Genomic DNA, 57,671 nt, shown 5'->3' on the forward strand with positions numbered 1-57,671 from the left:
CACGTCCACTTCACCGGGTCACCCGGCAATGCCTCGGTCCACCTCAACGGCGACGAGCCACTGTCTCTCACCGCTTCTTTCACATCTCCCGGCTCCGATCGCCGCCTGGAACTGACGCTGGACGGCCTGCGTCAGGACTACCGGATCGCCGAACACGAAGAACAGCTGTGGGTTTCGGGCCCCTCCGGCGTCGCCATGCTGCGCGAAGCTCCCGAGGAACGGGTCCGTAAGGACGGCGAGCAGGTCACCGACGCCGAAATCCGCAGCCCCATGCCGGGTTCGGTGATCGCCGTCCTCGTCGAGCCCGGTGCCTCGGTCGACGCGGGGGCGCCGATCGTGGTTGTCGAGGCCATGAAGATGGAGCACACGCTCACCGCGCCGATCGCCGGCACCGTCGAAATTCTCGTCGCCGCGGGCGCGCAGGTCCGCCTGGATCAGCCCCTGGCCCGCGTCATCGTTCCGAACAGCTCCGCACCAGAAGGACTTCCCGTATGACCGACTTCCTATCCACCGGCACGCTGCCCGAGGACTACCGCGACCTGGCCCTGACCGTCCGCGATTTCGCGCAGTCGGTCGTCGCCCCGGTCGCCGCCGAGCACGACGCCAACCACACCTTCCCGTACGAGGTCGTCGCGGGCATGGCCGAGATGGGCTTGTTCGGGCTGCCGTTCCCGGAAGAGTTCGGCGGCATGGGCGGCGACTATTTCGCGCTCTGCCTTGCGCTGGAGGAACTCGGCAAGGTCGACCAGAGCGTGGCGATCACCCTGGAGGCCGGCGTCTCCCTGGGCGCGATGCCGATCTACCGCTTCGGCAACGACAAGCAGCGCCAGGAGTGGCTGCCGCAGTTGACCTCCGGTCGCGCGCTGGCCGCGTTCGGCCTGACCGAACCCGGCGCGGGCAGCGACGCGGGCGGCACCCGCACCACCGCCACCGTGGACAGCGGCGACTGGATCATCAACGGCAGCAAGCAGTTCATCACCAACTCCGGCACCGACATCACCCGCCTGGTCACCGTGACCGCGGTGACCGGCGTGCGCGAGGGCAAGAAGGAGATCTCCACCATCCTGGTGCCCACCGACACCCCCGGGTTCGTCGCCGAGCCCGCCTACAACAAGGTCGGCTGGAACGCCTCCGACACCCACCCGCTGAGCTTCACCGACGTGCGCGTCCCGGAGGAGAACCTGCTCGGCGAGCGCGGTCGCGGCTACGCCAACTTCCTGCGCATCCTGGACGAGGGCCGGATCGCGATCGCCGCGCTGGCGGTCGGCGCGGCGCAGGGGTGCGTCGACGAGAGCGTGCGCTACGCCAAGGAGCGCGAGGCGTTCGGCCGGACCATCGGCCGCAACCAGGCCATCGCCTTCAAGATCGCCCGGATGGAGGCGCGCGCGCACGCCGCCCGCACCGCCTACTACGACGCCGCCGCCTTGATGCTGGCCGGAAAGCCCTTCAAGAAGCAGGCCGCCATCGCCAAGCTGGTGGCCAGCGAGGCGGCGATGGACAACGCCCGCGACGCCACCCAGGTCTTCGGCGGCTACGGTTTCATGAACGAATACGCTGTGGCCAGGCACTATCGCGACAGCAAGATCCTGGAAATCGGCGAGGGCACAACGGAGGTTCAGCTGATGCTGATCGGTCGGGAGCTAGGACTGTGAAAACCGTGGAGCAGCGCGGCCTCTGGTTCGAGGAGTTCGAGACCGACACGGTCTACGCGCACCGGCCCGGGCGCACCATCACCGAGGCCGACAATGTCCTGTTCACCACGCTGACCATGAATACCCAGGCGCTGCACCTGGACGCGGCCTTCGCCGACGATCAGCCGCCGTTCAACCAGCGGCTGGTGAACTCGATGTTCACCCTGTCCACGCTGATCGGGTTGTCGGTCGCGCAGCTGACCCAGGGCACGCTGGTGGCCAACCTCGGGTTCTCCGAGGTCGGCTTTCCGAAGCCGCTGTTCCACGGCGACACCATGTACGCCGAGACCGTGGTCACCGAGAAGCGGGAATCCAAGTCCCGCCCGGGCGAAGGGATCGTCACACTCGTGCACACCGCGCGCAATCAGCACGGCGACATCGTGGCCACCGCCACCCGCAGCACGCTGGTCCGGAAGCGGCCCGCATGAGCACGGGGCCCGGATGGCTGTTCTGCCCGGCCGATCGTCCGGAGCGCTTCGAAAAAGCCGCCGCGGCAGCCGATGTCGTCATCCTCGATCTGGAGGACGGCGTGGCGGCCCGCGACAAGGCGGCGGCGCGCAAGGCGCTCACCGACACCCCGCTCGATCCGGAAACCACGGTGGTGCGGGTCAATCCGTACGGTACCGAGGAGCACACCCTCGATCTGCATGCGCTCGCGCAAACCGGGTATCGGCGGGTCATGCTGCCGAAATGCGAATCGGGCGAACAGGTCCGGGGTCTCGCGCAGTGCGAGGTGATCGCGCTGATCGAGTCGCCGCTGGGCGCGCTGACGGTCACCGAGATCATGCACGTCGACAATGCCGTCGGCGTGATGTGGGGCGCGGAGGATCTGCTGGCCGGGCTCGGCGGCACCGCCAGCCGGCACGCGGACGGCAGCTACCGCGACGTGGCCCGGCACGTGCGATCCACCACGCTGCTCGCGGCCAAGGCCTACGGCAAGTTCGCGCTGGACTCGGTGTATCTGGATATTCGTGACCTGGACGGGCTGCGCGCCGAGTCGGAAGACGCGGTGGCGGTGGGCTTCGACGCCAAGGTGGCGATCCATCCCAGCCAGGTGCCGGTCATCCGGGCGGCCTATGCGCCGTCGGAGGCCGAGGCGGACTGGGCCCGGCGGGTACTCGCCGAGGTGCCGAACCATCGCGGGGTCTTCGCGTTCGAGGGCCGGATGGTCGACGCACCTGTCCTGCGGCACGCCGAGCAGGTCCTGCGGCGCGCACGCTGAAACGCTGAGAAAGGTAGTGCCATGGAACCCCAGTGGGTGCCCACCGAAGCCGATATCGCCAACGCCCGGGTCACCGACTTCGCTCGCTTCGCCGAGGCGCGAACCGGGATAGCCACGCCGGACTACCAGGCGCTGTGGCAATGGTCGGTCGACGACCTGCCCGGCTTCTGGCACGCGCTGTGGGATTACTTCGAGCTCGGCGCGATCGACGGCGAAGTGCTCGCGAGCACGGACATGCCGGGGGCACAGTGGTTCCCGGGCACCAAACTGAACTACGCCGATCAGATCGTGCGGCAGTTCCGCACCGATCGCCCGGCGATCATCGCGCTGCACGAGGACGCCGATCCGAGTGAGGTGTCCTGGGCCGAATTGATCGACAGCGTAGCGGCTTTCGCGCGTGCCCTGCGCGAACTGGGTGTGCGGCCCGGCGATCGGGTGGCCGGGTACCTGCCCAATATCCCCGAGGCGGTGATCGCCTTCCTGGCCACGGCGAGTATCGGCGCGGTGTGGAGCGCCTGCGGGCAGGACTACTCCGCCAAGGCCGCGCTCGACCGGCTCGGCCAGCTCGAACCCACCGTGCTGATCACCGCCGACGGTTACCGCTTCGGCGGCAAGGCCCACGACAAGCGCGACGACATCGCCGCCCTGCAAGCCGGATTGGACACCGTGCGGGCCACGGTGGCGATCACCCAACTGGGCCTCGCGGTCCCCGAGACCATCGCCTGGGCCGAGGCCGTCGCCGACACCGGCAACAACGCGGCCGTCATCGAGACCGAAGTGCTGGACTTCGATCATCCGCTCTGGATCGTGTTCTCCTCCGGGACAACGGGTTTGCCGAAGGGCATCGTGCACAGTCACGGTGGCGTCGTCCTCGAACATCTGAAAGCGGTTGCGCTGCAATCTGATATCGGACCGGAGGACACCTTCTTCTGGTACACCAGCCCGAGCTGGATGATGTGGAACTTCCAGATCGCCGGCCTACTGGTGGGCGCGAGCATCGTCACCTACGACGGCAGCCCCACCCATGCGAGCCCGGACGCGCTGTGGCGCATGGCCGCCGAGGTTCGCGCGACCGTGCTCGGCACCAGCCCCGGCTACGCGCTGGCCTGCATCAAGGCCGGGTCCGTGCCACGCACCGCGCACGATCTGACCGCGCTGCGCACTGTCGGCATCACCGGATCCGCGCTGCCGCCGGCCACGGCGCTGTGGCTGGGCGAGAACATCGGTGACCACGTGCAGGTTTCGTCGATCAGCGGCGGCACCGACGTGGTGTCGGCGTTCATCGGCGGGGTGCGAACCGTACCGGTCTGGCCCGGTGAGCTGTCCGCGCCGTTCCTCGGCGCCGCCCTGGATGCCTTCGATCCGGACGGCAAGCCCGTGCGCGGCGAGGTCGGTGAGCTCGTCATCACCAAGCCGATGCCGTCCATGCCGATCCGCTTCTGGAACGATCCGGACGGAACCCGTTACCACGACGCCTATTTCGACATGTTCCCCGGCGTCTGGCGGCACGGCGACTGGATCGAGATCACCGGGCACGGCAGCGTCGTCGTGCACGGCCGCTCCGACTCCACCCTGAACCGGCACGGCATCCGCATGGGCAGCGCCGATATCTACCAGGCCGTCGAACGGCTCCCCGAGATCACCGAGGCCCTGGTCATCGGCGCCGAACAACCCGACGGCGGCTACTGGATGCCGCTGTTCCTCACCCTCACCCCCGGCACCGAACTCACCGAGGACCTGAAGACCCGCATCAACAGCACCATCCGCACCGAGGTCTCCCCCCGCCACGTCCCCGACGAAATCCTGCTCGCCCCCGGCATCCCGCACACCCGCACGGGCAAGAAACTCGAAGTCCCGATCAAGAAACTCTTCCAGGGCGCCGACCCCGGCCGCGTCGTCGAACGCAGCGCCGTCGACGACCCAGACCTCCTGGATTGGTACGCGCAGGTGCGCCCGGCCGCACAGTAGGTCAACCGGCCTGGCGGACGCCTTCTTCGCAGGCGTCCAGCCAGGCGGCTTTGCCGGAGGGGAATCGGCCGCCGCCCTCGATGCCTTCGATGTAGCCCTGTTCGCAGAAGTTGGCGGGGAGTTCGGCGCCGGCTTCGCGGACCGATTCGGCGAGCTGGCGGGCTTCGCGGATGGTGCGGGCGCGGTTCCAGCGGTCGCCGTCGGGGTCGAGCATGATGATGGCGGCGGGGTCGAGCGCGATGCTGGGGGCGACCGTGCTGACCGGGGCGGGCGGGTCGGACGCGGCCGGGGCGGCGGCCGCGATATCGCCGCCGCACGCGGCGAGGCTCAGTGTGGTGGCGACCACGGCGACGCCGAAGAAGAGCTTCTGCACATCAGGTCCTTAGCGAATGAGCGAGACGTAATGTTAGCAAGGCGAACCTTGTCGGGCCGTGCTCGGCGACCTGGGCAAATCCCGGCCCGGAGCAGGCCGATACCATGTGCGGCATGAGTGTCGACAATCGCCGTACGGCGCGTAAGGCGGTCAGCGGCGACCCGGCACCGCGGGAGGTTCGGCGCCGGCCGAAGAACCGGCGCGCGCAGATCGCCGCGGCGTCGGCGGCGGCGTTCGGTTCGCTCGGCTATCACGGCGTGAGCATGGAGGACATCGCCTCCGGCCTCGGCATCAGCTCGGCCGCGCTGTACCGGCACTACCCGAGCAAATACGCGCTGTTCCGCGAGGAGTTGCTGCGCGTCGGCAACGCGATGAGCGAATCGGTCCGCCTGCCCGAGGAGATCGCGCAGGCACCGGCCGAGCAGCGCCTGCGCCAGGTGATCGAGTCGCTCATCGGCGCTACCATCGAGAACCGCGCCAGCGTCACCCTGGTGCGCTGGGAGGGCCGCTACCTGGAGCCGCAGGATCAGGAGATCCTGGCCGGGCTGCAATCGAAGGTGCTCGACGCCCTGGGCGCGCAATTGGCCGCGCTGCGACCCGATCTCGCCGACGACGACCGGCGGCTGCTGCGCGTCGCCCTGCTGAGCACGATCACCAGCATCGCCGATCATCATGCCGCGCTGCCCGCGAAACAGCTTGCCCGCCTGCTGGGTTCGGCCTGCTGGACGGTGGCCAACGCCGACCTGCCGCCCGCTCAGGTGTCGGAACCGCTTGTCGCCGTGGAGATCCCCGATTCGTTCAAGCACGAGCTGCTGCTGCGCAAGGCGGTGGAGCTGTTCCACGAGCGCGGCTACCCGAACGTCAGCGTCGAGGAAATCGCGACCGCCGCAGGCCTTTCCGCCGCTTCGGCGGTGTACCGGTTCTATCGCGGTAAATCCGATCTGCTGTCCGCGGCCTTCCGGCGCGCCGCCGAGCGGGTGTCCGGCGCGATCGGCCCCGCCGTCGCCGCGGCGGAGAGCCCCGAAGCGGCATTGCGCGCGCTGATCACCCATTACGTCACCGGCTCGTTCGCCGAACGCGACCTGACGTTCGTGTATTACACGGAGTTCCAGCACGTTCCGCCCGAGGACCGCACGGTGCTGCGCAATATCCAGCGGCTCAGCGTCGAGGAGTGGGCGCGGCTGCTGCGCGAGGTGCGGCCCGACCTCTCGCCCGCCGAGGCGCGGTTCCTCATCCACGCGGCGTTCGCGCTCGTGGTGGATCTGGGCCGGGCGTTCGATTCCGAGCCGTTCGCCGGACCGGCTCGAGTGTGCGCGCTGATGGAGCTCGTGCTGTTCGGAGACCACGACATATAGCGGCAATGTTAACGGTGATTCTTTGGACATCGTTACTAAGATTCCAAGCTCTGAGCTGTGTTATTGCTTTCTTGTAACGCACGGTTCCTAATGCAAACGTGCGATAGCATCGCGGGATGAGTGCCGAGAATCGCCGCACCGCGCGCGCAGGTGACCCGCCGCGAGTGCGTCGGCGGCCCCGCGACCGGCGGGCCCAGATCGCCGCGGCCTCGGCGGAGGCGTTCGGCGCGCTCGGCTACCACGGCGTGAGCATGGAGGACATCGCCTCCCGCTTGGACATCACCTCCACCGCGCTCTATCGGCACTACCCGAGCAAGTACGCCCTGTTCCGCGAGGAGGCGCTGCGGTTGAGCGCGCACAGCGCGGAGGCGGTGCGCATCCCGCCGGAACTCACGGGATCGGCTGCGGCACAACAGCTTCAGCACGTCGTGGACGCCCTGATCGCGAAATCGATCACCAATCGCCGCAGCGCCGCGTTGCTGCGCTGGCAGAGCCGCTATCTGGAGCCCGAGGACTACCGGGTCCTGATCGAGCACCTGGTCCGCACCTATGCCGTGCTCGGCGAACTGCTCGCCGAAACCCGCGCGGGCCTGAGCGGCGCGGACCGCGCGGTGCTCGCGACCGCGGCGTTGAGCGTGATCGGCAGCATCTCCGATCACCACGTCTCGGTACCGGCCCGCTCGATGGCGGCCCTGCTGCGGTCGGCCTGCGCGACGGTCTTCGCGGCCGAGCTGCCGCCGATCGGCGACCCGGAACCGGCGGGCGCGGCCGAGGTTCCGCTGACCTTCAAGCACGAGCTGCTGCTCAAGCGCGCCATCGAACTGTTCCACGAGCGCGGCTACCCCAATGTGAGCGTCGAGGACATCGCCACCGCCGCCGGACTGCCCGCCTCCTCGGCGGTCTATCGGTTCTACCGCGGCAAGGGTGACATCCTCGCGGCGGCGTTCCGCCGTGCGGCGGACCGGGTCTCGGCGGCGATCGGCCCGGCCATCGCCGCGGCAAACGGCCCGGAGCAGGCCCTCACGACGCTGATCGAGTTGTACGTGACGGGCTCCTTCGCCGAACGCCAGCTGACCTTCGTCTACTACGCCGAGATCAGCAACGTGCCCACCGAGGATCGCACCGTGTTGCGCAATATCCAGCGGCTCAATGTCGAGGAATGGGCCAAGCTGGTGGTCGGTGTGCGCCCCGAACTCAGCACCGCCGAGGCCCGGGTCCTGGTGCACGCCGCGCTGGCCCTGGTCGTCGACCTCGGGCAGTGGCTCGGCCCCGGTAACCCGATCTGTGACCGGGCCAGGGTGATTCGGCTGATGCAGGTCATCCTGTTCGGCCGGGCGGCGACCGCCTGATCGTTGCTACTGCGCTGGTGCCAGCGGTGAGTCGACCTTGTTGACCAGCCACTTGCCGTCGGTCTTCTCCAGCCGCAGCACCATCGACAGCTGGCCGGGTGCGGGTTTGCCCTGGGTGCCGAGGCTGGTGATGGTCTGGCCGATGACCACGATGGCTTCGGCGGAGCGCTCGTCGCCGGACTTGATCGCGCATTGCACGTCGGTCGTCTTGGACACCACTTCGCCTTGGGCCAGCACCTCTTTCAGGTCCTTACTGGTGTCGCCGAACTGCTTCTTCCAATCACCGGTGGCGCCGTCGAGCACGGCCGCGAAGTAGGTGTCCAGGCTCTTGGCGTCGTAGTCGGACAGGATCGGCGCGTATTTGCAGGCGGCGGCCTGGGCCTCCGCGCGCGCCTGGATCAGCCTGTCGCCCTGGCGATCCTGGAGGAAGAAATAGATCGAAGAGACGACGGCCGCGCCGAGCGCGACCGCGGCGGTGGCACGCACCGCCAGGGTGCGCTGCCGTGGCGACAGCCTCGGCTGCCGCGTTACCGGTGCTGCCACTTCGGCTTTCGCCGCTTCGGGCGTGACGTCCTTGTCCAGCGACACGGTCTCGGTCATGGGTTGTCGTTCCTATCTGCCGGGGACGGGCTGGGAGAGTTCGTTGCCGGTGACGCCGGGCGGCGGTCCGGAACCGTTGTCCGGCACGGCGGGCCGGGGCGCGTTGGCCGAACCGCGCACTTGCAGAGCGGGATTGTCGGTGACGCAGTAGTTGTAGAGCCGCACCCGGGTGTCGGTGGTGGCCAGCGTCGGGACGACGGGGATGGTGTCGTAGTCGCAGGTGGGCCGCGGCCAGGGATCGACAAGGGTATGGAACTTGTTGTCCCACACCGGGATGCCCAGTGCGGTCGTGCCCTCGCGCAGCGCGGGGAACAGCGCGGCGATGGCCGGGGCGCGCAGCTTCGCCGCCTTGGTGATGGCGACGAAGTTGGTGACCAGATTGGTGATCGGATCCTGGGTGTCCTGAATGAAACCGCCCACGGTGGCCAGCCGGCCGGGCGCCAGATCCAGGAATTCCCGCACCTCCTGATCGGCCGCGGTGAGCTGTTCGAACAGCGCGCCCGCGCCGGTCGTCAGGGTGCTCAGGTCGGGCTGCGCATGCGAGGTGGTCTCGGCGATCACCGCGAGGTTCTCGATGAGCTGGCGGGTCTGCGGCAGCAGGTCGTTGAGGCCCGCCATCGCCCGGCTGATCCCGGAGATCATGTTGCGCAGTCGATCCGGGCCGCCGGCGAGCGCCTTGTCGAGCTCGTCGATGATCACATCGAGCCGATCCGGGTTCAGTCCGCCGATCAGGCCGCTCATGTTCGCGAGCACCGATTGCACGGTGACCGGTGTCTTGGTGGCCGACATGTCCACCACCGCGCCGTCGGTCAGATAGGGGCCGGTGTCGGCGTCGGGCCGGAAGTCCAAATATTGCTCACCGGCCGCCGACAACCGCCCGACCGCCACCACGCCGCCGACCGGAATCTTGGCGCCGGAATCGATTTCGGCGACCGCCGCGATGCCCGCACCCGAGACGCGCACCGCGCTGACTCGGCCGACCCGCACGCCCCGGAAGCTGACGTCGTTGTTGGGCAGCAGGCCACCGGAATTCGCCAGCTGCACGGTCACCGAATAGGAGTTCGCCAGTGGATCGAAGCGCAGCACCGCCGCGGCCAGATAGGTCGAACCGAGGATGAGCACCAGCACCAGCCCGAGATTGGCGACCGCGATGCGCCGGCCGACCAGCCACTCCCACAGCGGAATCCTCATCGCGGACCGCCCTGCTGGGGCGGGCTCTGCAACCGCCCGAGCACCTTCTCGAGCACCTGCGCGAGGCTGCCGATGAACGCGGGCACGTCACCGAGCTCGGGTGCGCGACTGCCCGTCGGATCGGTGAGCGCGCCGACGCTGAGGAACGACACCGTCGCCGCCACGGACAGCGCCGGCCCCTGGAAGGAGGCCATGACGGAGGGATACAGCTGATCGAATCGCTCGAGCGCCTGGCCGAGTTCGTCACCCATCCGCGTGAATCCGGACATCAGTTTCTGGATGCTGTCGAACAGGCTGACGAACTCCGGTCCGGTGGTCCGGGTGAAGTCGCCGAGCGCGGCCATGGTGACCGACACCTTGCTGATCAGCTGGGCGATATCCCGATTGTTCGCGGCGAACAGCCCGAGCAGCCCGGGAAAGGTGTCGGCGGCCTGGCCGAGCTCGGCCTTGCGCGCGGCCAGTTCGCCGGTGAGCACCGTGATGCCGCTGAGCATGCTGTCGATATCACCGGTGCGCTGATTGAGCGCGCCGATCACACTGCTCAGTTCGGTGAGCAGATGCGCGAGTTGCGGTGCGCGCCCGCCGACCATCGAGTTCATCTCGGCGGTGATCTTCGCGGCCTGATTGAGCCCGCCGCCGTTGAGCAGCATGGACACCGAGACCATCAGCTGCTCCACCGACGCGCCCGCGGCGGTGTGCTCGGTGCCGATGGTGTCACCGGCACGCAGGATCTCGGCGTTCGGCTGTGCGGCGGGCAGCGTCATCGCGATGAAGACGTCGCCCAGCGGTGTGGCCTGGCGCAATTCGGCGATGGTGCCGCGGGGCAGCCGGATGTCCTCGCGGATCAGCATTTCCACATCGGCGACGAAGTCGAGGGTGTCGATGCCGGTGACCACGCCGACGTCGGTGCCGCCGATCTTGACGTGCGCGCGGTCGGGCAGATTCAGCGCGTCGCGGAAGGTGGCGTGGATGGTGTAGCCGGGCGCGCCGATGCCCGGTTTGGGCAGCGGCACGTTGTCGACGGTCACCGCGCAACCGCCGATCGTGCTCGCTACTAGCAGCGTCACGCAGATTCGCCTGATCATCCGGTAATCCCCAGCAGTGCGGCGGTGAGCCCGAAGTCCGGCCCCATGTCCTGGATCTTCCCGGTGCGGCACCCGTCCAGGCGCATCTGGATGCGCTCGCAGAACAGCGCCAGCGCCTCCCCGTCGAGCACGGCCTTGTCCAGCAGGCCGTGCAGGCGCAGCGCCCGGTGTTCGGTGCTCATCGCGTTGGTCAGGTTCTGGAAGAACAGCGGTGTGACGTCCACGATCTCGGTGAGCCCGCGGGCGTTCGCGCGCATCTGCTCGGTAATGGTGACGAACCGGCCGAGCGCGCCGGCCAGCTGATCATGGTTCTGCCCCACCACCGACGACGTGTTCGCCACGAAATCGTTCAGCTGGGTGAGCACGGCGTGCAGACCCGGTGATTGCTCGCCCATCAGCTGTACCAATTCGGTCAGCCGGCCGCTGAAATCGCGCACCGTCTGATCATTGGCGGCCACGATCTGGGTGATCTCGTTCAGCTTGACGATGGTGTTGGCGATCTGGTCCTTGTTGGCCAGGGAGACCTCGAAGGCCGAGGACAGGGCGTCCAAGCTCTGGGCGAGCCGATCGCCGTTGCCCTCGAGCAGCGGGAACAGCACCCGGCTGGCCATCGGCCCGTTCTCGTTGTCGCCCTTCAGGGCGGCGCCGAGCTGATCGAAGTTCTCCAGGATGCGATCGAGCTCGACCGGAGTCCTGGTGCGCGCCAACGGGATATGCGCACCGTCGGCCAGCGTGGGGCCGCTGCCCGAGTAGGCGGGCGCGAGTTCGACGTGCCGATTGGTGATCAGCTGCGGCGAGACCAGCGCCGCGATCGCCTCGGCCGGGATGGGTACATCCTTGTCGATGGACATCGTCACCTGGACGTAGCTGCCCTTGGCGACCACTGTGTCGACCTGCCCGACGGGCACGCCGAGGATCGCCACCTCGTTGCCGGCGTACAGCCCGGCGACATTCTCGAAATCCGCACTGATGTGCGTTCTTTCGCCGAGATACCGCTCCGGCAGCCCGCTGATGCTCGCGGGCAGCAGCGAACACCCCGACGCGACCGCGGCCGTGACGCAGAGCGCGGCCAGCTTCACCATCTTCACCATCTCGACCATCAGTTGCACCCCGGAACCGCTTGCGCGAAACACAGCCAGTTGTCCGGGAACACCCAGGGGGCCCAGACATCTCCGTACGGACCGTTGCCGAGCGCGTTGTTGAACTGGCGCACCGCCACCGGCATGATCTCGTAGAGCCGGTCCAGGTTGGCCCGGTTCTTCTGCAAGCCCTCGGTCATGGTGTTCAGGTTGTGGATCAGCGGCCCGAGCTGGCCGTTGTTCTCGATCCCCATCTCCTGCAACAGACCCGACAGCTGGGCGACATTGTCGAGCAGCTGGCGCAGCAGGTTCTGCCGCAGCGCCACCGCGTTGCCGATCGCCTCGCCGCGAGTCAGCAGGAGCAGCACGCTGTTCCGGTTGTCGGAGACCAGCTGGGACACCGCGTCCAGGTTCTTCAGCAGCGAGTCGACCTCGTCGCGCCGATCGTTGATCACCTTGGCCAGCGCGCCGATGCTGTCCAGCGCGGCCACGGTGAGCTGCGGCGAATCGCCCATCTGCCGGTCCAGCAGATCCAGCGATTGCCGCAGCCGCACCGGATCGATGCGTTCGATTCGCTCGAAGGAATGCCGGTATTGCGGATCCTGGATCACCTTGCCGAGGTTGTAGGGCACGGCGGTATTCGCGAGCCGGATCGTGTTGTCCGGCAGCCCTTTCCCATCCCCCGGCGTGAGTTCGATGTGCAGTCGCCCGAGAATCGTCGACATCTTGATCGCCGCTCGCGCGTTCGCGCCCAGCCGCAGATCCCGGCGCACCCGCAGCTCGAGCACCACCTTGTCGTTGACCAGCCGCACCGCCTTGACGGCGCCGACCTCGATGCCGGACACGTCCACCGTCGCACCGGGCCGCAACCCGGCGGCCTGCGCGAACTCGGCCTGAATCGTCTTGTCGCTGACCCGGGCCTGCGACAGCGCGCTCGACCCGGCCAGCAGCACCACCACCGCGGCCGCGGCCAGCACACCGAGCCACAGCGGCCGGTTCTCCGAATAACGCGGTACCCGTGCCCTCATCGGCACACCTCCGATTGTGATTCGCCGCCGACCTGCGAGAACAACCCGGGCGGCAGCAGTACGCCCCAGAGCGACACATCGAGACGGCAGATATAGGCGTTGGCGTAGGCGCCGTAGCTGGTGAATCGGGCCAGTGCGTTCAGCAGGCCCGGCAGCTGCACGGCCGCCTTGTCCAGTGCGGCCCCGTTGAGCAGCAGCAAGGCGACACCGGTGGTGGCGTCGTTCTGCGCCGCCGCCAGATCCGGCTGGACCTGAGCGATCAGGGCGACAAGGGAATTGGTCGAGGTGGCCACCTGATCGACGGAGTGCTTCAGGGACTCGCCCTCCGCGTACAGCGCCTCCACCAGGGCGCGGGATTGTGTGAGCAGTGTTTCCAATTCCTGTGTGCGATTGGCCAAGCCGGCGATCACGCTGCTCAGGTTGCTGATCACGTCGCCCAGAATGCGATCACGCTGACCGAAGGTGCCCGCCAGCTCGGCGGCCTGGGTGATCAGTGTGCTCAGCGAGACGCCGTCGCCTTGCAAGGCTTGGATCAACGTCTCCGACAGCGAGTTGATCTGATCCGGCTGCAACACGCTGAACAGCGGTTCGAAGCCCGAGAGCAGCGCGGAGACATCGAAAGACGGTTCGGTGCGTTCCAGTGGGATGTGCCCGCCCGGCGCCAGCGGCTGCCCCGGCTCCGATCCCGGAGCCAGCGCGATATAGCGCTGGCCGATCAGGTTCTGATACCGCACAAGCGCTTTCGTCGACGAGGTGAGCCGCTGGCGGGATTGGATCCGAATGTCCACGCGCGCCGAGTAATCCGGCTCGAACTCGATCTTGTCGACCCGGCCCACCCGCACGCCCGCCATCCGCACGTCGTCGCCGACCCGTACGCCGAGCACGTCGGAGAACGTCGCCGAATAGGTGCTGGTGTCCCCCGGCACCGAGCGTTGCAGGGTGGACCAGATGGTGTAGGTCAGTGTGATCGCCAGCACCGCGAACAGGCTGAAACCGATCAGTGCCCGCCCGGATTTCACCGGTTACCCCCCGAGGTCTCGTACACGGTGACGCTGCCGCCGGCCAGCAGCGGCGTGAGCAGTAGCAATTGCGCGGCGGTCGGCTGACCACCGACGATCGCGGCGACGCCGGCATACCCGCGCCCCGCCGCGATCGGGCGCACACCGGGGACAGCGCCCTGGTTGTCCGCCGCGGGCGCGGTGAGCCCCGGAATCGCCGGCAAGCCGGGGATCGAGATGCCCGGCAGGCCGGGCACCGCGGGCACCACCGGCACCGGGGCGGGCCCGGCGGCATCCAGCCAGCGCGGCGTCAGCTGCGCCGGATACTCTTGCGCCGGAGCGACTTCCGGCACCGAGGGGCCACCGCATCGCGGTCCGGCCTGCGCGCCGTAGCGCGGGCATTCGGCGGCGGTGTACTGCTGGAACGGCGTGAAGCTGATGTCCATCGCCCACACCATCTGCCGGCTGGGCCCGAAGTGGAACACCGTGACCAGCTTGGCCAGGGCCGCGTTCAGGTTACGCGCGGTGGTGGGTATCGCATCGGGATCCTGGGCCAGGCTGCCGAAGAGCTGGTCCAACCCGGGCACCAGCTCCTTCGCGGAATTCGGATTGGCCGCGAACAGGCCGTTCACCGAATCGATGGTGTTGCTCGCATTGGCCAGCAGCGCAATGAGATTGGCGCGGCGCTCGGTCAGTGTGCGGGCGGCGGTGACCGATTCCGACAGCACCCCGACCAGTTCCGGCGCGGAGCGGCTCAATTCGGTGGTCGCACGGCCCAGATCGCCGAGCAGATTCCCGATACCGGGGGTGGCGCGCACCTGAGTCAGCCAGGTATCGAGCCGCTCGATCGTCGAGCCCGGCACGCGCGCACCGGGTTCCAGAGCGGTGGCCAGGGTGGCGAGCACCCGGCCGAGCTTCTCCGGCTGGATCTTGTCCAGCACATCGCGCAGCACGGTCAGGGTGGTCTGCAACTGCGTGGTGCCGGGCCCGGTGTCCTCCGGGATGATCGCACCGGCCCGCAACCCGGCCGGCGCGGCGCCGTTGTCCACGAGTTCGATGGCGGTGACCCCGAAGATATTGCTGGGGATCGGCCGTGCCGTGACGTTGATCGGAATCGTCGGCGCGACAGCGGGTTTCAGATCGATACCGGCGCGCTGGCGCTCGCCCTTGGCGACCACTTCCACGCCCGATACGGTGCCCACCACCATGCCGCGGAACTTCACGTCGGCATGCTCGGGCAGCCCGTCGCCGGTGCTGGTCAGTTCGGCCACCACCGGGACGCTCTTGTCGAAGTACCCGTTGTAGCGCAGCATCAGCAGCACCAGCGCCAGCGCGAAGGCCAGCACCATGGCGATTCCGGCGAGGGTGAGCCGGCGGGCGGTCGGCCCCCGGCCGCTGGGATCGAGCAGCATCTCCCGCCCCTATCCCGAGATCCGGAAACCGGGGTCGATGCCCCAGATGGCCAGGGTCATGAACAGATTCGCGAAGACCATGACGACGATCACCATCTTGATCGCCTGCCCGGCGGCCACCCCGACACCCTCCGGCCCGCCGGTGGCGACGAAACCGTAGTAGCACTGGATGAACGTCGCGAGCAGCACGAACACCACGACCTTGAGGATCGAGAAGAACACGTCGGGTCCGAGCAGGAACTGGAAGAAGTAGTGGTCGTAGGTGCCCGCCGAGGTGCCGCCGAGGAACAGCACCGAGAGCTTGGTCGCCAGGTAGGCGGTGGCCAGGCCCACGGTGTAGAGCGGGACGATGGTCAGTGTCGCGGCGATCATCCGGGTGCTGACCAGGTACGGCAGCGGCCGGATCGCGATGGACTCCAGCGCGTCGATCTCCTCGGAGATCCGCATCGAGCCGAGCTGAGCGGTGAACCGGCAACCGGCCTGGATCGCGAACGCCAGCGTGGCCAGGATCGGCGCGAGTTCGCGGGTGGTGGCGAATCCGGAGATCGCGCCGGTCAGCGGGCCCATGGTGAGCAGGTTCAGCGCGGTGAACGACTCCATGCCGACGGTGATCCCGCCGAACGCGCACAGGATGATCACCACCCCGACGGTGCCGCCGCCGACCACCAGCGAACCGTTGCCCCACCCGACATCGGCGGTCAGGCGCAGCACTTCCTTGCGATAGTGCTTGGTCACGAAGGGAATCGCCGCCAGCGCCTTGAAGAAGGTGATGGCCTGATGGCCCAGCCGCTGGTTGGCCCGGTACGGCACCGCGGCGACCGCCCCGGCGACTCGGAACGGCTTGACCGCGGGCGGGGTGTATCTGCTGCCCACCTCAGATCACCTTGGTCGGGAAGAGGGTGTTGTACAGCTGGGTGAGGATGATGTTGGTCGCGAAGAGCATGAGCGCGGAGGTGACCACCGCCGAGTTCACCGCGTTCGCGACGCCGCCCGGTCCGCCCTTGGCGTGCAGGCCGATGTCGCAGGCGATGATCGCGGTCAGCGCGCCGAAGACCGCCGCCTTCACCAGCGCCACGATCAGGTCGTTGGCCACCGCGAAGGAGGCGAACGAGCCGATGAACGAGCCCGGCGTGCCGGACTGGGCGTAGACGTTGAACATGTAGGCGGTAGCGAAGCCGACGAACACGATGAACCCGCACAGCAGCATGCTGACCAGTACCGCGGCTACCAGCCGCGGCGCGACCAAGCGGCGCACCGGGTCCACGCCCATCACCTTCATGGCGTCGATCTCCTCGCGAATGGTGCGCGAACCCAGGTCGGCGCAGATGGCCGAGCCGACCGCGCCCGCGATCATCAGCGAGGTGACCAGCGGCGCGCCCTGGCGGATGATGCCAAGGCCCGCGACGGCGCCGATGAACGTCGTCGCGCCGACCTGATTGACCAGCGCGCCGACCTGGATCGAGACCACCACCGCGATCGGGATGGCCACGAACACCGTGGGCGCGGCGGACACGCTCGACATGAACGCGCACTGCTTGATGAATTCCCGATACGGGAACCGGCGGGCGGCCAGCGATCGGAACAGTTCGATCACCGCATCCCGGCCCAGCATTACTTGGCGCCCAAGGGTTTCCAGTGAGCGCTGCGGATGCCGCTGCCAGAGCCCGCGCAGATCGCGCAGGGCCAGTTCCAGATCCGGCTGTCTCGGCGGTCGTTCGGTGATCGTCATGCTCCCCCACTCAATTCCTGCTCCAGCAGCACCAACCCGAAGCCGAGGGCCGCGATACCGGCCGCGGCCGCGCTCAGCACGGCCAGCCAAAGTCCCAGGCGCAGCACCGGATTGACCTTCGTTCGCCCACCGAGCACCTTGATCGCGATGACCAGGATGTCGATGAGCCAGACCAGCGCCATCATCAGGTCATGGACACATTCGAGAAGATCAGCACCGGCCAGCACACGATCGAACCGAGGAACGAGACGATCACGTCGACGCCGTGCATGCCCTTCAGGTGACCGGTGTGGGTCACGCTCCAGATCAGCCCGATCAGGCCGTAGGGAATGCCGAGGAGGACGAGGGTGCCGAGGAACTCGGAGACCTTCATCTCGTAGCTGAACAAGCGATCCAGCTTCTGAAGCATGGGCACGGGGTCCTGTCGTCGGGCCGGTATGGCCGAGTATGTTACGCACGACACAGACGAATTAGGAAGAACTTCACCATACTTAGTTCACTCAATCATGCGCTGTAGTGCGAAACCAGCCGGTAGAGTGCCCATCGAAGCCGAGAATTGTTAGTAACATATAGGGACCGTCATGACACTGCTGACCAAGGAGCTGACCCGGATCCGGATCAGCGCACCGCACCGACCGGTCACCAAGCGGCCGCTGAGACTGTCCGACGCCCTGGACTTCTGGGCCTTCGCCGGCGCGGCCGCGAACGTGGTCATGCAGATGGCGCGACCCGGCGTCGGCTACGGCGTGGCCGAGAGCAAAGTGGATTCCGGTGCGCTGCTGAAGCATCCGTGGAAGCGGGGCCGCACGACCACCCAGTACCTGGCCGTGGCGATCCTCGGAACCGAGGAGGAGCGGCTCGCCTACCGCGAAGCCGTGAATGTCGCACACCGCCAGGTGCATTCGGAGCCCGGCGCGGCGGTGAAGTACAACGCGTTCGACCGAGATCTCCAATTGTGGGTGGCCGCAAGTCTTTACATCGGTTTCGAGGACACCTACCAGCTGCTGCACGGCCGCATGAGCGACGACCAGGCCGAGGCCTTCTACCGCACGTCCTCGACCCTGGGCACCACGTTGCAGGTGACCGAGGAGATGTGGCCGGCCACCCGGGCCGAGTTCGATGTCTATTGGAACGAGGCCTGCCGGCACGCGGTGCTCGACGACTACGTCCGCTCCTACCTGGACAACCTGCTGAATCTGCGGATGATCCACTGGTACCTGCGGCTGCCGTTCCGGAACCTGTTGAAGTTCCTCACCATCGGCTTCCTCGCGCCGCACTTCCGCGAGCAACTCCAGGTCCGGTGGACCGACGCCGACCAGCGCCGCTTCGAGCACCTGTTCGTCTTCGTCGGGTTCGTGAACCGCTTCATCCCCCGCTTCCTGCGGCACAGCCCCAGCTACACGCTGGTCGCCGATGTACGCCGCCGGATGCGCAAGAGCAAGAACCTGATCTGAGTCCGGCCCCGGGGTGCGGGGCGCGCCGGCCGGAGGGGGGATGAGGGCCGGCGCGCCCCGCCTATTCAGGCGGTCTCGGGGTTCATGGCGGCGATCAGCGAGTTGGGCCGCATGTCCAGCCAGTGCGTTTCGACGTAGTCGAGGCAGGAGGTGCGGGTGGTGGCGCCGTGCGCGATGGTCCAGCCGGTGGGCACCGCGGCGAAGACGGGCCACAGCGAGTGCTCGCCCTCGTCGTTGATCAAGACGTAGAACTGGGCGTCCGGGTCGTCGAACGGATTGGTCATGGTGGAGCTGCCTTCCTTGCGGGATGGGGGAATCAGGCGCCGGTGGACCACAGCGTGGTCAGGACGTGGCCGATGCGCGCGAGCGCGGGGCCGGAGGTCATGCGCCAGTGCGTGGCCTGAACGGCGTGGTTGTGCACGGTGCCGTCGACGGCATCGGCCCAGCTCGCGGCGCCGGTGGCGCCGGTGGGATCGTCCAGGGCCGCGGTGAAATAGACGAGATCGCCCTTGTAGCGGCGGGGGCGGTAGCGGGTGATCAGGGACAGGGCGTGGGTACCCGCGTCGAGCAGGCGGGTGAGCCGGTCCGCGCCGAAGGACGCGAACGGTTCGGGCAGGTCGGCCAGCCGCGCCGGGAGGCGCCCGAGGTCGAGATCGGAGTCGGTGGCCTGATCGCCGAGCAGTCCACCGAGCAGGTCGGCGGCCGGGATGGCCGCCGAATCGCCCAGGGCGACGGTGCGCGGACTGTCCATCATGGCCAGCAGCGCGACGTGCTGGCCGTCGTCCTGCAGGTGGATGGCGGCCGCGTGCGCGAGCACGCCGCCGAGCGACCAGCCGAGCAGGTGATACGGGCCCTCCGGCTGCACCGCGCGGATCTCCCGGACATAGCGGCGGGCCCAGTCCTCGATCGAATCCGGTAGCGGCGCCTCGGAATTCAGTACCGGCGACTGGAGGCCGTAGATACCGCGCTCCGGATCGATGTGCGCGGCGAGGCCGGCGAAGGACCAGGCCACACCGCCCGCGGGATGCAGGCAGAACACCGGTCGCCCACTGCCGCCGGGCCGCAGCGGCAGCAGCACCTCGAAGGCCGCGTCCGCGTCCACCCGGCCCCGGCCGGAGCGGGCGAGCGTGAGCTGAGTGAGCACGGCCGCCGGCGTCGGGGCCGAGAACAGCCAGACCACCGGAACCTCCTCCGCCAGTGCGGTACTCAGCTGGACCGAGAGCCGGGTGGCGAGCAGCGAGTTGCCGCCGCGGGCGAAGAAGTTGTCGTCCAGTCCGACGGCCTCGACGCCGAGCACGTCGGCGAACGCGGCGCAGACCTTCTGCTCCAGTTCCGTTGCCGGGGCGCGGTACTCGTGCTCGGCGAGCTCGGGCCGGGGCAGGGCGCGCCGGTCCACCTTGCCGTTCGCGTTCAGCGGCAGGGCCTCGAGCTGGGTCAGTGCCGAGGGGACCATGTAGCTGGGCAGCGCGTCGGACAGCGCCGCGCGCAGCTCGGCGAGATCCACCGGCGCGGCGGCCGTGAAATAGGCGGCCAGCAGGGCATTGTCGGCGCCGGAGTGGTGTGCCACCACGATGACGTCACCGATGCCGGGCCGGGACCGCAGCGCGTGCTCGATCTCGGCCAGTTCGATCCGGTAGCCGCGCACCTTGACCTGGAAGTCCCGGCGCTCGACGTAGTCGAGGTTGCCGTCGGCGGCCCAGCGCACCAGATCGCCGGTGCGATACAGGCGGGTACCGGGGGCGCCGAAGGGGTTGGCCACGAAGCGTTCCGCGCTGAGATCCGCCCGCCCGTGGTAGCCGCGGGCCAGCTGTGCGCCCCCGAGGTAGAGCTCACCGGCGACGCCCACCGGCACCGGGTGCAGGCGGTCGTCCAGGACATAGACCTGGTTGCCGTCCTCGACGGAACCGATCGGCACGATGGCGCCGGTACCGGCGCCGGTGCGATACCGGGTGACCGAGACCGCGGCCTCGGTCGGGCCGTAGAGGTTGTCGATGCGGGCCTCGGTCCGCGGGCGCAGCCGCTCGACCGTCGCGGTGGGCAGCGCTTCGCCGATCACCAGGATGCGGCGCAGCGCACCGGGCAGCCGGTGCGGCTCGGACACCTCGGCCAGCATCGCCAGCAGCGACGGCACCAAGGTCAGGGTGGACACCTCTTCGGTGCGCACCAGCTCCAGCAGCCGCGCCGGATCGCGTTGCACCCCTTGCGGCGCCAGCACCACATGCGCGCCGGTGCGCAGCGCCCACCAGAATTCCCACACCGACAGGTCGAACGCGGCCGAGGTCATCAGCAGTACCGAATCGCTGGTATCCAAGGTGTATTCGGCTTGCATCCAGTCCAGCTGATGACTGACGGCGGCATGGGTGAGGGCCACGCCCTTGGGCGTTCCGGTGGATCCGGAGGTGAAGATGACGTAGGCGGTGTGATCCGGGCGCAGCGGAGCCCTCCGCTCGCGGTCCGTGATCGGGGCCGCGTCGACCTCCTCGGATACCGCCGAAATATCGAGCAGCAGTTCGTGTTCGGAGACGCTCGGGGGCAGCATCGGCTGCCGCGCGGAGACCAGCACCAGCGCCGGATTGGCCGCCTCGAGCACCAGCACCGTGCGGTCCAGCGGATGCGCCGGGTCCAGCGGCACGTAGGCGCCGCCCGCCGTCACCACCGCGTACATCGCGACCAGCAGGTCCACGCTGCGCGGAATGGCCAGGGCCACCAGGGATTCCGGGCCGACGCCGCGGGTGATCAGTACCCGCGCGAGCCGGTTGACCTCGGCCGCGAACTCCGCGTAGGTCAGCAAGGTCTCGCCGTCGTCGACCGCGATCGCGGCGGGTGTGCGCGCGACCTGCGCCCGGAATCCGGCGTCCAGTGTGCTCGGGGCGAACGCCCGCTCGGCCTGGTTCCAGGTGCTGGTCACGCGTTCGGACTCGGCCGCGTCCAGCAGCGGCAGGTCGCCGACCGGCCGCCGCGGGGCGGCGCAGATCGCCGCCAGCAGCCGCTGGAGTCGGCCCGCGAAGCCCGCCACGGTGGACTCGTCGAACAGCGCGGTGGCGTAGGTGATCGTCGCGGCCAGACCCGCCGGCGCACCGTCCGCGCCGTACCGGTCGGTGACCACCAGGTGCAGGTCGAACTGCGACACCCCGGAGTCGAAATCGACCGCGGCGACGCGCAATCCGTCCAGGCCGAAGTCCGCCTCGGCCTGGTTGTGGAAGGAGAAGCCGACCTGGAACAGCGGGTGCCGGGCGGTGGAGCGCTCCGGGTTGAGCACCTCCACCAGCCGTTCGAACGGGACGTCGGCGTGGGAGAAGGCGGCCAGGTCGGCGGTGCGGACCTGCTCCAGCAGGGTGCCGAAGCCGGTACCCGGGGCCACCTCGGTGCGCAGCACCAGGGTGTTGACGAACATGCCGACCAGGTCGTCGAGGGCGGCGTCGCCGCGCCCGGCGACCGGGGTGCCGACCGCGATGTCGGAGGTGCCCGAGAGCCGTCCCAGCAGCACCGCGAACGCCGCGTGCAACACCATGAACAGCGTGGCTCCGGAGTCGCGGCCCAGCTCCCGCAAGTGGGCGTGCAGGGCCGCGTCGACGGTGAAGTCGACGTGCCTGCCCTGGGTGGCGACCACCGGCGGCCGGGGCCGGTCGGTGGGCAGATCGAGTTGCGCGGGCAGCCCGGCCAGCCGCTCCGACCAGAAGGACAGCTGCTGGGCGGCGGCCGACTCCGGATCCGTCTCGGACCCGAGGTGCGTCCGCTGCCAGAGGCTGTAGTCCGCGTACTGCACGGGCAGCGGCGACCACGTCGGCGCGTGCCCGTCCTTGCGCGCGGCGTAGGCGATCATCACGTCGCGGGCCAGCGGCACCAGCGAGGAGCCGTCCGCCGCGATGTGGTGCACCACGACGACCAGCACGTGTTCGCGCGCGGCGCGCGCCAGGTAGACCGGCGCGGCCAACTCGGCGACCGGCAGCGCCTCCGGGACCTGGTCGGGACGGCCGAACTTGCCCTCCTGGGCCGCATCCCGCACGGCGGACATGCCTGCCACGACGGCTTGCCAGCGGCTGCCGGTGTCGGGCGCACCCTCGACCGCGGGGGCCGGCGCGGACGCACGCGGTGTCGCGGGTGTCGATTCGACGGGCGGCCGGACGTCGGCGGCAGGCTGGTCAGCGCGGGCGTCGGCTGCTCCGGCCTGGGCTTGATCGCGCGCGTCGGCCGCTATCGCCGCGAACAGCCGGGCCCGCAGGGGCACCGATTCGGTGACGTCGAAGCCCGCGCCGACGAAATCGGCGATCGCCGTGGGCAAGTCGTCGGCCCACACGCGGACCGGCGACAGCGCGGGGACCGGAGCCTCGGCGACGGGCAGTACCACCTGGACGGGGCCCGCGTCCCGCTGCGGGTAGACGGTGCGCAGGACCTCGTGGCGGGCGATCACGTCGGCGATCGCGGCGTTGAGCGCGGCCACATCCAGATCACCGGTCAGTCGCACCGCGAGCGGGATGTTGTAGGCGGTGGACTGGCGGTCCAGGCGGTTGAGGAACCACATGCGCTGCTGGGCCAGCGACAACGGGACCGGACCGGTACCGGTGCGCGGGACCAGCTGCGCCCGGGCCGGAGCGGCGCTCGAGGCGTCGCCGAGCAGCGTGGCCAGCGCGGCCACCGTCGGGTTCTCGAAGATCGCGCGGACACCGACGGCGGTATCGAATCGGGCGCCGAGCCGGGCCGCCAATTGCGTTGCGGTGAGCGAATTTCCGCCCCGCGCGAAGAAGTCGTCGGCGCGGCCCACCGGCTCGTCGAGCCCGAGCACCTCGGCGACCGTCGCCGCGACCGCGGTTTCGGCGGCGCCGAGCGGCGCCCGGAACTCCGCGGCCCGGAAGACCGGTTCGGGCAGCGCTTTCCGATCGAGCTTGCCGACCGGAGTCAGCGGGATCGCGGCGAGGACCATGATGCTCGCGGGCACCATGTAGGCCGCCAGCGAGCGTCCGGCGAAGCCGGCCAGCGCCTCGGTGTCGATCGTGTGCCCCGGTGCGGCAACGACATACGCGACCAGCGTCGTCGTCCCGCCGTCGTCGGTGTGGCCGACCGTGGCCGCGAACTCGACGGATTCGTGTGCCGCGAGCACCGCGTCGATCTCGCCCAGCTCGATGCGCAGGCCGCGCACCTTGACCTGCTGGTCGGCACGACCGGCGTACTGGATCGCGCCGGAGCCGGTCCAGCGCACCAGATCTCCGGTGCGATAGAGCCGGCCGCCCGGCACGAACGGATCGGCGACGAAGCGATCGGCCGACAGTGCCGGTCGCGCGTGGTAGCCCCGGGCCAGGCCGGGGCCGCGCAGGTACAGCTCACCGGTCACCCCGGCGGGCACCGGGTGCAGTCGCCGGTCGAGGACGACCGCCGACATTCCGTGGATCGGGGTGCCGATGTCCATCGGTTCCCCGGCCCGCAGCGGGGCGCTGATGGTGGTGATGATCGTGGTCTCGGTGGGGCCGTAGGTGTTGTAGAAGGTGCGGCCGGTTGCCCAGCGCCGCACCACATCCGGTCCGTAGGACTCGCCGCCGACCGTGAGCTGCGCGAGCTCGGGCACCTGCGCCGGGTCCAGGGTCTGGAGTACGGCCGGGGTGATGAAGGCGTGGCTCACCCGCTGCTCCCGCAGCAGCGTGGTCAATTCCGCACCGCCGTAGCAGCCGGCGGGCGCGACGACCAGCGCGGCGCTCGCGGCGAGGGCGAGCAGTAGTTCGAGCATGGCGGCGTCGAAGCTCGGCGAGGCGACGTGCAGCACCCGCGAATCCGTCGTGACCGAGTACCGATCACGTTGCGCTACCGCCACTCCGGCGATACCGGCATGGGTGGCCAGGACGCCCTTCGGCGTCCCGGTCGAGCCGGAGGTGTAGATCATCCACGCCGGGTTGTACGGCCGCACCGGTCGCACCAGTTCATCGGGCGTGAGGGGCGCGGCACTGCAATGCCGCATGCGTGCCGCCGTCACCGGCGCGTCCAGGACCAGCCATTCGGTGCCACCGGGCAGGGCGTCGGCCGTCGCCCGCACCGTCAAGCCCAGTGCCGCACCGGAATCGGTGAGCATGTGCGCGATGCGATCGGCCGGGTAGGTGGGGTCGACCGGGACGAACGCGGCGCCGGTCTTGGCGACCGCCCAGACCGCGAGCACCGACTCCGGGGACCGCGGAATAGCGAGGGCGACAATGTCTTCCGCCCCGATGCCGTGCCGCAGCAGCATGCGCGCCAGCCGCGAGGACTGCTCGTCGAGCGCCCGGTAGGACACCCGCAGATCGCCGTACAGCACGGCGGTGCCGTGCGGATTCCGGGCCACCGCCGCGGCCATCACCCCCGCGAGAGTCTGCGTGGGCACCGCGGCTTTGCCGCGTCGGCCCAGGAGTTCGGCCCGCTCGGCCGGCGACAGCAGGTCGGCGGCGCCGATCGGCGCGGCCGGGTCGCGGGTCAGCGCACCCAGCAGCCGGCCGAACCGGCGCACCAGCCCGGCGGCGGTGGCCGGGTCGAACAGGTCGGTCGCGTAGTCCAATTCGATCGCCAGATGCCCGTCGGCGTCCAGCTCCGCGGCCACGGTGAACTGCAGGTCGAAGCGCGCGACCGGCTCGTCGAACTCGACGGCCGACAACTCCAGACCGGGCAGCCCGGCGGTGCCCGCACCGGTGCCGAGGTAGCTCAGGGCCACGGTGAACAGCGGATGCCTGGCCTGCGACGGTGCGACGCCGAGCGCGTCGGCGACCCGCTCGAAGGGGACGGCGGCGTGGGCGAAAGCCGCGAGGTCCACCGCGCGGGTCGCCCCGATCAGATCGGCGAAGGACTGGTCGGCGTCGGGATGCGTGCGCAGGACCAGCGTGTTCACGAACATGCCGACCAGCCCGTCCAGCGCCGCCGCACCGCGACCGGCGACCGGGGTACCGATCGGGATATCGGTGGAACCCGACAGCCGGGACAGCAGCACCGCGAGGGCCGCGTGCACGACCATGAACGGCGTCGCCCGGTGCCGGGCGGCGAGGGCACGCACCCGGGCGCCGATCCCGCCGCCGATCCGGGCGCGGACCGAACCGCCCCGCTTGCTGGCGATCGCCGGACGTGGGCGATCCATCGGCAGCGCGAGTTCCTCGGGGAGATCACGCAGCGTGTCCTGCCAATACGCGAGCTGCTCCGCGGCCGTGCTTTCCAGGATTCGCGCCTGCCACAGCGCGTAGTCGGCGTACTGCACCGGCAGGTCCCGCCACAGCGGCGCGGCGTCGAGCACCCGGGCCAGGTAGGCCGCGAGCAGGTCGCCCAGCAGCGGCGTCATCGAGAAGCCGTCGGCGGCGATGTGATGCAGCACCGCGACGAGCACATGGCTGGTCGCGTGCTCGCGCAGCAGCACGGCGCGCAGCGGTACCTCGGCGGTGACGTCGAAGCCCGCGCCGAGGAATTCGCCGATCCGGTCCCGGAGGTCGGTCACCGGTTCCACCGTCAGTGCTACCGGCGCCGGATCGGCGGGCAGGATCACCTGGTGGCCCGTGCCGTCCGCACCGACGGGGTAGATCGTGCGCAGGACCTCGTGGCGTGCCACCACATCCGCGAAGGCGGCCACCAGCGCGGCCACCTCCAGTTCACCCTCGACGCGCAGCGCGACCGGGATGTTGTGCGCGGCCGAGGCCGGGTCGAGCCGGTTGGCGAACCACATGCCGCGCTGCACCGGCGCCAGCGGAACGACCTCCGGGCGCGGCCCGGCAAGCAGTGCGGGCAGTTGCGCGACGGCGGCTTCCGCCGCGATCCGCACGGCCAGCGCCGCCACGGTCGGCTCCTCGAACAGCACCCGGACCGGAATCCGCCGGTCCAAGCGCTCACTCAACCGCGCCAGCACCCGGGTCGCGCTCAGCGAGTTGCCGCCGAGGTCGAAGAAGCTGTCGTCGGCGCCGGCCCGCGGGATTCCGAGCACCTGCGCGAAGACCTCGGCCACCGCCCGTTCGGTCTCGGTGCCGGGCGCGCGGTAGGCGACACTGTCGAACACCGGCTCGGGGAGCGCCTTGCGATCCAGCTTGCCGGAAGCGTTGAGCGGGAACGCGGCCAGGACCACGACGGCCGAGGGCAGCATGTACGACGGCAGGAACTGACCGGCTGCCGCCCGGACCGCGTCCGCCAAACCTGTTTCGCTGGAACGGCTTACCGCGGTCACGTAGGCGACGAGATGATCGCCGGCGACAGCGGCCGCGGCCTGCGCGACGCCCGGCACGGCGGCGAGCACGGCTTCGATCTCGCCGAGCTCGATCCGCTGCCCGCGGAACTTCACCTGGAAGTCGGTGCGGCCGAGGTACATCAGCTCGGCGGCCGGGCCGCCGTCGACGAGTTCCCAGCGCACCAGGTCGCCGGTGCGGTACATGCGTTCGCCGGGTGCGCCGAAGGGGTTGGCCACGAAGCGATCCGAGGTCAGATCCGTGCGGCCGTGATAGCCGCGGGCCAGTTGCGCACCCGCGAGGTACAGCTCCCCCGCCACGCCCGGCAGCGTCGGCCGCAGCCGCGAATCCAGCACGTACACCGTGCTGTTCCACTCCGGGTTGCCGATCGGCATGGCGATGCGCTCGGTCTCGCCGGTGACCTCGCGGTAGGTGATGCTGACCGCGGCCTCGGTCGGCCCGTACAGGTTGTGCAGGCGCGCCGGACTCACCGCGCCGAACGCGCGCACCGTCTCGGCGGGCAGCGCCTCGCCGATGACGAAGACCATCCGCAGCGCGAGCAGGGCGTCGCGCAGGCCCGCGCCACCGATGTGCCCGGCGAAGACGCTCAGCATCGACGGCACGAAATCGGTGACGGTGACCCGGTGCGCGGCCATCACCTCGGCCAGGTAGCCGGGATCGCGGTGCCCGTCGTGGCTCGCGACGAGCAGCGTCGCGCCGACCCGCAGCGGCAGGAAGTAGCCCCACAGTGAGACGTCGAAGGTGGCCGCGGTCTTCTGCAGGTACACATCGTCCGCGGTGAAGCGGTATTCGGCTTGCATCCACGTCATCTGGTTGACGATGGCCGCGTGGGAGACGCTGACACCCTTGGGCTTTCCGGTCGAGCCGGAGGTGAACAGGACGTAGGCCGGGTGCTGCGGCTGCAGTGGCGCGAGTCGTTCGGGTGCCGCGATCGCGTCGTCGGCGTAGCCGTGCAGTTCTACCGTGTCGACGGTGACGACCGGACCCCGGTAGCCGAGCTCGGCCTGATCCTTCGTCCTGGTCAGCAGGGCCGCCGGGCGCGCGGTGTCCAGGATGTGCGCGATCCGCTGCGCCGGATGGTCCGGGTCGATCGGCACGTACGCGCCGCCCGCCTTCAGCACCGCGTACATCGCCACGACCAGTTCGGCGGAGCGCCGGACGGCCAGCGCCACCAGCGCTTCCGGGCCGACGCCCAGCTCGATGAGGTGCCGGGCCAGCTGGTTGGAGCGGCGATCCAGTTCGCCGTAGGTCAGGACTGTCGTGGCCGCGCCCTCGGGGGCGTAGACCAGCGCCGGCTCGTCCGGCGTCGCGGCGGCCTGCGCCTCGAACTCGTCCAGCAGCAGCTCCGCGACGTACACGGTGTGGGCGGAATCGTTCCACTCCTCGACCACCCGGTGCAGTTCGCCGGTATCGAAGAGGTCGATGTCGCCGACGATCTGGTTCGGGTCCGCGACGACCGCCGCCAGCAGGCGGGTGAATCTGGCGGCCAAAGTCGCGATGGTGGCGGCGTCGAACAGATCGGTGGCGTAGTCGAAGCGCAGCGTCGCGCCGGAAACGGTGAGCTGGAGATCGAAACGAGTGGTGCGGTAGTCGAATTCGTATTCGGCGACCGTCAGCCCGTCGAGGTCGATCGCGACCGGCGTCAGATTCTGGAAGAACAGCGCCACCTGGAAGAGCGGGTGGCGGGCCTGTGAGCGCGGCGGATCCAGCACCTCGACCAGGCGCTCGAACGGCACGTCCGCGTGCGCGAACGCGTCCAGGTCACCCTCGCGCACCCGGCCGAGCACGGCCGCGAAGGTGTCGGAACCGGGCACGTCGGCGCGTAGCACCAGGGTGTTGACGAACATGCCGACCAGGTCGTCGAGCGCCGCATCGCCGCGACCCGCGAGCGGTGCGCCGATGACGATGTCGCCGGTGCCGGAGAGCCGGGCCAGCAGCACGGCGAGGGCGGCGTGCACCACCATGAACGGTGTCGCGTCGTATTGCGCCGCGACAGCGGAGATTCCGCGGGTCACCGCGTCGTCCACCCGCACCGTCGTGCTGGCGGCGGAGTGGGTGGCTACCGCCGGGCGCGGGCGGTCGGCGGGCAGATCGAGCTGTGCGGGCAGTCCGGACAGCTTCTGCTGCCAGTACCGCAGCTGCTGTGCCGCAACGGATTCCGGATCATCGTCCGCGCCGAGCAGCTCACGTTGCCACAGTGCGTAGTCCGCGTACTGCACCCGCAGGTCGGGCCAGGCCGGTGCGGATTCGATGCCGCGGGCCGCGTAGGCGGTGGCGATGTCGCGCGCCAGCGGGCCCATCGAGAAGCCGTCGGCGGCGATGTGGTGCACCACCAGCACGAGCAGGTGCTCACGATCGGACAGCCGCACCAGGCCGATTCGCACGGGCACGGCGGCGGTGACATCGAACGGCGTCGCGGCGAAGTCGGCCAGCGCCGCGGCCACCGTGCTCGCGTTGGCCGGGATGACGGCAAGAGCCGGAACGGCGGTGACCTCGAGAATCCGCTGGTAGCCGACACCCTCGTGCTCGGGGTAGACGGTGCGCAGGCTTTCCTGCCGCCCCAGCACATCGGCGACGGCGGCGGTCAGGGCGACCAGGTCGAGCGCGCCGGTCAGCCGCATCGCGACCGGGAGGTTGTTGACGGTGTCGGCCGGATCGAAGCGGTTCAGGAACCACATGCGCTGCTGCGCCGGGGACAGCGGGATCCGCTCCGGGCGCGGCCGTACGGTGAGCGGCGCGCGGTGACCGGTGCCGGACAGGCGGGCGGCGCGGGCGGCGAGCCCGGCCACGGTGGGCGCCTCGAACAGCAGCCGCAGCGGGATCTCCGCCTGGAGTTCCGTGCCCAGCCGGGCCGCGACCTGGGTGGCGATCAGCGAGTTGCCGCCGAGGGCGAAGAAGTCGTCGTCCGCGCCGACCTCGGCGCGCCCGAGCAGCTCGCCGAAGATCTGGGCGACCAGTACTTCGGCCGCCGTCTCCGGTGCGCGGAAGGTGCCCGCCTCGAACACCGGCGCGGGCAAGGCTTTCGAGTCCAGCTTGCCGGAGGCGTTGAGCGGGAACGCGTCCAGCGTGACGAAGGACGACGGCACCATGTAGCCGGGCAGTGCGCCGGCCGCCGCCCGGCGCACGCGCTCGACCAGGCCGTCGGCGTTGCCGACGGTGGTCAGGTACGCCACCAGGTGGTCGACGCCGCGGTGCCCGGCCAGGCGAACCGCCGCCTGCGCAACGCCGTCCACCGCCGCGAGCACCGACTCGATCTCGCCGAGCTCGATCCGCAGACCACGCAGCTTCACCTGGAAGTCCGTGCGGCCCAGGTACTCCAGCTCGCCATCCGGTGTCCATGCCACCAGATCGCCGGTGCGGTACATCCGCGCGCCGGGCACGCCGTAGGGATTGGCGAGGAAACGATCCGCGGTCAGATCCGGTCGCGCGACATAGCCGTGCGCCAATTGCGCACCGGCCAGGTACAGCTCGCCGGGCACACCGACCGGTACCGGCCGTAGTCGCGAATCCAGCACCAGCAGCGCGGTATTGAATACCGGGCGGCCGATCGGCACCGAGACCGTGTCGGCGTCGGTCACCTCGTGGAAGCTCACGTCCACGGCGGCTTCGGTCGGCCCGTACAGGTTGTGCACCCGGGCGCCGGTCCGCGCCCGGGTCCGCTGCGCGGTGGCGGCCGGCAAGGCCTCACCGGAGGCGAAGACGCGCCGCAGTGTGCCCCGGGTGGATTCGGGGACCGCACCGAGGAATACCGACAGCAGCGCCGGCACGAAGTGCACCGTGGTGACCCGCTCGGCAGCGATCAGCCGCGCCAGGTAGGCGGGATCCCGGTGGCCGTCCGGACGGGCCACGACCAGGCGCGCACCGACCTGCAAGGGCCAGAAGAACTCCCACACCGACACGTCGAAGGTGGCCGGGGTCTTCTGCAGCACCACGTCGTCCGCGCGCAACCCGTAGCGGTCCTGCATCCACACCAGGCGGTTCACGATCGCGGCGTGCGAGACCGCGACACCCTTCGGGCGACCGGTCGAGCCGGAGGTGAAGATCACGTACGCGGTGTTCGACGGGCGTAGCGTGCCGCGGCGCTCCGCGGCGGCGACCGGCGCGGCCGAGTAGCCGGCCAGGTCCAGGTCGTCGAGCACGAGCGCCGGCACGGTGCCCGCGTCGAAGCCGTCGCCGGAGGTGGTCAGCACGCAGACCGGCGCGGCGGTCTCGAGCACGTAGTGGGTGCGCTCGGCGGGATGATCCGGGTCCAGCGGCACGTAGGCGCCACCGGCGACGCCGACGGCGTACATACCGACGACCAGGTCGACGGAACGGCGCATACCCAGTGCGACCATCGTCTCCGGTCCCACGCCATGCGCGATCAGGTGCCGGGCGAGCCGGTTCACCCGGGCGCCGAACTCGCCGTAGGACAGAGCTGTCCCCTCGAAGGTCAGCGCGATGTCGTCCGCCGATTTGGCGGCCCGCGCCTGGAACAGCGACACCAGGGTGGCGGCGGGGTCGATCGGGTGCGCCGTGTCGTTCCAGTGCCGCAGCACCAGCGCGCGTTCGGCGTCGTCCAGCAGTTCGATCTCGCCGACCCGGATCCCGGAGTCGGCGGTGACGGCCGCCAGCACGCGCAGGAACCGCGCACCGAGGCCCTCGACGGTGGCCCGGTCGAACAGGTCGGTGGCGTAGCGCAGCACCGCGCGCAGCGCCGTGCCGGCCTCGGCGGCGTGCTCGCTCAGTTCCAGCGCCAGGTCGAACTGGGCGACCCGGTTGTCGAGCGGATAGGCCGACACCTCCAGGCCGGGCAGGCGCAGCACCGTGTCGTCGCGATGCTCGAAGGTGAGCAGTGCCTGCACGATCGGCGAATGCGCTTGCGAACGAACCGGATTCAGCTCCTCGACCAGCCGCTCGAAGGGCAGGTCGGCGTTGGCGAAGGCGCGAATATCGCTGGTGCGCACCTGGCCGAGCAATTCCGCGAAACTGTGCTCGGACTGGACCGCGGTGCGCAGAACGAGGGTGTTGACGAACATGCCGACCAGCCCGTCCAAGGCCTCCTCGGAGCGGCCCGCCACCGGCGTGCCGATCGCGATGTCCGCGGTGCGGGCCAGCCGCGACAGCAGGACGGCGTAGGCGGCGTGCAGCACCATGAATGTCGAAACATTATGTCTGCGCGCTAGTTCCGCGATTGCGTCGGTCAGCTCGGCGGGCACCGCGAAGTCGACGGTCGCGCCCTGCCCGGATGCCACCGCCGGTCGCGCGCGGTCGGCGGGTAGCTCCAGCACGGGGGCGAGCCCGGCGAGTTCGCCACGCCAGTGCCGGATCTGGCCGGCCAGCAGGGATTCCGGGTCGTCGGCCGAGCCCAGCGCCTCGTGCTGCCACAGTGTGAAGTCGGCGTACTGCACGGGTAGCGGCGCCCACTGCGGCGTGGCGCCGGCGGCACGGGCCGTGTACGCCAACATCAGGTCGCGTGCCAGCGGCGCGGTCGAGACGCCGTCCGCGGCGATGTGGTGCACGACGAAAGCCAGGACGTGAGCCTCGGGCGCGACGCGGAACAGCGCGGCCCGCCAAGGCATTTCCACGCGGAGGTCGAAGCCCTGCGCCGCGCAGCGCAGGATGGATTCCCGCAGCGTGTCCTCGGTTACGTCCGTGCCGGCGAGCACCGCGCCGCCGCTCGGCCGCACCACCTGCGCCGGTCCGTCGGCATCCGCGGGGAAGACGGTCCGCAGTGACTCGTGCCGTTCGACCACATCGTCCAGGGCGGCGCGCAACGCCGCCTCGTCCAGGGCGCCGGCCAAGCGGATGGTGATGGGGATGTTGTACACGGCCGAGTCCGGATCGATCCGGTTGAGCAGCCACATCCGAGTCTGCGCCAGTGACAGCGGAATTCGTGCCGGACGTTCCCGCCGGGCCAGCACCGGACGATCCACGCGGTCACCGAGCCGAGCCGAAAGCCGCACCCGCACCGCCAGTTCGGCGACGGTCGGCGCTTCGAACACCTCGCGCACCGTCAGGCCGGTCTCGAAGGTGGCGTTGGCGCGGGCCACCAGCCGCATGGCCAGCAGTGAGTTGCCGCCGCGGGCGAAGAAGTCGTCGTCGGCGCCGATGCGCGCGTCGCCGCCGAGCAGATCGGCCACCAGCGTGGCGAGCACCGATTCGACGCCTTCGCGCGGAGCGCGGAATTCCGCCGCGCTGCCGCTGAACTCGACCGCGGGCAGTGCCGCGCGATCGAGTTTGCCGACCGTGGTCAGCGGCATCTCCTCGAGCACCGTTAGATGCGCGGGCACCATGTAGGCGGGCAGCAGGTCACGCACCGCGTCCAGCACGGCGTCCGCGGTCAGCCCGCCGCCGCTGACGTAGCCGACGAGATTCTCGTAGCCCGCCTTGTCCTTGGCGACGACCACCGCGGCGTTGGTCACGCCGGCCACACCCGCCAGCGCGGCCTCGATCTCGCCGAGTTCGATGCGCTGACCGCGCAGCTTGACCTGGAAGTCGTTGCGGCCCAGATACACCAGGTCGCCGTCGTGATTCCAGCGCACCAGATCGCCGGTGCGGTACATGAGCCGCCCGGGCACGCCGAACGGATCGGCGACGAACCGTTCGGCGGTCAGGCCGGACCGTCCGTGGTAGCCGCGGGCCAGCTGGTCACCCGCGAGGTACAGCTCACCGGTGACACCGATCGGCACCGGTCGCATGCGCGCGTCCAAGACGTACGCGCGGGTGTTCCAGCAGGGGCGGCCGATCGCGACATCGCGGCCGCCGCCGGCATCGTCGGCGGTGAACTCGTGGTAGATCGCCGAGATAGCGGCTTCGGTGGGGCCGTAGGCATTGTGCACGGCGCCGTCGAAGCTGCCCTGGATCTGTGCGAGCAGATCGGCGGTCAACGCCTCACCGCCGCAGTGCAAATGCCGGAAGGAGCGCAGTGCGTCGCCCATGCCCTCGCCGAGCAGGGCGGCCAGCACCGAGGGCACGTATTCGGCGATGGTGATGCCGTGCTCGCGCAGCAGATCCGCGAAGTAGGCGAGGTCCAGATGCCCACTGGGCCGGGCGATCACCAGCGGTGCGCCCACCGCGATGGGCAGGAAGCACTCCCACACCGACACGTCGAAGGTCAGCGGCGCGCGCTGCAGGATGCGGTCGGCGGCGGTCACCTGGTAGCGATACTCCAGCCAGCGCAGCTGGTTCATGATCGCCCGGTGGGTGACGGCGACGCCCTTGGGGCGGCCGGTGGAACCCGAGGTGAACAGCACATACGCGGTGTTGCCCTGGCGCAGCCGGCCGTGGCGCTCGTCGTCGGTCACCGTCGTGTCGGCGAGCGCGGCGAGATCCAGTGCCGCGGTCTCGACCACCCGGACATCGGAGAGCCCGGGCAGTTCCGCGCCGCCGACAGCCAGGACCAGGGCCGGCCGCGCACTGTCGATGATCTGTGCGATCCGGTCGGCCGGGTGCCCCGGGTCGATCGGGAGGTAGGCCCCGCCCGCGCGCACGATCGCGTACATGGCGACGAGCATGTCGATCGACCGCAGGGCGGCCAGTCCGACGATGGTCTCCGGGCCGACGCCCTCGCCGATCAGCCAGCGTGCCAGCCGATTCACCCGGGACGCGAAATCGCCGTAGCTGATCTCGGTGCCCTCGTAGCGGGCGGCCAGGCCCGTCGGCTCCGCGCCCGCGCGGGCGGTGAGCAGATCGTCGAGGGTCTCGCGCAGCACCGGGCGCGCGGTGGCATTGCGGTCCGAGAGCAGCATGCCGCGCTCGGCGACCGACATGAGCTCGACATTCCCGGCCCGGGTGCGGGTGTCGCGCACCATGGCGCGCAGCACCCGTTCCAGGCCGGCCACGAATCCGGCCGCGGTGCGCTCGTCGAAGAGGTCGAGCGCGTAATGCAGGTGGATGTCGATGCCGTCGGGGGCCCCGTCGCGGTCGTAGCGGTCGGTCAGGGTCCAGTCCAGATCCACCTGGATCGGAGCCGGGCCGACCTCGAGCGCCGCGATGGCCAGGCGCTGCAACCGGAAGTCCGGCTTGGCGTGGTTCTGCAGGGTCAGGGCCACCTGGTACAGCGGCGCGTGCGCCTGCGAGCGGACCGGGTTCAGGGTGTCGACGAGCTGCTCGAACGGCACCGCGGCGTGCTCGAACGCGGCCAGGTCGGCGGTGCGCGCGGCGGCGAGCAGGTCGGCCAGGGTGGCGTCCGGGCGCATCTCGGTGCGCAGCACCAGGGTGTTGACGAACATGCCGACCAGCTCGTCCAGCGCCTGTTCGCCGCGGCCCGCGACGGGTGCGCCGACCACGATGTCGGTGGTCCCGCTCAGCCGGGCGAGCAGCACCGCCAGGGCGGTGTGCAGCACCATGAACGGGGTGACCCGGTGCGCGGCCGCGAGGTCGTCGATCCCCTGGTGCAGCGCGCGGTCCAGGCGCGCGAGGTACGCGCCGCCGCGGTTGCTCGCCACGGCGGGGCGCGGGCGGTCCGAGGGCAGCGTCAGCACCTCTGGTAGCCCGGTGAGCCGATCGGTCCAGTAGCCCAGTTGCCGGGCGAGCACCGAGTTCGCGTCGCCGGCCGAGCCCAGGGCGCCGCGCTGCCAGATCGCGAAGTCCGCGTACTGCAGGGGAAGTGGCGCCCAGGCGGGCGCGGTGTCGGCGCAGCGCGCCACGTAGGCGGCGGCGAGATCGCGGGTCAGCGGGCCGAAAGACCAACCATCGGCGGCGATGTGGTGCACCACGAACAGCAGCACGTGCTGGTCGTCCCGCAGTCGCAGCAACCGCACGCGCAGCGGCACCTCGGTGGTGACATCGAAACCCGCCTGGGTGACCGTCGCGATGAGCTGGGGCAGTTCGGCGGCGGACACCGTGCGGACGACCAGGTCGACCAGGCGGGTGCCGGCGGGCAGCACCACCTGGGTGGCGTCTCCGTCACGCTCGGGGTAGATCGTGCGCAGGGATTCGTGCCGGGCGATGACGTCGGCGATAGCCGATCGCAGGGCGTCGATGTTCAGCGCACCGGTCAGCCGCAGCGCGAACGGAATGTTGTAACCCGCACTGCCGCTGTCGAATCGGTTCAGGAACCACATCCGCTGCTGCGCGATGGACAGCGGGATGGTGTCGTCGCGGTTCTGCGGGACGAGCGGCGGCAACATCACCGGTACGGTATCCGCGTTCGCGTCGGCCCGCAGGGTGAGCCGGGCGGCCAGCGCGGCGACCGTCACCGCGTCGAAGACGGCACGCACCGGCACCTGGGTTCCGGTGGCTTTGGTCAGGCGGGCGGCGAGCTGGGTGGCGATCAGGGAGTTGCCGCCGAGCGCGAAGAAGTCGTCGTCGGCGCCGACGCGATCGACGCCGAGTAGATCCTGAAATGTCTCGGCGACAAGGCATTCGGCGTCCGAGCCCGGAGCGCGGAACTCCCCCACCGGCACAGCGGGCGCGGGCAGCGCGGCGCGGTCCAGCTTGCCGGAGGCATTGACCGGAAAGGCATCCAGGACAACGAAGGACGCGGGCACCATGTATCCGGGTAGTCGCTCGGCAAGAGTGGCGCGCACGACCTCGAGGTCGAGCGCGGCGCCGGGGACCAGATAGCCGACGAGCTGTTCGCCGGTCCCGTGATCGTCGCGCACCACGACCACCGCCTGGGCGATGGCGGGCAGCGCGAGCAGTACGGCCTCGATCTCGCCGAGTTCGATGCGCAGACCGCGCAGCTTCACCTGGAAGTCGGTGCGGCCCAGGAACTCCAGCTCGCCCGCGGATGTCCAGCGAACCAGATCTCCGGTGCGGTACATGCGGGTGCCGTCGGTCCCGAAGGGGTTGGCCACGAAGCGATCCCCGGTGAGATCGGTGCGCCCGAGGTATCCGCGCGCCAATTGCGCACCGGCCAAGTACAACTCACCCGGCACGCCGACCGGCACCGGCCGGAGCCGCGCGTCCAAGACGTAGGCCTGGGTGTTCCACGCGGGCGCACCCATCGAGAGAGCGGTGCCGTCGGCGTCCACCACCTCGTGCGCGGAGACCTCCACCGCGGTCTCGGTCGGGCCGTACATGTTGTGCACCTTGGCGCCGCTGAGCGCCCGCATGCGGTGCGCGACGGCGGTGGGCAGCGCCTCGCCGGAGCAGAACACGTGCCGCAGCGCCGGCAGGTCGCCGGACAACTCCGCGACGAACACCGCGAGCATGGACGGCACGAAGTGGACGGCGGTAATCCCCTCGCCGCGCAGGATTTCGGCGAGGTAGGCGGGGTCGCGATGGCCTTCCGGACGCGCGAGCACCAGTCGAGCGCCGACCTGGAGCGGCCAGAAGAACTCCGGCACCGAGACATCGAAGGTCGCCGGCGTCTTCTGTAGCAGCGCGTCCCCGGGGCCGAGTTCGACCCGGGCCGACTGCATCCACCGCAACCGGTTGACGATCGCCGCATGGCTCACCGCGACGCCTTTCGGGCGCCCCGTCGAGCCGGAGGTGAAGATCACGTAGGCGGTGTTGGCGGCCCGCAGCGGCGCGCGGCGCTCCGCGTCGGTGACCGGAGCGGCCGAGTAGGCGCTCAGGTCGAGCCGGTCGATGCGGATCTGGCCCACCGGCACATCCAGTGCGGGCGCGTTGGTCAGCACCGCGACCGGGACGGCGGTATCCAGGATGTGGGCGATGCGTTCCGCCGGATGGTCCGGGTCCAGCGGCACATAGCCGCCGCCCGCCACGGTGATCGCGTACATGGCGACGACCAGATCGATCGAGCGTCGAAGCCCCAGCGCCACCAGCACATCCGGGCCGACGCCCTGATCGATCAGATAGCGGGCCAGCCGATGGACCCGGGCGGCGAATTCGGCGTAGGACAGAGTTGTCCCCTCGAACGTGACCGCGGGCGCGTCCGGCGTGCGAACCACCTGCGCGGCGAACAGCTCCGGGAGCGTGCCGCCCGCGCCGAGCTCGTGCGCCGTGGCATTCCAGCGCTGCACGACGTCGGCGCGCTCGGCGTCGTCGAGCAACTCGATATCGCCGACCAAGACCTCCGGCACCGCGGCGGCCGCGCCGAGCATCCGCTCCAGCCTGGTCACGAACGCCGCGATCGTGGTGGCGTCGAACAGGTCGGTGGCGTAGCGCAGACTACCGGCGAGGCGCGCGTCGTCGTGCTGGTTGAGCACCAGATGCAGATCGAATTTCGCGGTGGGGTCGGCGATGTCTACCGGTTCGACGGTCAGCCACGGCACTTTGAACGCGCTGCCCGCGCCCGGGTTCGCGCCGCCGAAGCTGAACATGATCTGGAACAGCGGGTGCGCGCCGGTGCTGCGATCCACCGCCATGGCGTCGACCAGCCGCTCGAACGGCAGCTCGGCATTGCCGAACGCCGCGACGTCCGAATCCCGCACGCTCGCCACCAGATCGGCGAAGGACACCTCGAGCGCGACCGCGGTGCGCAGCACCAGGGTGTTGACGAACATGCCGACCAGCGCGTCGAGTTCGCGTTCGCCGCGCCCGCCGACGGGCGATCCGATGACGATGTCGCCGGTGCCGCCGAGCCGGGCCAGCGTCGCCGCGAATGCCGCGTGCAGCACCATGAACAGGGTCGCGCCCTGCCGCTCGGCCAGTCGGCGCAGTCCGGCCGCGACCGTGGGATCGATGGTGAAGTCCACGGCGGCACCGTGATTGGTCGGCTGCGGCAGTCGCGGCCGGTCGGTCGGCAGCGGCAGGTCCGCGGGCAACCCCGCGAGCACGTCCCGCCAGAACCGCACCTGCTGCTGCGCCGGATCACCGGCGCGTTCCGCGCTGCCGAGCAGTTCGCGCTGCCAGAGGCTGTAATCGGCGTACTGGACCGGCAATTCGTCCCAGTCGGGCCGGCGCTCGAGCAACCGCGCCTGATAGGCCCGGACCAGATCGGTGATCAGCGGCCGCATCGACAGGGCGTCGGCGGCGATGTGGTGCACCACCAGGACCAGCACGTATTCGTCACCCGGCAGACCCCGGGCATCGTCGGTCTGCTCGACCAGGAACAGGGCGACCCGGACCGGAACTTCGGCGGTGACGTCGAATCCGGCTCGGGTGACGGCGGTGATCGCCGCGGTCAGCTCCGCCGGCCCGACCTGCACGGCGTGCAGGCCCAGCGGGTGCTCGCGCCGGTCCAGGATCTGCTGGTAGGGGCCGTCCTCGTGCTCCGGATAGCGGGTGCGCAGCGATTCGTGCCGGGCCATGACGTCCAGCACGGCCTGTTCCAGCGCCTCGGCGTCGAGCCGGCCGCGCAGGCGCAGCACCACCGGCAGGTTGTAGACGCTGTGCTTGCCGTCCTGGCTCTCCAGGCGGTTGAGAAACCACAGCCGCTGCTGGGCCGGGGACAGCGGCACCCGCTCGGGGCGCTGCTGCCGCACCAGCGCCAGCCGCTTCGTCCCGGATCTGCTCAGCTCGTCCACCGCGGTAGCGAAGGCGTGCACGGTGGCGGATTCGAACAGCGCCCGCACCGGAATGCGCACGCCGACAGCCTCACCCACCCGCGCGGTCACCTGGGTGGCGTCCAAGGAACTGCCGCCCAGGGCGAAGAAGTCGTCGTCCAAGCCGGCCCGCGGCACCCCGAGCACCTCGGCGAACACCGCCGCGATCAGGCGCTGCGCCGCGTCGACCGGTGGCCGGAAGGTTTTGGCCCGCAGGACCGGCAGCGGCAGCGCGGAGCGGTCCAGCTTGCCGCTGGTGTTCAGCGGGAATTCGGTCAGCTCGACCACGGCGGTCGGCACCATGTAGGCCGGAAGCCGCTGTGTGAGGCCGTCTTTCACGGCGTCGAGGTCGAGTTCGGTGTTCGGCGTGCGGATCACGTACCCCGCGAGGTAGTCGCCGGTGTCGGCGCTGACCAGCCGGACCGCCGCCTGCGCGACCTCCGGCGCGGCCAGCAGCGCGGTTTCGATCTCGGCGAGCTCGACCCGCTGCCCGCGGAACTTCACCTGGAAGTCCACCCGGCCGAGGTAGACGAGTTCGCCGTCCGGCGTCCAGCGCACGAGATCGCCGGTGCGGTACATGCGTTCGCCGCCGAAGCCGAACGGGTTCGCCACGAAGCGGTCGGCGGTCAGATCCACGCGGCCGTAGTAGCCCCGGGCCAGCTGGTCACCACCCAGGTACAGCTCTCCGGCCACCCCGATCGGCGCCGGGTGCAGCCGCGAATCCAGCACGTAGGCCTGCGAATTCCACTCCGGTTCGCCGATCGGGACGAGCGCGGAGGTCTCGCCCGTCACCTCCCGGTAGGTGATGGACACCGCGGCCTCGGTCGGCCCGTACAGGTTGTGCAGGCCCGCCGCGCACACCGCGCCGAACGCGGCGACCGTCTCCGGGGGCAGCGCCTCACCGATGACGAAAACGTCACGCAGCGAATCGAGTTCGCCGGGCTCGGCGTGCGTCGCGAAGACCGACAGCATGGACGGGACGAAGTCGGTGAGCGTGATGCCGTGCTGCGCGATGGTTTCCGCGATGTAGCGCGGGTCCCGATGCCCGTCGGGGGTGGCGAGCACCAGGGTCGCGCCCGCACGCAGCGGCAGGAAGTAGCCCCACAGCGAGACGTCGAAGGTGGTCGCGGTCTTCTGCAGGTAGAGGTCCCCGCTGCGCGGGTGGTACTCGTCGTGCATCCAGGCCAGCTGATTGGCGATGGCCCGGTGGCTGACCGCGACGCCCTTCGGCTTGCCCGTGGAGCCCGAGGTGAAGATGACATAGGCGGGCTGGTCCGGGTGCGGGGTGGCGCGCCGCTCCCGGTCGGTGATCTTGGCCGCGGAGTACGCCGTGAGCTCGAGTTCGTCGACATAGTGCACCGGCGCCTGGGCGTCGGGCGCGAATCCCGCTGTGCGCGTAGTCAAAATGGCGTGTGGTCGCGCCGTGTCGAGGATGTGACCGATCCGCTCGGCTGGGTGCGCGGGATCGATCGGGACATACGCGCCGCCCGCGCGCAGTACCGCGTACATAGCGACGACGAGGTCGATCGAGCGCGGCAGCGCCAGCACCACCAGGCTTTCCGGCCCGACGCCGTCGGCGATCAGCAGGCGCGCCAGCTGATTGGCGCGATCGGAGAGCTCGCTGTAGGTCAGGCTGCGCCCCGGTTCGGCGTCGGCCAGCACGGCCACCGTCGTGGGTGTGCGCCGGACCTGGTTGTCGAATCCGTCGAGCAGGAACCGGTCCGGCACCCGGTGCCCGGAGGCGTTCCAGCTGGCGGTGACGTAGTCCAGTTCGCCGGCGTCCAGCAGCTCGATGTCGCCGACCACGGTGTCCGGGTCGGTGACCGCGGCGCGCAGCAGGCGTTCGAACTTCACGCCGAACTCGGCGATGGTCGCGGCGTCGAACAGATCGGTGGCATAGGTGAATTCGGCGCGGTAACCGACGTCGCTGTCGGTGATGGTCAGCTGGAGATCGAATTTCGAGAAGCCGGAGTCGAAGTCGACCGGCCGGGTGTCCAGGCCGGGCAGCGCCAGTTCGACCGGCGCCATGTTCTGCATGAACAGCGCCACCTGGAACAGCGGGTGCCGCGCCTGCGAGCGGGCCGGGTTCAGCGCCTCCACCAGCTGTTCGAACGGGATGTCGGCGTGCGCGAAGGCGCGCACGTCCCGGTCGCGGGCGTGTGCGACGAGTTCGGCGAAGGTCCGCGCGGGTCCGACCTCGGTGCGCAGCACCAGGGTGTTGACGAACATGCCGACCAGGTCGTCGAGCGCGGCGGCGCCGCGACCGGCGACGGGGGTGCCGATGGCGATGTCGGTGGTACCCGACAACCGCGCCAGCAGGGCGGCCAGCGCCGCGTGCACCACCATGAACGGGGTCGCGCCGCAGCGCTGGGCGGTTTTGTCCACAGCCGTCCGCAGGCTCGCGTCGAGCGCGTGGCTGTGCGTGGCACCACGGTAGGAGACGGTGGCGGGGCGCGGCCGATCGAACGGTAAGACCAGCTCGGCGGGCGGTTCCGCCAGCTCGGTCTGCCAGAAGTCCAGTTGGCGGGCGGCGGCGGAGCCGGGGTCGGCGGCGTCGCCGAGCACCTCCTGCTGCCAGAGGGCATAGTCGGCGTACTGCACGGCCAGCGGTTCCCACGCGGGCAGGCGGCCGTCCTGCCGCGCGGTGTAGGCGGCCACCAGGTCCCGCATCAGCGGGCCGAGCGAGACGCCGTCGGCGGCGATGTGATGCACGACGAACACCAGCGTGTGGTCGTCGGCGGCGCTGCGCAGCAGCCGGACCCGCATCGGGATCTCCTCCGCCACATCGAAACTCCGCGTGGCGGCGTGCAGCACGGCCGCCGGCAGCTCCGCCGCCGGCACCTCCCGGGGTGTCAGATCGAAAGCCGGGTGCACCGCGCGAACCACCTGCGCGGGACCGGCCTCGGTCTGCGGGTAGACCGTGCGCAGGATCTCGTGCCGGACCACCAGATCGGTGACGGCCGCCGACAGCGCCGCGACATCCAGGGCGCCGCGCAGCCGCAGGGCCAGCGGAATGTTGTCCACCGCCGCGCTGTGCGCGCCGGACCCGTAGCGGTTCAGGAACCACATGCGCCGCTGCGCGGGCGAGAGCGGAATCCGCTCCGGGCGGGGCCCGGCGACCAGTGGCGGGCGGGCCGGTGCGGAACCGGCGTGCGCGGCCAGCGCGGCCACCGTCGGCATATCGAAGAAGTCGCGAACATCCACAGTCATCCCCAGGACTGTGGAAACCCGGGCGATGGCGCGGGTGGCGAGCAGCGAATTACCGCCCAGCGTAAAGAAGCTGTCGTTCGCGCCGACGCGGGGGGCGCCGAGGAGTTCGGCGAAGATCTCCGCGATCGCGCGTTCGGCGTCGCCCTCGGGCTCCCGGTATTCCGCCGCGCTCGCGGTGAAATCGGGTGCCGGCAGCGCCCGGCGGTCCAGCTTGCCGTTGGCGCTGAGCGGCATCTCGGCCAGCACCTGCACCAGCGAGGGCACCATGTACTCCGGCAGCTGCCGCCGCGCCTCGTCGAGCACCGCGTCGGTGTCGACCGCTGCGCCGGTAGCGGCCACCACGTAGCCGACCAGGTGGTCGCCGCTGTCCCGCCGGTGCAGCAGCACCGCGGCCTGGGCGACCTGGCGGCTGCGCGAGAGCGCCGCCTCGACCTCGCCCAGCTCGATCCGCAGCCCGCGCAGCTTCACCTGGAAGTCGGTGCGCCCCAGGTACTCCAGCTCCGCCGGGCCGCCACCGGGGCCGGTCACCCAGCGCGCCAGGTCGCCGGTGCGGTACATCCGATCGCCGGGCGCGCCCTCCGGATTGGCCACGAAACGGTCCGCGGTCAGCCCGGAACGGCCGACGTAGCCGCGAGCGAGCTGTACGCCCGACAGGTACAGCTCACCGACCACGCCGCCGGGCACGGGACGCAGATTGTCGTCCAGGACGAGCAGTTCGGTGTCGTCGGCGGCGGCGCCGATCGGGACGGACCCGAGGTCCTCGGCCGTCACCTCGTGGGCGGTGACGTCGACCGCAGCCTCGGTGGGGCCGTACAGGTTGTGCAGGGTCGCGCCGCTGATCTCCCGGAACGCGGCGGCCGTCGGGGCGGGCAGCGCCTCACCGGAGGCGAACACCAGGCGCAATACCTCACCGGCGGTCGGCGCCAGCGGCTCGGCGACGAATACCGCGAGCATCGAGGGCACGAAATGCGCGACGGTCACGCCGGTTTCGGTGATCGTGCGCGCCAGATAGGCGGGATCGCGGTGCCCGTCCGGCTCGGCGATCACCAGCCGCGCGCCGATCTGCAACGGCCAGAAGAACTCCCACACCGACACGTCGAAGGTGAACGGGGTCTTCTGGAGCACCACATCGGTGTCGCCGAGCCGGTACATCCGCTGGCGCCAGTGCAGATTCGCCACGATCGAGCGGTGCGAGACGGCAACGCCTTTCGGGCGGCCGGTGGAGCCGGAGGTGAAGATGACGTAGGCGATGTTGTCGGCATCCAGCGTCGGCAGTTCGACCGAATCCACTGCCGTGCCGCCGAATTCATCGATTCGCAGCACCTCTGTGCCCGCGGGCAACGGCGGTTCGTCCGCGGCGGTGGTGAGCACCAGGACCGGCGCGGCCACCTCCAGCACGTAGCCGATGCGTTCGGCCGGATGCTCCGGGTCGATCGGGACATACGCGCCGCCGGCTCTGACGATCGCGTACATGCCGATCAGCAGGTCGAAGGACCGGCGCACCGCCAGGCCGACCAGCGCGTCCGGGCCCACGCCCAGCTGAACGAGCCGCCGGGCCAGGGCATCGGAGCGGGCGTCGAGTTCGGCGTAGGTCAGGGTCGCGCCCCGGTATTCCAGCGCGACCGCGTCGGGTGTCCGCCGTACCTGCGCCTCGAACTCGCTGACCAGCGTTTCGACCGGCGCGAAAGCGGTCGGCAGCACCGGGCACGCCGCCGTCAGCGCGTCGTCGACGAGCTCGAGCAGCACGGTGCCGAGCGCGCCGTCGGTCGACTCCAGCAACTCGGGCAGCTGACTCGACACCACCACCGAGACCAGGACGTCGGCGCCGAGCCCGCCGCCCATCGCCTCGCCCAGCACCGCGATCTCGGTGTGCAGGGCCGCGTAGGTGAGCGCGGTGTCGCCGTGGCGCAGCGCGATTCGTTCCGGAGCCAGCTCGGCGACGGTCGCGATCAGGCCGGGCAGATCCTCGATGCCGTACGCCCGGCGCAGCGCCGGATGTGGGCGTGGCTCGATGCGGGCGCCCTGCGGGCTGGAGGTGGCCGAATCCATGTGCGACATCAGCTGTTTCCTTCCGTATCGACAACCTGCGCGGGCCGTGTGATCACGGCATGCGCTGCACCGAGCAAGGTGCGGATGGCCGCTGCGAGGCCATCGCCACCGAGTGCGGCGAGAACACCGGGCACCAGCCCGGCGAGACTGACATTGACGAGGGTCTGCGGCGTCGCCGCGGCACCCATCGCCTTGGCGACGGCGCCGAGTTTGGCGGCCAGCTCGCGATAGGACACCGTGTGCTCGCCGTGCGCGAACGCGACGTCGTCCGGCGCCATTCGCGCCGCGGCGGCGATCAATTCGGGCAGCTCCGCGAGCGTCGGCTCCGGCGGCGGCGCCGCGGCCTGGCCCTGCTCCGACTCGGTGCGAATGTCGATGGCCCGCAGGGCGACCGCCGGATCGTCGGCGATCGCGGAGCACACCAGCACCAGGCGTTCGGCGTAGCGCCGGATCGTGTCCGCGTCGAAAATGTCGGTGGCGTAACCGAATCGAAGGTCCAGTCCGGCGCGGGCACCCGCGGCGGTGAATCGTTCGATGCCGGTCAGGTGCAGATCGAACTTCGCGTCCGCGAGGTCGGGATCGAGCACCTCCACCGCCAGTCCCGGCAGCTCGAGGCGCCCGGACGGCAGGTTCTGGAAGGTGAACATGACCTGGAACAGCGGCGTGTAGGAACTGGACCGGGCACCCCCGACCGCCTCGACCACCTGCTCGAACGGCACCTCCGCGTGTGAGAAGGCGGACAGGTCCCGATCCCGGGCCTGCCGGAGGAGTTCGGTGCAGGCGGCGCGCGGATCGATCTCGGTCCGCAGCACGACGGTATTGACGAACATGCCGATCAGATCGTCGAGTTCGGCGGCGCCGCGGCCCGCGACGGGTGCGCCGATGGCGATGTCCGTGCTGCCCGACAGTTTGAACAGCAGGACCGCGAAGGCGGTGTGCAGGACCGTGAACAACGTGGTGCCGTGTGCGCGGGCGATCTCGTCGAGTCGGGCGGTCAGCGTGGTGCCGAGCTCGAAATCGACTGTCGCGCCTCGCGACTCCCGGCGGGCCGGGCGCGGCCGGTCCGTCGGCAGCGTGAGCACCTCCGGCAGGCCCGACAATTCCTTGGCCCAGTACCCGAGTTGACGAGCCGCCTGGCCCTCCTCGGTGGTGCCGAGCACAGCGTGCTGCCACACGCTGTAGTCGGAGTACTGGATATCCAGCGGAGCCCATCCCGGCGCCTGCCCCGCCGCCCGATCGACATAGGCCCGCATGAGATCTCGCGTCATCGGGGCCACGGAGTAGCCGTCGCTGCTGATGTGGTGCAGCACCACCACGAGGATCCATTCGGTGGCCGAGTCCTCCGGTCCCTCGGCGATTTCGAGCAGCGCGGCCCGCACCGGCGGGGCCGCCGCGACATCGAAACCGAGGCCGATGAACTCGCGCAGCCGGGCATCGGCCGCGCTGCGCCGCACCCGCATCGGGGTCAGCTCCAGCGCCGCCGCGGCCGCGGGCAGGATCTCCTGCACGGGCCCGGCCTCGGTGTCCGGGTACCGCGTGCGCAACGTCTCGTGCCGGTCGACGACATCGGCGATGGCCGTGGTCAGTGCCTCGAGGTCCAGGGCGCCGGTGAGCCGGATGGCGGCGGGGATGTTGTAGGCCGAGGAGTCCGGCGCGAGCCGGTTCAGGACCCACATGCGCTGCTGTGCGGGCGCGAGCGGCACGGGCGCGGTCCCGGTCCGGCGTACCAGCGCGGGCCGCGTCGCCGCGCCGTCCAGCCGGGTGAGGTCATCGGCCAGGGCCGCCACCGTGGGCGCCTCGAAGACCGCCGCCACGGGCACCTGGACGCCGAGCGCCGCGCCGAGGCGAGCGCTCAGCTTCGTCGCGAGCAGCGAATTGCCACCGAGTGCGAAGAAGTCGTCATCGAGACCGACCCGGGCACAGCCGATTACGCCCGCATAGGTCCCGGCCACGAGAATCTCGAGTTCGGAGCGCGGGACGCGGAACTCGGCCTCGGCGAAGACCGGCTCGGGCAGCCGGGACCGATCGACCTTGCCATTGGCGTTGAGCGGCAGCGACTCCAGCGCGACCACCACGGCCGGCACCATGTACCCCGGCAGTTCGGCCGCCACGGCCGCGCGCAGGTCGGTCGCCGAATCCGGCTGCGCGACCGCCACGTAGGCCACCAGCCGGTCGCCGCCGTGCGCCACCGCGACAGCGGCCCGGACCCCGGGCAGCCGGCGCAGCGCGGCCTCGACCTCGCCGAGTTCGATGCGGAAGCCGCCGATCTTGACCTGGAAGTCGGCCCGCTCCAGATACTCCAGCGTCCCGTCGGCCCGCCAGCGCACGATGTCCCCGGTCCGATACATCCGGCCGGCGCCCGCGAAGGGATCCGCGACGAACCGATCCGCGGTCAGCCCGGACCTGCCGTGGTACCCCCGCGCCAACTGCGCGCCCGCGAGATACAGCTCCCCCGCGACACCCACCGGAGCGAGCCGCAACCGGCTGTCCAGCACATACACTCGGCTGTTCCACGCGGGGGCGCCGATCGGCACGGCGTGCGCCGGCGCGTCCACCACCTCGTACGCGGTGATCGACACCGCGGCCTCGGTCGGTCCGTACAGGTTGAAAAGTCGCGCACCGCGGATTTGTGCACAGGTGTCCACAGGCTTGCGCGCCGGGAGTGCGAGCCGGTCACCCGGATGCCGATCGGCCGCAGGTTCGGCGATGGCCGCGGCGCCACGATCCGCGCCTTCGCTGTACCGCGCCAAGCCGTCGAGCATGCTCGCCGCGACCATCACCAGGTCGGCCGAATCGGTGTACGGCGTAGCGACCGCCGGTTCGTGGTGCAGCTCCGCGCGGCGCAGGAAGTCCGCGGCCGTGGCCGCGGGCAGCGCCTCGCCGATCGCGAGCACCTGGCGCAGCGCGCCCGGCAGCGCCGTGTCCGGTGCGGTGGCCAGCAGCATGCCGATCAGGGCGGGGACGGCGTGCAGGACGGTGACGCCGTGGCGGATCATCAGCTCACGCAGTCGTTCCGGCTCGCGCTCGGTGCCGGGCGCGGTGACGACCAGGCGACCGCCGGTCACCAGCGGCGACCAGAACTCCCACACCGACAGATCGAAGGTGGCGGGTGTCTTCAGCAGGACACAGTCGTTGCCGTTCAGGCCGAAGTAGTCGCGCAGCCAGAGCAATTGGTTGACGATCGCCGAGTGCGCGACCGTCACGCCCTTGGGCACGCCCGTCGACCCGGAGGTGAAGATCACGTAGGCGGGGTGTTCGGGCCGCAGCGGGCGCACCCGCTCGCTGTCGAGCACCGGCTCGGCGGCACCACTCCGGGGCAGGCGATCGACTTCCCAAGCGGGAATGGCGGTTTCGATCGGCAGACCGTCCCGCGAGGTGGTGAGGATGCACGCGGGTGCGGCCGTGCTGAGAATGTGCGCGATCCGGTCGGCCGGATGGTCCGGATCGATCGGGACGTAGGCGCCACCGGCGCGCACCACCGCGTACATGGCGACGACCAATTCCACCGAGCGGCGCATGGCCAGCACGACAGTGCGCTCCGGGCCGACACCCGCGCCGATCAGCCTGCGGGCCAGTCGGTTCACGCAGGCATCGAAATCTTGGTAACTGACCCAGTTCTCGGTATCCGCGTCGAGCACCGCGACGGCGTGCGGCGAGCGGGCGACCTGTGCGTCGATCAAATCGGCAAGGGTCGCGGACTCGACCGCGTGTGCGGTGTCGTTCCAGTCGAGCAGAAGCCGGGTGCGTTCGGCCTGACCGAGCAGGTCGAGGTCGCCGACGAGGGTGTCCGGCTGCGCGGCAACGGCTTCGAGCACCCGCAGGAGCTGATCGCCGAGGCGCCGCGCGGTCGCGGCCTCGAACAGATCGGTGGCGTAGCCGAGCGCGAGTTCGAGTCCGGCGGCGGCGCCGTCGGCGCCGTAGTGGTCGACGGCGAACAGGTGCAGATCGAATTGTGAGACGCCGCTGTCGTATTCGAGTGCCCGCACGTCGAGCCCGGGTAGTCGTAGCTCCCCGCGCTCGTGGTTCTGGAACGAGTAGCCGACCTGGAACAGCGGATGCCGGGCGGTGGACCGCTCCGGGTTCAGCACCTCCACCAGCCGCTCGAACGGCACATCGGCATGCCCGAACGCGGCGACGTCCCCGGCCCGGGTACGGGCCAGCAGGTCGGCGAAGCGCTCCCCCGCCTCGACCCGGGTGCGCAGCACGAGCGTGTTGACGAACATGCCGATCACGTCGTCCAGTTCGGCGGCGCCCCGCCCGGCAATCGGCGTGCCGACCGCGATATCGCCGGTGCCGGACAACCGGCTCAGCAAGACCGCGAGCGCGGCGTGCACCACCATGAACAGCGTTGCGCCGCTGCGCTGTCCGACGCCGATCAGGGCCCGCTGCAGGGCGCCGTCGACGGTCAGGGCGATCTTCTCGCCGCGCAGACTCTGCCGCGCCGGGCGCGGGTGATCGACGGGCAGGGCGAGCTGATCGGGCAGACCGGCCAGCGTGCCGGTCCAGTAATCGATCTGGCGCGCCGACGGCGCGTCCGGGTCGTCCTCGGCGCCGAGCAGCGTGCGCTGCCACAGCGCGTAATCGGCGTACTGGACGGCAAGTGGCTGCCAGGCCGGCGCATCGCCGTCGAGCCGAGCGGTGTACGCGCTCATCAGATCCCGCACGAACGGTGCGATGGAGGAGCCGTCGGCGGCGATGTGATGCAGGACGGCGGCCAGCACGAATTCGGCTGGGCCGGTCCGGAACAGTTCGATGCGGACCGGAATCTCGATGGTGATGTCGAAGGTCGTCGCGGCCAGGTGCTGGATCCGCGCGGGCAACTCGGCTTCGGTGCTGTCCACCGGGGTCAGCTCGGGCACCGCCCGTGCCGTGGGCACGATTACCTGCGTGGCGACGCCGTCGACCTCCGGGTACCGGGTGCGCAGCGATTCGTGCCGCCCGATCACATCGCCGATCGCGGCCCGCAGCGCGGGGATGTCCAATGCGCCGGAGAGGCGCAGCGCGATCGGAATGTTGTAGGCGATGGACGCGCTGTCGAACCGGTTGAGGAACCACATCCGTTGCTGGGCCGGAGACAGCGGCAGCACAGCCGGGCGGGCGCCCGCGACCAGGGCGGGCCGCGCTTGCGCCGTGCTCGCCATGACCGCGGCGGCGAGTTCGGCGACGCGCGGCCCCTCGAACAGCGCGCGCACCGGGACGCCGCGATCCAGGGCGGCCCCGATCCGGGCCACCGCTTTGGCGGCGAGCAGGGAGCTGCCGCCGAGGGCGAAGAAGTCGTCATCGGCGCCGACCCGCTCGGCAACCCCGAGCACCTCGGCGTACACCGCGGCGACGAGCTCCTCGGCCAGGGTGCCCGGCGCCCGATAGGTCGCGCCCTCGAAAGCGGGGGCGGGCAGCGCGGCGCGGTCGAGTTTCCCGTTGACGGTCAACGGGATTCGCTCCAGCGCCACGATCGCGGCGGGGACCATGTGCTCGGGCAGGACCCGGCCCAGATCCTTGCGCAACTGGGCGACCTCGAGATCCCCGGCGACGACATAGGCGACCAGGCGAGGTTCGTCGGCCAGGTCCGTGCGGACCACCACCGCCGCTTCCCGCACCGTCGAGGCGGTGTCGAGCAGGGCGGCCTCGATCTCGCCGAGTTCGATCCGGAAACCGCGCAGGTTCACCTGCTGATCGGCGCGGCCCAGGTATTCCAGGTCACCGGTGGCGGTCCAGCGGGCCAGGTCACCGGAGCGGTAGGCCAGGCTGCCGGCCGCGCCGTAGGGGTCGGCGACGAAGCGGGCCGCGGTGAGCGCGGGCCGCCCGAGGTAGCCGCGCGCCAATTGCCCGCCGGAGACATAGATTTCGCCGGGCACACCCACCGGCACCGGGCGTAGCCGGGAATCCAGGATCCGGACCGCCAAACCCGGTATGGCGCTACCGATCACGCTGGCCGAGCCCGCGCCGGGCGCGATCGGGCGGTAGGACACGTGCACCGTGGTCTCGGTGATGCCGTACATGTTCACCAGGCGCGGCTGGTCCGGATACCGTTCGAACCACGGGTTCAGCCGCTGCGGATCCAGCGCCTCACCACCGAAAATGACAGTGCGCAAGGCATATTCGGCCGGTGCCTGGGCCGCGTCGGCGGCGATCAGCTGATAGAACGCCGACGGCGTCTGGTTGAGCACCGTCACCCGCTCCCGCTCCAGCAGGTCCCGGAACTGTTCCGGCGAGCGCGAGGTGTAGTAGTCCACCACCACCAGCCGGCCGCCGAAGAGCAGCGCGCCCCACAGCTCCCAGACCGAGAAGTCGAAGGCGTACGAGTGGAACATGGTCCACACGTCGGCGGCGCCGAAACCGAAGTGGCGCTGGGTGTTGTCGAAGAGCCGCAGCACATTGCGGTGCGGCACCACGACGCCCTTCGGCCGCCCGGTGGAGCCGGAGGTGTAGATGACGTAGGCGGTGTGCGCCGGATCCAGCGGGGCGCGCCGCTCCGCGTCCGACAGGGCCGCGGATTCGAAGGTGTCGAGGTCGGTGACATCCAGGTCGATCACCGGGCCGCCGAACCAGTCGCGCGGCAGCGCTGTCGCGCCGCTGCTGATCGCGCACACGGGACGCGCGTCGTCGAGCATGTATTCGATGCGATCGGCCGGGTAGTTCGGGTCGATCGGCAGATAGCCGCTACCCGCCTTGACCACCGCGAGCAGTGCGACCACCAGGTCCGTGGAGCGTGGAAGTGCCACCGCCACCAGGGTTTCCGGCCCGGCGCCCGCCAGGATCAGCTTGCGGGCCAGCCGGTTGGACCGCGCGTCGAGGTCGGCATAGGTGAGTGCGCTGTCCCCGGCCAGCACCGCGACGGCCGCCGGGTCGAGCAGCGCGGCGCGGGCGAATCGATCCGCGAGCGTCTCGGGCACCGTGGCCGCCGCTACCTCCACGCCGGCCCATTCGTACAGCGCCCGCTGCTGCTCCTCGCCGCTGAGCAGCTGGATGTCCCCGACCACGACGGTCGCGTCGGCGGTGATGGCGGCCAGCACCTGGGTGAACCGCCGGGCCAGCACCGCGATCGACTCCGGGTCGTACAGATCGGTGGCGTAGGTGATCTCGATGTCCATGCCGTCGGCGCGCCCATCCGCGTCGCCGGCTTCCAGGACCGTGAATTGCAGATCGAACTTGGCCGCCGCCGTGTCGAATTCGAGGGGCTCGACGGCGAGGCCGGGCAGCGCCAGCCGGGGCAGCGTGAAGTTCTGGAAGGTCAGCGCCACCTGGAACAGCGGGTGCCGGTTTCGGGCGCGGGCGGGAGCGAGCACGTCGACCAGCCGCTCGAACGGCAGGTCGGCGTGCGAGAGGGCATCCAGATCCTGGGCGCGCACCGTGTCGAGCAGCGTCTCGAACCGGGCGCGCGGATCGATCCGGGTGCGCAGCACGAGCGTGTTGACGAACATGCCGACGAGCCGGTCCAGCGCGGCGTCGCCGCGGCCGGCCACCGGGGTGCCGATGGCGATGTCGGCGCCGCCGGACAGCCGGGCCAGCAGCACGGCCAGCGCGGCGTGCACGGTGTTGAACAGGGTGGCTTCGCGCTTGCGCGCCAGCTCCCGCAGCTCACCGTGCAGGTCGGAATCGATGCGCAGACGGTGGGTCGCGCCGCGGTGCGTGGTCTCGGCGGGCCGCGGGCGGTCGGTGGGCAGATCGAGCTGGTCGGGCAGGCCCGCCAGGTGCTCCCGCCAGAAACCCAGCTGCTCGGTGTCCGCGGCCACGGTCTCGGCCTGCCAGAGCGCGTAGTCGGCGTACTGCACCGGCAGTGCTTCCCACTGCGGCGCCGCGCCCACGCTGCGCGCCGCGTAGGCCGTCATGAGGTCGCGCGCCAGCGGCGCCAGCGAAACACCGTCGGCGGCGATGTGATGCAGGACCAGCAGGAGCACGTGCGCGTCGGCGACGCGGAACAGCCGGGCCCGCAGCGGGGTGTCCTGACTCAGGTCGAACGTCGCCGCGACACAGTGCGCTAACCGGTCGTGCAGGTCCGCGGGGTCGCACACCATCGGGTCGAGCTCCGAAACGTCCGCTCCCACCGCCAGCACGACCTGCTCCGCGCCGTCCGCGTCCTCGCGATAGATCGTCCGCAGCGTTTCGTGCCGAGCGACCAGGTCCGCGAGCGCCGCCGACAGGGCCGCGACATCCAGCGCGCCGGTAAGGCGCAGCGCGACCGGGATATGGTTCACCGCGTCGCCGGGCCCGCTGACACTCTCGGCCAGGAACCGGTTGAGGAACCACATGCGCTGCTGGGCCGGCGCGAGCGGAATCCGCTCCGGACGCCGCCGGGCCGACAACCCGGCCCGCCCGCTCCCCTGCCGCGCCGCGGCGCGGGCCGCCAGCTCCGCCACGGTCGGCGCCTCGAACAGCACCCGCACCGGCAGCTCCGCGTCCAGCGCGCCGCCGACCCGGGCGACCACCTGGGTCGCGGTGAGCGAATTGCCGCCCAGCGCGAAGAAGTCGTCGTCCAGGCCGACCCGGCGGGTACCGGGCAGGCCGAGCACCTCGGCGTAGATCGCCGCGACGGCGGCCTGGTCCGCGGTTTCCGGGGCCCGGAAGACCGCGATCTCGACCGCGGGCGCGGGCAGCGCTTTCCGGTCGAGCTTGCCGGAGGCATTGAGCGGGAACTCGTCGAGGACGGTGATCACCGAGGGCGCCATATACGAGGGCAGTGCCCGGGCCACGGCCCGGCGCACGACATCGGCCAGCGGCTGCCCGACGGCTTCCGCCGCGGTGACATAGGCGACCAGCTGGTCACCGTGCGGCGTGGCCGCGACGACCGCGGCGGCCTGCGCTACGCCCGGCACCGCGGCGAGCACGGCTTCGATCTCGCCCAGCTCGAGCCGCTGACCACGCAGCTTCACCTGGAAATCGGTGCGGCCCAGATACTCCAGCTCACCATCGGTGCGCCAGGCCACCAGATCGCCGGTGCGGTACATGCGCTCGCCCGCCCCGAAGGGGTTGGCCACGAACCGGTCACCGGTCAGGTCCGGGCGGCCGGCATAGCCGCGTGCGAGCTGCGCGCCCGCGAGATACAACTCGCCGGGCACCCCGGCGGGCACCGGCTGTAATCGGCCGTCCAGCACGAACACCCGGGTGTTGAACACCGGCGTGCCGATCGGAACGGTATGCGTGTCACCGGCGCTCACCTCGTGGCTGGTGACATCGACGGCCGCTTCGGTCGGCCCGTACAGATTGTGCACCCGCGCACCGGTCAGCTGCCGCAGCAGGTGGGCCGGGGCCGGCGGCAGCGCCTCACCCGAGGCGAACACCAGGCGCAGCGAATCACACAGGGCAGCAGCGGGTTCCGCCACGAACACGGACAGCATCGAGGGGACGAAGTGCGCCACCGTGACCCGCGCCGCGGCGACGACCTCGGCCAGATAGCCCGGATCCCGATGCCCGTCCGGCCGGGCGACCTCCAGCCGCGCGCCGATCTGCAACGGCCAGAACAACTCCCACACCGAGACGTCGAAGGTGACCGGCGTCTTCTGCAGCACTACGTCGGCCGCGGTGAGCCCGTAGGTGTCCTGCATCCACACCAGCCGATTGACGATCGCGCGATGCGCCACCGCGACGCCCTTCGGCCGCCCCGTCGATCCCGAGGTGAACAGCACGTATGCCGCGTTGTCCGGATGCAGGACTCCCAGCCTGTCCGCGTCGGTCAGCGGCGCGTCCGAATACTCGGTGGTGTCGAACTGGTCCACATCCAGCACCGCCCACATCCGCTCGCCGGTGGCAGGCAGGTCGAGCCCGTCGGTGCTGCGGGTGAGCACGCACACCGGGCCTGCGCTGTCCAGCACGTGGGCGATCCGCTCGGCCGGATGTTCCGGATCCACGGGCACATACGCCCCACCCGCGCCGACCACCGCGTGGATCGCGATCAGCAGATCGAGGGAGCGGTGCATCGCCACGGCCACGGTGCTGTCCGGCCCGACGCCGACGGAAACGAGCAACCGCGCCAGCCGGTGCACCCGGCTCGCGAACTCCGCATAGGTCAGCTCCGTACCGTCGAAGGCCACGGCGACCGCCCGGGGGTCGCGGACCACCTGCGCCTCGAACATCGACACCAGCGTGGCCGTGGCAGCCACCGGATGTGCCGTGGCATTCCAGGTTTCGAGAATGCGCGTCCGCTCGGCGGGTGCGAGCAGATCGATCTCGCCGACCGCCTGGTCCGGCTCGGCGGACACCGCGTCGAGCACCCGGCCCAGCCGCAGCGCGAACGCGGCGACGGTCGCGGCGTCGAACAGATCGGTCGCGTATTCGAAGACCGCCGCCAGGCCCGATTCCGACTCGCGCAGCGTCAGCTGGAGATCGAATTTCGCGGTCCGGGTGTCGATCTCCAGCTGCGTGGCGGTGAGACCGGCCAGCTCCAGCGCGGACTGCGCGGTGTTCTGGAAGTCGAGCATCACCTGGAACAGCGGATGGCGGGCACCGGTGCGCTCCGGCTCCAGCACCTCGACCAGCCGCTCGAAGGGCACGTCGGCGCGCGCGAACGCCGCCAGGTCCCGATCGCGCACCGCCGCGAGCAGCTCGGTGAACGCGACCTCGGGGCGCACCTCGGTCCGCAGCACCAGGGTGTTGACGAACATCCCGACCAGCTCGTCCAGCCGCGCGTACCCGCGCCCGGCGACCGGCGTGCCGATCGAAATATCTTGCTGCGCGGAGAGTCTCGCCATCATCGTGGCGAGCGCCGCGTGCAGCACCATGAACAGCGAGGCGTTCGATCGATCCGCGAGCGCACGCAGCCGCTCGAGCGTCGCGCCCGGGATGTCGAACGCGTGCCGCGCACCGCGGCCCGAAGCCACCGCCGGCCGGGGGCGGTCCGAAGGCAGGGTCGATAGCTCGGGTAGGCCGTCGAGATCGGTGGCCCACAGCTGAATCTGCTGGCCGATAACAGATTCCGGATCTTGCTCACTACCGAGCAGTTCGCGCTGCCACAGCGTGTAATCCGCGTACTGCACCCGCAGGGGCGCCCAGTCCGGCAGCCGACCCGCGCACCGCGCCGCGTAGGCGCGCATCAGGTCACGGGTCAACGGCGCGATCGACCAGCCGTCGGCGGCGATATGGTGCATGGCCACGACCAGCACATGCACCTGGGAGTCGCTCCGCAGCAACGCCACTCGAATCGGCGGCGCATCCTGCACGGCGAACGGCCGCGCCGCGAACGTGACGATCCGCTCGGCCAGTTCCTCGGCCGCGACCGGCTCGAGGTCGAGCGAGACCTCGGCGGCCGGCAGCACTTGCTGATGCGGAACCCCGTCCACCGCGGGGTATCTCGTACGCAGCGCCTCGTGCCGCGCGAACACGTCCGACACCGCGGCTTCCAGGGCGGCCGGATCGAGGGCACCGGTGAGCCGGACCGCCGCGGCGAGGTTGTTGGCCGAGGAAGCGGCGTCGAACTGGTTCAGGAACCACATCCGCTGCTGGGCATAGGACAGCGGCACCCGGTCCGGACGCGGACCGGCGACCAGCGGCAGTGCGGCCCGCGCGGTCCCGGCAGCGGGCAGCCGCGCGGCCAGCGCGCCGACGACCGGGTGCTCGAACAGCAGCCGCACCGGCACGTCGGCGGCTATCGCCTCACCGATCCGGGCCGAGATCTGCGTCGCGACCAGGGAATTACCGCCGAGTGCGAAGAAGTCGTCGTCCAGGCCGACCCGTGCCACGCCGAGGACCTGGGCGAACACCTCGGCCACCAGGTGTTCGGCGCCGGTGGCCGGTGCGCGAAACGCCTTGGCGGCCAGCACCGGATCCGGCAGCGCCTTGCGGTCCAGCTTGCCGGAGGGAGTCAGCGGCAGCGCGGGCAGCGCGACGTAGGCGGACGGCACCATATAAGAGGGCAGCGTGGCCCGCAGCCGGTTGTCCAGGACGGTCGAGAGATCCGGTTCCGCGAGTGCGGTTTCCACATATCCGACCAGCAGTTCTCCTGCGGCCCCGGCGAATACCCGCACCGCGGCCGCCCGCACTTCCGGCACCGCGCGCAGCGCCGCCTCGATCTCGCCGAGCTCGATGCGCTGGCCGCGCAGTTTCACCTGGAAATCGCTGCGTCCCAAGTACTCCAGCGCACCGTCGCGAGTGCGCCGCACCAGATCGCCGGTCCGGTACATCCGGGTGCCCACCGGGCCGTGCGGATCGGCGACGAACCGTTCGGCGGTCAGGTCCGAGCGGCCGTGATAGCCGCGCGCCACCTGCACACCGGCCAGGTACAGCTCACCGACCACCAGGTCGGGTACCGGCCGCAACCGCGCGTCCAGGACCAGCGCCCGGCTCGCCGCCACCGGTCGCCCGATCGGCACCGGGCCGCTGCGCGCGCTGTCGACCGGAGCATGGGTCGCGTGGACGGTGAATTCCGTGGGCCCGTACAGGTTGTACAGCCGCGCTGCGGACACTCGAGCGAAGGCGGCGGCCGCGGCGCCGGTCATGGCCTCACCGGCCACGAAAACCGTGCGTAGCGTGCGAATCCGCGCCGAGTCGACCGCGGCGGCGAACACCGAGAGCATCGATGGGACGAAGGAGGTCATCGTCACCGCGTGTGCCTCGATCGTGCGGGCCAGGTACGCGCTGTCCCGGTGCCCGTCGTGCTCGGCGATCGCGATTCGCGCTCCGGAGACCAACGGCGCGAACAACTCCCACACCGATACGTCGAAGGTGGCGGGCGTCTTGAACAGCACCACGTCGGCCGCGCCGATGCCGTATTCCCCGGCGATCCAGTGGATCTGGTTGGCGAGCGCGTCCCGGGACACCGCGACGCCTTTGGGGCGTCCGGTAGAGCCGGACGTGAAGATCACATAGGCCGCGCTGCCGCCCCTGACCGGCAGCTCCGAATCCGACACCGGCCGAGGGGAATCGATAGCATCGACCTCGATGACCGGGATGTCGGCAGCCCCCCAGCCGTCCACCGAACGGGTGAGCACGCACACCGGAGCGGCGGTCGCGACCACGTCCGTCAGCCGCGCCCAGGGCTGATCCGGATCCACCGGCACATAGGCACCGCCCGCCGCGAGGACCGCGTACACCGCGGTGACGAACTCCGCCGAGCGCCGCATGCCGAGCACGACCCGCGTTTCCGGGCCGACGCCGGCCTCGGTCAGCACACTGGCCAGCCGGTGCACCCGCGCCGCGAATTGCGCGTAGGTCAGTGTGTGCGCGCCGTCGACCAGCGCGATGGCATCGGGAGTCCGGCGGGCCTGGGCCCGGAAGGCCGCGAGGACATCGCCGCCCGCTTCGGCGGGTGTCGCCTGCCCGGCCTCGAGCGCCCGCGACTGCCCCGGGGCATCGAGCAACGGCAGGTCACCGACCGGTGTTTCGGCATTCTCGACGACCG

At 70.5% G+C, this 57,671-nt stretch carries 23 protein-coding genes (2 of these 23 cut by a window edge); 8 read left to right on the top strand and 15 right to left on the bottom strand.

The window, feature by feature from the left end:
• The 5 genes in view from AB0H76_RS20760 to AB0H76_RS20780 are tightly spaced (at most 21 nt apart) and all read left to right on the top strand, a layout consistent with a single transcriptional unit that may run on beyond the window.
• Nucleotides 1-495, top strand: the end of a protein-coding gene (locus AB0H76_RS20760; protein WP_357326343.1) for an acetyl/propionyl/methylcrotonyl-CoA carboxylase subunit alpha. The gene continues 1,539 nt to the left of window position 1, outside the view; the window shows 495 of its 2,034 coding nt (coding positions 1,540-2,034); the start codon falls outside the window, past its left edge; it ends in the stop codon at nt 493-495.
• Nucleotides 492-1,652 carry an acyl-CoA dehydrogenase family protein gene (locus AB0H76_RS20765; RefSeq protein ID WP_357326346.1) on the top strand — a complete coding sequence of 387 codons (1,161 nt, stop codon included), beginning with the start codon at nt 492-494 and terminating at the stop codon, nt 1,650-1,652. Before AB0H76_RS20760 ends, AB0H76_RS20765 begins: the two co-directional genes overlap by 4 nt.
• Nucleotides 1,649-2,119: a MaoC family dehydratase gene (locus AB0H76_RS20770; RefSeq protein WP_357326348.1), complete on the top strand. Its 471-nt coding sequence runs from the start codon at nt 1,649-1,651 to the stop codon at nt 2,117-2,119. The genes AB0H76_RS20765 and AB0H76_RS20770 overlap by 4 nt, the downstream gene beginning before the upstream one ends.
• The gene (locus AB0H76_RS20775) at nt 2,116-2,913 is read left to right on the top strand and encodes a CoA ester lyase (RefSeq protein ID WP_357326351.1); all 798 of its coding nucleotides are present in this window, start codon (nt 2,116-2,118) and stop codon (nt 2,911-2,913) included. The genes AB0H76_RS20770 and AB0H76_RS20775 overlap by 4 nt, the downstream gene beginning before the upstream one ends.
• A gap of 21 nt (nt 2,914-2,934) precedes the next feature.
• A complete protein-coding gene (locus AB0H76_RS20780; RefSeq protein ID WP_357326353.1) occupies nt 2,935-4,881 on the top strand; it encodes an acetoacetate--CoA ligase in 1,947 nt (648 codons plus the stop codon).
• Nucleotide 4,882: 1 nt separating this feature from the next.
• On the opposite strand, the gene AB0H76_RS20785 is transcribed toward AB0H76_RS20780, so the two are convergent.
• A complete protein-coding gene (locus tag AB0H76_RS20785) occupies nt 4,883-5,254 on the bottom strand; it encodes a hypothetical protein (protein WP_357326355.1) in 372 nt (123 codons plus the stop codon).
• Nucleotides 5,255-5,367: 113 nt separating this feature from the next.
• Here AB0H76_RS20785 and AB0H76_RS20790 point away from each other — a divergent pair, with 113 nt between their 5' ends.
• Nucleotides 5,368-6,609: a TetR family transcriptional regulator gene (locus AB0H76_RS20790; protein ID WP_357326358.1), complete on the top strand. Its 1,242-nt coding sequence runs from the start codon at nt 5,368-5,370 to the stop codon at nt 6,607-6,609.
• Between the two features lie 116 nt (nt 6,610-6,725).
• A complete protein-coding gene (locus AB0H76_RS20795; protein WP_357326361.1) occupies nt 6,726-7,958 on the top strand; it encodes a TetR/AcrR family transcriptional regulator in 1,233 nt (410 codons plus the stop codon).
• Between the two features lie 6 nt (nt 7,959-7,964).
• Here the strand turns inward: AB0H76_RS20795 and AB0H76_RS20800 are convergent, their stop codons facing one another.
• Genes AB0H76_RS20800 through AB0H76_RS20850 form a run of 11 tightly spaced genes read right to left on the bottom strand, consistent with a single transcriptional unit; the run spans nt 7,965 to nt 17,489 of the window.
• Nucleotides 7,965-8,558 (bottom strand): hypothetical protein, encoded by a 594-nt coding sequence (locus AB0H76_RS20800; RefSeq protein WP_357326364.1) that lies wholly within the window; start codon nt 8,556-8,558, stop codon nt 7,965-7,967.
• A 12-nt stretch (nt 8,559-8,570) separates the two neighbouring features.
• The gene (locus AB0H76_RS20805) at nt 8,571-9,749 is read right to left on the bottom strand and encodes an MCE family protein (RefSeq protein WP_357326367.1); all 1,179 of its coding nucleotides are present in this window, start codon (nt 9,747-9,749) and stop codon (nt 8,571-8,573) included.
• Nucleotides 9,746-10,816 (bottom strand): MCE family protein, encoded by a 1,071-nt coding sequence (locus tag AB0H76_RS20810; RefSeq protein WP_357326370.1) that lies wholly within the window; start codon nt 10,814-10,816, stop codon nt 9,746-9,748. Before AB0H76_RS20810 ends, AB0H76_RS20805 begins: the two co-directional genes overlap by 4 nt.
• 14 nt (nt 10,817-10,830) lie before the next feature.
• Nucleotides 10,831-11,934 (bottom strand): MCE family protein, encoded by a 1,104-nt coding sequence (locus AB0H76_RS20815; RefSeq protein ID WP_357326373.1) that lies wholly within the window; start codon nt 11,932-11,934, stop codon nt 10,831-10,833.
• The gene (locus AB0H76_RS20820; protein WP_357326375.1) at nt 11,934-12,941 is read right to left on the bottom strand and encodes an MCE family protein; all 1,008 of its coding nucleotides are present in this window, start codon (nt 12,939-12,941) and stop codon (nt 11,934-11,936) included. The genes AB0H76_RS20815 and AB0H76_RS20820 overlap by 1 nt, the downstream gene beginning before the upstream one ends.
• Nucleotides 12,938-13,960: an MlaD family protein gene (locus tag AB0H76_RS20825; protein WP_357326377.1), complete on the bottom strand. Its 1,023-nt coding sequence runs from the start codon at nt 13,958-13,960 to the stop codon at nt 12,938-12,940. Before AB0H76_RS20825 ends, AB0H76_RS20820 begins: the two co-directional genes overlap by 4 nt.
• Complete coding sequence (locus tag AB0H76_RS20830; protein ID WP_357326380.1) at nt 13,957-15,351, bottom strand: MCE family protein; 1,395 nt, start codon at nt 15,349-15,351, stop codon at nt 13,957-13,959. The genes AB0H76_RS20825 and AB0H76_RS20830 overlap by 4 nt, the downstream gene beginning before the upstream one ends.
• A gap of 9 nt (nt 15,352-15,360) precedes the next feature.
• The gene (locus AB0H76_RS20835) at nt 15,361-16,224 is read right to left on the bottom strand and encodes an ABC transporter permease (RefSeq protein WP_357326383.1); all 864 of its coding nucleotides are present in this window, start codon (nt 16,222-16,224) and stop codon (nt 15,361-15,363) included.
• A gap of 1 nt (nt 16,225) precedes the next feature.
• On the bottom strand, nt 16,226-17,080 hold the full coding sequence (locus tag AB0H76_RS20840; RefSeq protein WP_357326386.1) for an ABC transporter permease: 855 nt from the start codon (nt 17,078-17,080) through the stop codon (nt 16,226-16,228).
• Nucleotides 17,077-17,265, bottom strand: coding sequence for a hypothetical protein (locus AB0H76_RS20845; protein WP_357326389.1), 189 nt, complete (start codon nt 17,263-17,265; stop codon nt 17,077-17,079). Before AB0H76_RS20845 ends, AB0H76_RS20840 begins: the two co-directional genes overlap by 4 nt.
• Nucleotides 17,265-17,489 (bottom strand): hypothetical protein, encoded by a 225-nt coding sequence (locus AB0H76_RS20850; RefSeq protein WP_357326392.1) that lies wholly within the window; start codon nt 17,487-17,489, stop codon nt 17,265-17,267. The genes AB0H76_RS20845 and AB0H76_RS20850 overlap by 1 nt, the downstream gene beginning before the upstream one ends.
• 172 nt (nt 17,490-17,661) lie before the next feature.
• Between AB0H76_RS20850 and AB0H76_RS20855 the strand changes: the two genes are divergently transcribed.
• Nucleotides 17,662-18,534 (top strand): oxygenase MpaB family protein, encoded by an 873-nt coding sequence (locus AB0H76_RS20855; RefSeq protein WP_357326395.1) that lies wholly within the window; start codon nt 17,662-17,664, stop codon nt 18,532-18,534.
• Nucleotides 18,535-18,599: 65 nt separating this feature from the next.
• Here AB0H76_RS20855 and AB0H76_RS20860 read toward each other — a convergent pair whose 3' ends face one another.
• The 3 genes in view from AB0H76_RS20860 to AB0H76_RS20870 are tightly spaced (at most 32 nt apart) and all read right to left on the bottom strand, a layout consistent with a single transcriptional unit that may run on beyond the window.
• Nucleotides 18,600-18,818, bottom strand: coding sequence for an MbtH family protein (locus AB0H76_RS20860; RefSeq protein WP_357326398.1), 219 nt, complete (start codon nt 18,816-18,818; stop codon nt 18,600-18,602).
• Nucleotides 18,819-18,850: 32 nt separating this feature from the next.
• A complete protein-coding gene (locus AB0H76_RS20865) occupies nt 18,851-44,350 on the bottom strand; it encodes a non-ribosomal peptide synthase/polyketide synthase (protein ID WP_357326401.1) in 25,500 nt (8,499 codons plus the stop codon).
• On the bottom strand, nt 44,350-57,671 hold the 3' portion of the coding sequence (locus AB0H76_RS20870; RefSeq protein WP_357329779.1) for a non-ribosomal peptide synthase/polyketide synthase. The gene runs 4,477 nt beyond the window's last position; 13,322 of the gene's 17,799 nt are visible here — the last part of the coding sequence; its start codon lies off the right edge, out of view — the gene reads right to left on this strand; it ends in the stop codon at nt 44,350-44,352. The genes AB0H76_RS20865 and AB0H76_RS20870 overlap by 1 nt, the downstream gene beginning before the upstream one ends.

It is taken from the genome of Nocardia sp. NPDC050712, assembly GCF_040654295.1.
Lineage (GTDB): Bacteria > Actinomycetota > Actinomycetes > Mycobacteriales > Mycobacteriaceae > Nocardia.

Bases quoted from the DNA above. Each gene is read 5' to 3' on its own strand.
- AB0H76_RS20830 (WP_357326380.1), bottom strand. From the start codon at position 15,351: ATGCTGCTCGATCCCAGCGGCCGGGGGCCGACCGCCCGCCGGCTCACC.
- AB0H76_RS20845 (WP_357326389.1), bottom strand. From the start codon at position 17,265: ATGATGGCGCTGGTCTGGCTCATCGACATCCTGGTCATCGCGATCAAG.
- AB0H76_RS20780 (WP_357326353.1), top strand. From the start codon at position 2,935: ATGGAACCCCAGTGGGTGCCCACCGAAGCCGATATCGCCAACGCCCGG.
- AB0H76_RS20775 (WP_357326351.1), top strand. From the start codon at position 2,116: ATGAGCACGGGGCCCGGATGGCTGTTCTGCCCGGCCGATCGTCCGGAG.
- AB0H76_RS20855 (WP_357326395.1), top strand. From the start codon at position 17,662: ATGACACTGCTGACCAAGGAGCTGACCCGGATCCGGATCAGCGCACCG.
- AB0H76_RS20850 (WP_357326392.1), bottom strand. From the start codon at position 17,489: ATGCTTCAGAAGCTGGATCGCTTGTTCAGCTACGAGATGAAGGTCTCC.
- AB0H76_RS20795 (WP_357326361.1), top strand. From the start codon at position 6,726: ATGAGTGCCGAGAATCGCCGCACCGCGCGCGCAGGTGACCCGCCGCGA.
- AB0H76_RS20815 (WP_357326373.1), bottom strand. From the start codon at position 11,934: ATGGTCGAGATGGTGAAGATGGTGAAGCTGGCCGCGCTCTGCGTCACG.
- AB0H76_RS20860 (WP_357326398.1), bottom strand. From the start codon at position 18,818: ATGACCAATCCGTTCGACGACCCGGACGCCCAGTTCTACGTCTTGATC.
- AB0H76_RS20805 (WP_357326367.1), bottom strand. From the start codon at position 9,749: ATGAGGATTCCGCTGTGGGAGTGGCTGGTCGGCCGGCGCATCGCGGTC.
- AB0H76_RS20820 (WP_357326375.1), bottom strand. From the start codon at position 12,941: ATGAGGGCACGGGTACCGCGTTATTCGGAGAACCGGCCGCTGTGGCTC.
- AB0H76_RS20840 (WP_357326386.1), bottom strand. From the start codon at position 17,080: ATGACGATCACCGAACGACCGCCGAGACAGCCGGATCTGGAACTGGCC.
- AB0H76_RS20790 (WP_357326358.1), top strand. From the start codon at position 5,368: ATGAGTGTCGACAATCGCCGTACGGCGCGTAAGGCGGTCAGCGGCGAC.
- AB0H76_RS20865 (WP_357326401.1), bottom strand. From the start codon at position 44,350: ATGTCGCACATGGATTCGGCCACCTCCAGCCCGCAGGGCGCCCGCATC.
- AB0H76_RS20800 (WP_357326364.1), bottom strand. From the start codon at position 8,558: ATGACCGAGACCGTGTCGCTGGACAAGGACGTCACGCCCGAAGCGGCG.
- AB0H76_RS20765 (WP_357326346.1), top strand. From the start codon at position 492: ATGACCGACTTCCTATCCACCGGCACGCTGCCCGAGGACTACCGCGAC.